The following is a 57,671-nucleotide window of genomic DNA, read 5'->3' on the forward strand; positions in this document are numbered from 1 at the left end:
GTTGGTTACCGACAAGGTTTGCAAGACCAAATTATGGGGCTAATCGCAACGGGTACTGAGTCTCATTATATTGATCGCCCTGGCGGGATATTCGTTCGCTCAGCAGAACAAATTTCGAATGAAGACCGCATACTGTTACAAGCCGTTTCGCGGATTATTATTGATCAAAGTGGCACATTGGCAGAGCAAGTAAACCGTCGAACGCTTGCAGAGAAAAACGTAAAGGGACTAATCCCAATTCAAGCATTACATCCCAAAATCAATCAAGCGCTTGGCAATACTCAAGAAAACTTACTTTTAAATAATGGACTGGGTGGGTTTAGTGAAGATGGTCGCGAATATATTATTACCACCACCGAAGCGAATCCAACTCCTCTGCCTTGGGTTAATGTGCTAGCAAACGCACATTTTGGCAGCGTTATTGACGAAAATGGTTTTGCTTATACGTGGAGCGAAAACGCCCATGAGTTTCGTTTAACGCCGTGGAGTGCAGACACTACAGGCTCATCTGGTGGCGAAGCCTTTTATTTACGTGATGAAGATACAGGTAAATTTTGGTCACCTTGTGCGATGCCAAAACGTGGGGCTAATCCCTATATAACCCGCCATGGCTTTGGTTATAGTATCTTTGAGCACAGTGAAACCGGCATCGAATCCTCTCTTTGTGTGTATGTAGATACACTCGACGCCGTAAAATACTCGGTATTAAAAATTAAAAACAACTCATTAACTACCAGGCGCCTAAGTGCAACAGGTTATGTTGAATGGGTACTTGGCGATCTTCGTTCTAAAACAGCGCTACACCTTGTAACAGAAATTGATGCTAAGAGCGGTGCATTGGTTGCCTCTAATGCCTATAACTCAGAGTTTGGTGGCAGAGTTGCTTTTTTTGACGTTGATGATATGTCACGAACACTAACAGGAGACCGTAGCGAGTTTATTGGTCGCAATAAAACATTACACGACCCCCAGGCAATGACTCGTACTCATTTATCTGGCAACTTAGGAGCGGCACTCGATCCGTGCGGTGCAATTCAAGTCCCTTTTGAACTGCAAAGTGAACAAGAGCGCACAATTATTTTTAGGCTCGGTGCTGCGCAAAATAAAGAGCAAGCAAGTACGCTTGCTTTAAAACTCAGAAAACCCGGTACAGCACGCATTGCACTCGAAAAAGTCACTGATTTTTGGCAGCAAACACTCGGCAGTGTGCAGGTTAACACCCCCGACCCTGCATTGAATGTATTAGCAAATGGCTGGCTTGTGTACCAAACTTTAGCATGTCGTTTTTGGGCTCGCAGTGGGTTTTATCAAAGTGGTGGCGCGTTTGGCTTTCGCGATCAGTTACAAGATGCCATGGCATTAATACATGCTTCGCCTGCATTACTAAGGGATCACATACTGTACTGCGCCACACGTCAGTATAGCGAAGGTGATGTGCAACATTGGTGGCACCCACCATCAGGGCGCGGTGTAAGAACACGCTGTTCAGACGATTATTTATGGCTACCATTAGCTACGTGTCGTTACATAAAAGGCACTGATGACATAACTATTTTAGATGAGCTAATGCCCTTTATTGAAGGTCGCCCCCTTAAAGACGACGAAGAATCCTATTACGACTTACCCTCTGTGAGTGCAGCAAGGTCGAGCCTTTACAAGCATTGCGTGTTGGCAATTGAGCATGGTTTACACTTTGGAGAAAAAGGTTTACCGTTAATGGGCTCAGGAGATTGGAATGACGGTATGAGCCTTGTTGGAATACACGGCAAAGGCGAAAGCGTGTGGCTGGGGTTCTTTTTATATAAAATACTACAAGAATTTTCTCCTATTGCTGCATTACATGGCGATATAGAGTTTGCTACTCGTTGTGACGATGAAGCACAAAAACTACAAGGTAACCTAGCTAAACACGCATGGGACGGAGCTTGGTATCGTCGCGCATGGTTTGACGACGGAACCGCGCTGGGCTCATCACAAAGCCCAGAGTGCACTATTGACTCAATAGCGCAAAGTTGGTCAGTGCTCTCTGGTGCAGCTAATAATGAGCGCTCTACGCAAGCAATGTCGTCTTTGTATCAGCATTTGGTCAATAGCGATGATAAATTAATCCAATTACTCAATCCGCCTTTTGATAAATCAAAAATGAACCCTGGTTATATAAAAGGTTACGTCCCGGGCGTGCGCGAAAATGGCGGGCAGTATACGCATGCCGCTATTTGGGCAAGCATGGCATTTGCTCAACAAGGCGACAAAAAAAGAGCGTGGGAATTGATGAATATAATCAATCCATTAAATCATGCTAAAAACGCCGGACAAGTTGAAACCTATAAAGGCGAACCTTATGTCGTAGCCGCCGATGTTTATGCCGTTGATCCGCATATTGGACGAGGCGGTTGGACTTGGTATACCGGATCAGCGGGTTGGTTATACCGACTAATAATAGAATCTTTATTAGGTGTAACACGAACAGGAAATAAGCTAACCATTTCACCGTGTATTCCAGAGAATTGGAGCACCTACTCAATCGACTATCGCTTCGAGAGCACCTGTTACCATATTACAATTGAGCAAATTATAGGGGATGAAAAACATAATAAAAGTGAGCTAATACTTGACGGTATGGCGCTTGAATCAACTTATATTCCACTTGAAAACGATAAGCAAAAGCATGAAGTTCACCTAAGCGTTTACTCAGTGACTTCTAATAAATTGAAACCAAGTAAAATATAAACAAACGAATTAAGGATACAAAATGAGTAGTAATACAGATAATAACACTCGCCCAGATTACGACAGTGTTATCCAGGATATCGCTGATTATGTATTAACGTTTGAAGTATCAAGCGCAGAAGCACTAAACACTGCACGTAATTGTCTAATGGATACCTTAGGCTGTGGACTGCTCGCTTTAAAGTTTTCACAATGTACCAAACTTCTTGGTCCAATTGTCAAAGGGACCGTTGTTCCTAATGGCGCACGAGTACCAGGGACCTCGCTCATACTCGACCCTGTTAAAGCAGCGTGGGACATTGGTTGTACCATCCGCTGGCTCGATTACAACGATACGTGGTTAGCTGCTGAATGGGGGCACCCTTCTGATAACTTAGGTGCTATTTTAGCTGTAGCCGATCACTTGTCTCAAGTCAGAATCGCAAATTCACAGCCTCCCCTGACTATGCGAGACGTACTTGAAGCCATGATTATGGCGCATGAAATTCAAGGCGTTATCGCATTAGAAAATTCTTTTAATCGTGTTGGCTTATGCCATGTATTATTGGTGCGTGTAGCCTCAACGGCTGTTGTCACAAAAATGATGGGGGGCAGTAGAGAGCAAATAATGGCAGCCATATCTCAAGCATGGGTTGATGGTTCTGCACTGCGTACTTATCGTCATGCGCCAAACACTGGGTCTCGTAAATCTTGGGCTGCGGGCGATGCAACTTCCAGAGCAGTTTATTTAGCTGATATGGCAATGCGCGGTGAAATGGGTATACCCAGTGCATTAACAGCTGCGCAATGGGGGTTTTATGATGTCTCTTTCTCCAAAACTAATAAAGACCAAGCACTAAAGCCTGAAGCGGAGCGCACGTTTTCGTTCTCCCAAGGTTACGGTTCATATGTAATGGAAAACATTTTGTTTAAAATTTCTTTTCCAGCAGAGTTTCATGCGCAAACAGCAGCAGAAGCCTCCGTTATTTTGCACCCTCAAGTAAAGTCGCGTTTAGACGATATTGAGAAAATAGTGATCCGCACCCACGAGTCAGCCATACGCATTATTTCTAAAACAGGACCGCTTGCCAACGCAGCTGACCGCGACCATTGCTTACAATATATGATTGCTGTTCCCTTGGCATTTGGGAACTTAACTAGCGATCATTATGAGGACGACTTTCACAACACGCACCCTATCATCGATAAACTACGCGACAAAATGGAGGTGTTAGAAGATAAACGCTTTACAGCTGAATACTTAGAGGCGGACAAACGCTCTATTGCCAATGCAATTCAAGTTTTCTTTAACGATGGTAGTAAAACAGAAGAAGTGGTTGTTCAGTACCCTTTGGGTCATCGCCGTCGTCGTGAGGAAGGCATTCCATTATTAGAGCTTAAATTCAAATCTAATTTAGCAACACGCCTTGCAACCCAACAATGCCAAACCATATTTACCCTTTGTAAAGATCAAGCCAAGCTTGAAAATACGCCAGTAAACAGCTTTATGGACTTATTTGTTATTCAATAAGTTAAATTGCAGTATGTACGGTGATACTGTAATACCAATTCGCTTAATTAAGTGAGCTATTTTTAGGTAATAAAATAGCTCATTAACAAAGCGAGCTTATAATATACAATTGTTTTATATAAATATTTTTTAAAACTAAGCTTTAACAAAACACAGCAAACGGGACTTATTATGACTAATGAAATTAAACACTCAATTGCAAACTTTGCAGCCTTAGAAACTTCAATAGCAAATGGGGAAGAACAATCGGTAAAAGAATTATTAGCAGATCAGTCAATGCAAGAGCTAGAAAAAAGCTACCTGTTAGACTTAGCTAAACTCGGTAATAACAGCGCTATCATAAAGCTATTAAATGATATCCCCGTAAAAAGATAGACGCTCGTGGCTATGTTATTACTCCATAGCTGGCGAGTTAATCCATGTTGTAAGGTAATAATTGATTGTTCTCGTTTTACTTATGATGACTTGTTTTATTTAGGCTATTAATATAATCAATAAGATTATTTAAAGGTATTGGTTTGGAAAAATAATAGCCTTGAACCCTTATACTGCTGAATTGAGATAAATAGGCGATCAGCTCAGCATTTTCAACACCTTCAATGACCACTATTTTTTTAAGCTCTGTACAAATCTTGATGATACCTTCTAATAAAGCGCGTTCTTGGCCCTCATGCTCAGCACCAATCGTGAACTCCCGATCTATTTTTATAATATTAGCAGGCTGCCTCGACAAGTAAGAAAGGCTAGAATATCCAGCGCCAAAGTCATCAATCGCAACGTTAAAGCCCTTAGCCATCAGCTTTCTAAGAACGCCTTCGATAACCCCTTTTTCTGACATGACTGTTTCCGTCACTTCAACGGTGAGCCGATGTGGCTCTATACATTTATCAGAGACTAATTGGCAAATATTTGCAACAAACCCTTGCAGCTGTAATTGCTGGGGTGAAAAATTAACAGCCACAGTAATATTTTTTAACTGCGCAGTATTACTCATATCTTTAAGTACCTGTGCTAGTACTTGTTTGCCAACTTCTAATATTTGCCCCGTTTGCTCTGCTATAGGTATAAAAATAGCCGGGGAAATATACGCACCATTACTTTTCCATCGCACCAAACTCTCAACACTAATCACTTTGTTATCAGATAAACTATGGATTGGTTGGTAATACACTTCTAAGTCACCATCTTTAAGCGCTTTTTGAAGCTCTCCTCTAATGTGGACTATTTCTTTATGCTTATCATCCATTAGCTTATGATAAAAACAAAGCTGATTCCCTCCAAGGGTTTTCGCACTGTCCATAGCAGTATCTGCATGCTGTAATAGTACTTTTGAATTTCCTACTCTTTCTTTAGACATCGATATACCAGCGCTGGCTGTAAGATAAATATCAACGTCCTCTAAATAATAAACGTTTGCTAAAGAGCTTATTAATACTGATATTTCTTCTCTTAGTTTATCTTTACTTATATTACTGTAATAAAGAATAAACTCATCATTACCAAAGCGTGCTATTGAGTCGGCTGTCAGCGCGTTATTTTTAAGTCTTCTTGCAACTAGCTTGAGAACTTTATCGCCTATGGCATGCCCTAAACTATTATTTATAGAACTAAAGCCATCTAGGTTTATAAAAACCATTGCACACGGTGAGTTTAACGCTTTGGCCTGCTTAGACTGTTTAGCGTTTATTTCATCATCTAGCGCATCTCGGCGAATTAGCCCTGTTAACTCATCATATTTAGCCATTTTAAACAGCTTTTTTGATTGTTGTTTTAGTAGGTATGAAGAGTCTGAAGCGAGTATAAAAATATAGATAAAGATGAAAGTAAGCCAAATTATAATTTGTTCGACTTTTGCCCTTTCTTTTAATGCAGAGTAGTTATTAATAAAACTATATACATTGTGCTTTAAAATGCCCATTACATCGACTTTTTCTACAATATAGTCACTGTATAAACTCAATAGTATATTTAAATCGTATACGTTTTGCTTTTTAGCATTAACAGAAAAGTAAACTTGAGGCGTCAATTCAATAAATACATCAAACGTATTTAGATAATCTATGTATCTGTTCTCAATTAATAAATTCATGTCTAGTAAAGCTAAAACTTGATACTTACTGCCAGTAACTGAATTTATAGGTATCGAAAACATAATAGTCGGCATACTCGTTTTCAACGTTAATGAATTAGCTGCAAATCTAACTTCATCCGTAGTTGTATTTAACCAGTTCACTACAGAATCACTTGATAGAAATCCACTGGAAATAAATTGCTTAGAAAATATGTCACCTTCAACTAACGTAAGATTTTCATCAAGAATAAGCATCCCTTTGATGATTTTATAATCCCTCGCATAATTTTTCATATCAACAGCGGCAAGCTTTAAAAAATTATCATGACTCACTTTTTCTAATCTCGACTTAATCCGAGATAATGACTTTTTATGCTCATCAAGGTTTTTATTAAGCATTGTCCCCACTAAGCTTATTTTTTCTCGTGCTTTTTCTTCTTCACTACTCACTGTTTTTACTGCACTAGCGTACCATAAAGACACACCCGTAAAGATAACTAAAAACATGACTGCTTTGGTAAACTTAGCCCCTTTAGTTATCGTTGCAGAACATAAAATTTTAATAATGAGCGCTGAGAAAAAAGAAAAAACCATAACGGCATTTAAAGCAGTAATAAATGGATTATCACTAATTAAAAAAAACTTTTCGTCAACGACTCCCCATAAGCTCAATTGAAAATTTAAGAAAAAAGCACACCCTAAAATGCCAAATACAGGAGTCACATATTTAACTTTTTTTGTAAATTTAAAATTAAATAATAAAGTTAAGATTGAGCCTAAAACTAGCGATATTAAAGCGGTACTAATAGAAATTATAGGCATCAGAGGTGCTTCAAGTAAAATACTCTCCAACCCACCCAAAATTACTACAACAACAAAAAACTGAATAAAGCCTAAATATAAAATACTTGCTGCTGATTGAGTTAGAGATAACCGCATGAGTCTGTTGTAACCTTCTAATTTGAGTCGCCAAGATCTTAAACTGTAAAGCAACTGCCGTATTAGTACAGTCAAATTTAATTGTTTTGTATTATATTAAATAAAAAGATACAGCCTTTATGGCTATATATTAAATTGAGGGAATAATCTAACGAAAAATAAGTAGATTCATAGTCATGCAATATCATCTGCTTCTCATTTTAATACCAACCTGCATAAATATTTGAACAATTAAAACAAATTAAATCACTCTATAACGTTGCTAAATAGACCCCGTATATAAGCAGATTGGTATAACTTAGTAACTAAGATTGACTGTCCGGATATATTGAGCACACCAAACTATTTTACTTAACTCGATTAAAAGAAAAGATCCTTGATATAAATTGATATCACATACATTTGATTGAACTGACACCTTAGTAATACACTAATATTGCCAGTTCAATCAGTCGATTACATATCTGAAAACCGGTTAGCCGATTGCACAATTCTTTTTATCTCATTTTCTTCAATATCTTTTATTGTATCAAGCAACGTTTTTGCGCTTTCGATATCTACACGAGAATATATATGAATGTATAACTCAATAACTTGTTCATGATGGTTTACTATTTTCTCCATAATGTCCGAGATATCTAGCTCTTCAAAGAGTGAGTTGCAATCAACGCGCTCAATAATTGAGTGCTTTTCGATGTAATCAAAACACCAGGTGTTTAGCGCTTTTACGTCTGCCGTATTTTCAAATCCTTGTACAATATTCTCTAAACTCTCCTCATGCTCAGATAGGTAGCGAAGCATCATTCGTGCTCCCTCATCCTTATTTTGTTTAGAGCTCTGGTTTAGGCTATCTTTTAAGTTTTTGTGAAATAAAACGGTCCAATTGAGTACATCTCTAATTGTTTCAATTTGCATTTATTGCTCCTAAGTTTGATGATATCTATACAATATTTAAATATGAAGCATGCTAATTTTTAGGATTAGGCTCACTCGCCTGAGTGTGTTGTAAATACTGAAATAGCTCACTGTCGGTCGATAATACCAATGTTGTGTTTTGGCTAAGGGCAAGTTCAAGCGCCTGCAACGAACGGGTAAATGCATAAAATGCGACTGCTTGATCATTTTTGTTATAGGCTGAGGCGTAAATAGCGGCTGCTTTAGCATCAGCTTTACCTCTAATTTCTGTTACTGCTCGGTAGGCTTCAGATTGAATTTTATCTAAGTCTCGCTCTCTGTTACCTTGTATACGGGCAGCTTCGCCTTTTCCTTCTGACAAAAAGCGTTCTGCTATTTGACGACGTTCGCTGATCATACGTTCATAGATTTTAGGGCGTACACTTTCATTATAATTAATACGTTTAAAACGAATATCCATAAGCTCAATACCAAATACGCGCACTTTTTTTGCCGCCTCATTAAATATATCTTGCTCGACAACTAAACGTCCCATGCTTATAGGCACTAAACTACCAATATTCTGCTCTTTTTCAGCCTCGGTGAGTGACGAGTCACGCAAAGGTTGGCGACCTTTCGTTGTACGAATAATTTCGATTAATTCGTGTGTGGCTACTGCATTACGCGTTTCACTACCAAAAATATCATCGAGCCTAGACTGTGCGCTTCGCTCATCACCTAAACGTAAAAAATACTGCAACGGATCGGTAACCTGCCACCGCGCATAAAGACTTACAGAAATATAAAGCTTATCTTTGGTCGGCATATCAGAAGGTGTTCCTTCCCATTCCAGCACGCGCTTATCAATAAAATTAACTTGCTGAACAAAAGGCATTTTGAGTTGAATACCCGCCTCTCTAATTGGCTCTCCAACCGGTTTACCAAACTGAGTAATAACCACCTGCTCTACTTCGTTAACCGTATATAAAGCGCTATACAAAGTAACCCCTACAAGTGCAGCTAAAATACTGCTGCCAACGATTAAATAAGATTTCATGGCTGCTGTCCTTTTAGTGAAGTTAAATTGAGTAAAGGTAATACACCGCGTGCTTCGCTATCGATAATAATTTTATTTTTTATCGTTGGCATAACATCTGTCATTGTTTCTATATATATTCGTCTGCGTGTTACCTCTGGTGCCAGTTGGTACTGTGCAAACAGCGCATTAAAACGCAGAGCGTCGCCTTCAGCTTCATTAACTCGCTTAAGCCGATAACCGTCAGCCTCTCTTATTCGTTGATCGCGCTCCCCCTCAGCAAGCGGAATAACGCGGTTATATTCGCGACGCGCTTCGTTAATCAACTTTTCTTTTTCTTGTTGAGCCTGATTAACTTCATTGAACGACCCTTGTACTGGTACGGGTGGATTAATGTTTTTTAGTTGAACCTGATCAATACTAATCCCCATTACATATTTGGTTGCCAATGCCTGCATTTTTTGTAATGCCTCAATTTCAATCCCTTGCCTGCCAATGGTAATTACTTCATCTACAGTTCTATCGCCTACAACTTCACGCATAACTGATTCAGACACGTATCGTAAAGTGCCTGCAGGGTCGCGCACCTCAAATAAGTACTTTTGGGGATCGGCTATCCGATATTGAATTACCCATTCAATCAGTGCAGTGTTTAAATCGCCAGTTACCATTTGGGTTTCTTCGCGTTGATTTGTTGCAGGTGAAATTTTTGGCGCAAATGAGCGAATATTATTTTCAGGATTAATATTTTGATCTGGGTCGGAGGCTCCAGGAGTAGAAAAACCAAACTCCTGCTTTAATTGTCGCTTAGTAGGCACTATTGTGACGTGATCAACACCTAATGGGATTTTTACATGTAAGCCCGCAGGTAGAATTTCTTGAAACTTACCAAACCTTAATACCAAAGCAACTGAATCACTGGGAACGGTATAGACTGCGCTATAGCCTGTAGCAATCAATCCCAAAAACAGTACTATGGTTAAACTTGTGCTAAATTTTCCACTCAGCAACTTCTTATACTTTTTAAACGCACCGCTCATCACTTTATCGATATCTGGCGGACCGCTTTTACTTTTAGAATTTGGACTATTTTCGTTTTGTGTAGAAATAATATTCTCCTTTTTAAGAAACCAAAAATATGGAGCCTTATTACTACTTTAGATTGTCATAAGCCCTAGCCTAAAGCGCCAACGTGCTTCGCAATCTAGGTGATAACTTCCTCTGTATAATTTAAGGGTAATAATTTAGGGGTAATGATTTAAGGAATAGTTTTAAGATTTAAATTCATGCACTTATAGATTAATTTAAAGCCAAAAAACCTTAGTAAGACATTAGCGTATTTATTTTAATTGGTCTGTTCGCTACAACACATAGCGTGTTTTAAACAATAGGTTTAATTGATAAATAAAGGGTTAAGTACAACTAATGAGTACACATTATTGAATACCCATTAGCCCCTTCACGCCCTATTACGGCGTTGAATTAATTGATTTATTGCTCTTTTTTGAGGCAACCACTCGAATATATAAAACCCCAAGTATTGCAGAAAGAACCGAAGCCACTAAAACCGATGTTTTTGCGTTATGAAGATGCTCGGCTTGCCCATCAAACCCCAACGTAGCAATAAAGGTAGACATGGTGAATCCAATCCCAGCGATAAGTGAAGCACCAATAACATGCTGGAGATTGATGCCCTCAGGCAAGCAACCTATTTTGTAGCGTAAAGCAAGCCAACACGCACCCGAAATACCAATAAACTTACCAACAACAAGACCACTAATAATACCTAAGCCAACGGGATCACTGAGACTCTCAACAAATGAACTAAAGTTAAAAACCACACCCGCATTAACTAAAGCAAATAGCGGTAAAATAAGCAGTGCGACAGGCAGGTGCAGTACATCTTCCCACCGACGCAAAGGTGTACCTGCATTTTCGGCTAAATCACGAATTTCGAGTACCTGTTTATGATCCTGCCTGCTAGCCAGAACATCTACTTTCTCTATTTCTTTTTGCATAGAGGTAATGGTTGTTTTTGCCTTTTCAAGCGACCTTCCTGAGCCCAACATTGAGCGTGCAGGAGCCGTTAAAGCAATAGCAACACCTGCTACAGTAGGATGAACACCTGACTGTAACATCATCCACCAGGTGGCAAGACCAATGATAATGTAAAAAAGCGGCTGCCTTATTCCGGCATAATTGGCGGCTACTAAAAAAGCAAATAGAACAACGGCGCATGACAAATACATCACCGATATTTCTTGGGTATAAAACACGGCAATAACAAGTATTGCCCCCACATCGTCAACAATCGCAAGACCTACAATAAAAGCCAACAAGCTTGTTGGTATATGTTTTCTTACAATTGTAAGCACACCTAATGCAAACGCAGTGTCGGTTGCCATGGGTATACCCCAACCAATCAGTGAATCTTGCCCCCAGTTAAACAGCGAATAAATACCAGCAGGCACGACCATACCGCCTATGGCGCAAAAAATGAGCATGTGTCTATTTTTGGGCTCAGCTAAATCTCCAGCAAGTACCTCTCGTTTTATTTCAAGCCCAAGCAATAAGAAAAATATCACCATCAAACCATCATTAATAATGTGTTTAAGCGAGGTTTGTAGCTCAAAGTCTCCTAATGAGACTCCAATAGGCGTGTGTACTAAGTTCAGATAGGTAGCTGAATAAGCTGAATTTGCCCACCATAGTGCAATGATCGTAGATACCAGAAGAAACAAACTAGAGGTGGTTTGAGCACGCATAAAATTAGAAAATGGGTCGTGCATATAGTCTAAGCCACGATTTAGTATATTTTTAGAATCGTTAGGCATATCAGGTAGCCTTATAAATTGTGGGTGTTCGTTTTATCAAAACTTTTAAGATTTAAGTTCTCCAGTTTTACTATCAGTCAACAAACACTTCGCCTTAAAATTACTAGCATTAAGACGAAGTACACACCCCTAATTAATCTAATGTAAAATTAGATTAGAGATAGATTTAATCATTGTGTTATTACGTTATAAGGATAAATATTTTCGCGGTTTTGGAATGCCAAAATAGCCGTATTTTTAATTATCCCTTGCTCAATGTTTATTGCACGGCGAATGGTTTCATCTTTTTGCCACTGCAAAGCACCTTTAAGTATCGTTTGTAAATAAACTACGAGCGCCGCAGAAATTGAACGCGTCGCGCTTTCCCATAAATAACTCGGTGTATGATCAACGCCATAATAATCCGTGTTGTTATATCGAAATAAAGGGTTTTTAAACGTTGTCGGCTTTGCAAAAAAGAATCCCATCCCCTCATCACAGCTAACATCAATAATTAAGCTGTTTGGTTTTAAGCAGTCGACTTCTGATTCAATTACAAAGTTAACCGGATGAGCTGTTTCTTGATAAGTCCCGTTCACGATAATATCGGCTTCGCTAATAAGATCGCTAAGTGGTCGATTAGTCCCATCATGCTCAACAACCATCATGCGAGCCTCCCCTTCAAGACCTTCTCGTACCTTAACATAGTGACAATCTAATATTTCTTCACGCACTTCGTGATCAGGACGCTGAATACAAATTGTAATATCTCTAAAGCCATGCGCTTTAAGAGCATAAATAGCGCCTCTACTCACTGCACCAAAACTAAATATAATCGTTTTACGTTGATCGCCATAATGACCATCAATACCCTTAAGTTGCAAAGCATGTATTACAGCGCAATACCCTGCCATTTCATTGTTTTTATAAAAAGTATGGCGCCCTACATTTCCTTGTGGTGACCATACATACATATCTTCAAAAGCAATTAAGGTAAGTTTACGTTCTATCGCCGCTTGTGTTATTTCATGCTGTTGAACGCAGTGGGCATAGCCCCAAATAGTGCCTCCTTCGCGCATTTCTTCTAAGTCAGCAAGTACAGGCTTTGCAATAATGGCAGTGCCAATATGGGTAAGTATTTCGCTGCGCGATGCAATGCCACCCGTTAACGTTGCAATATATTCATCGCTAACATTAAAAGCGGTGCCATAGCCTTGTTCAAACACCATTTGTTTTCTAAGATTTTCGGGAATTCGTAATAAGTGCTCTGGGTGAATAGGATACCGTCTTTCATCTGTCTTGCGGGATGTTCCGATAACGCCGATAGTTAATTCACTCATGCTAAGTCCTGTTTATAAAGTAAGTACGCTTGAGTTCATCAACGAATCATCATACTTCGCCAATAAACTTAGGCGGTGTTTTTTCTGTACGTTTTTGGCTCGGATGAACCAACTCTATTTTACAAAGGTGTAATTTTGACAATAAATAATGAAGAGCAGTGAGTTAACTTGCATTGAGTTGCAAGCTGAAGACTATTACCTTTTGAGTAAAAGTGCTGACTGAGTATATCAGAAATAAGTATTACTAACTTGGGTATCTCACACTCAAATAAAGAGAGCACTACTCTGTAGAGCAGGTTTAATTCGCTTTGTATTGGGTTAGCTGAATGTTCAGCTTTTATATCAACTTCGGCTATGTCCATGAGCGGTTATCACTAATTTTTTGTATGGAATCAAGATTTGGCTGCTATGGTTTTCTTGTAAAGGCCAACTTATATGTATTCTTTTTAACCTTTAATGGGGTCCTATAATGTGGGTAATGCTCGGCGAGATATTTCCAAATAACATGAGAGGATTAGGCTTAGGAGTTGCAGGGCTTGCTCAATGGCTGGCTAATTTTTTAGTCACTATTACCTTTCCCATATTGCTAGCCGCTGGAGGGCTTGTACTCGCATATTCGCTCTATGCATTTTTCGCATTAATATCGGTGCTTTTGTTATTTACTTAGTAACAGAAACCAAAGGAACGAAACTAGAAAACGTGTAACTTTATCGTCCTAAATAGCTAAATTTAGGACGATAATTTTTTAGTGCCTACCCAACTAATCTATAACCTACCGCTGGCTCAGTTAAGATATGAATAGGGCTTGCAGGGTTTACCTCAAGCTTTTGTCTTAGTTGCGCTACATGTACACGAATATACTCAGGTCTATTAATGTATTGCTCCCCCCATACCTGACTTAAAATAGCATTATGAGTAAGCACTTTATCTTTATTTTGAAATAACATAAGCAAAATTTTATATTCTTTATTAGTGAGCTTTACATCGCTGCTGTTAAGCGTAACTGTGTGCTTATGCGGATCTATAATGATGCTACCGCATTGCAGTGCCAAACTCGGCTGTGTATTTACTCTTAGTAGCACACGCATTCTTGCCAGAAGTTCGTTTGCACTAAAAGGTTTGGTTATATAATCGTTTGCCCCATTATCAAGGGCTGTAACCTTTTCTACCTCGCCATCGCGAGCCGAAAGCACTAATATTGGTATTTGGCTCCATTGTCGTACTTCAAGTAACCAAGCTTGTCCATCCATATCAAGCAATCCCAAATCAAGTAACACTAAGTCAAAGCTTTGCTCACTCATTAATGAAAAACCATCAAGCCCTTTCGCACTAATTGATACGTTATAGCCACTGGCACCTAGTAATGTTTTTAAAAAACTTTGCAATGCAGGTGAGTCTTCTAGCACCAATACATTAATCATTCTTTGCACTCCAGCTAAGTGTTGCTGTCGCTACTTGGGTCAGCTCATCAATAGCTAATACAAATTCGCCTTGATGAAACTGAGCAACTACATCGCAAATTACGCTACCAAGACCAACTCCTTCATCCGAACTGCTTGGATGAGTAACTATGAGATTGCTTACGGCTATTTTATAGTGTGTTATATTACCAATTCGTTCAGTATTAAAGTCCACTGTCGCCACTCCATCACCGTAACGTGCCGCGTTTTCGAATATATTCGCAAGCGCGATTTCTAAAAGTGTTATATCACCTATACAACAAGTAGCTTTATCAAATACTAACGCTAAGTTAAAACCACTTAATTGCTGCTGCCTGCGTGCTTTAGCCTCAGTAACAAGTGTATGTACGTTGATAGCTTGCCACGCTAGCTGCTCTCCTATTTTATTTACCCGACTAAGCTCCATCACTTTATTAAAATGCTGATTTAAGATTTCACTTTGCTCATATATATTTTTTGCTTGTTCTGTAATTGATGCCTTACTTAGCTCAATATTTTCGTCAGCTAACATGCTTGATGAACCCATAATAGTAGCTAAAGGCGTGCGTAGATCATGAGATAAACTACGCAGCAATGCGTTTTTAGCACGTTCTAACTCTGCTTGTACTTTCATCGATGCCGACTGGTTTCTAAGATTTGAGTTTTCGTGGACCTGAAACAACAAAGACAGTGCCGTATCTATAAATGCACGGTTTTCAGGACTAAGATCGGCATCTGAAATAAAGCCGCCCCATTGTGTGTTTTGTTCGATATTGAAGTACTCTCCATTATCCATTGTATTATTGTTCCAACGAAGTGTAATACCTAGATGGTTTTTAATCGATGTTGTAAATACTTGGCGCTGATCGTTTATATCATCAAGCCCATTAAGCGCCTTAGCTAACTCATATAAACATCGTGTATTACTGGCATGTAACTGGGTATCACGAACGTTTTTACTTAGCTCGCCCGCCAATTTGCTTATCATCAAGCCAAATATAAGCATGACAGTAAAAGTGACTAAGTATTCAATTTTTTCGATATGAAATGTAAAGTACGGCAGTACAAAAAACCAGTCGGTACATGCCACACTAACTAACGTTGTAATCCCCGCTAAGGCGGCATTTTGACGCACCGCAACCCATGCTACCCAAAGTAATTGCAACATCACAATGTCGGTGGTCGTTAGCCACTCTCGAACTGGAAAAATAGCCAGCACAATAAAAATAGGCGCAATTGTTGTTAATAAAAGCGGCTTAAGCCATTTATTAATACCCATTTGTGCACTCCCATAAAATTCTCTTTTTATAGGTTACTGCTTTTTAATACGTTGTGTATAAAGTTTTTATAAAGATTTTTGGCTGTAGTGTTAAATGTTTATAAAGCTTAATTGATATGGGGTGACTCTTTTTTAAAATTCCATAGTCTTTGCTATGTAGTATTTTTTAAATAGGAACGCACATGGCACAGTTTGCAGTAATTGGATTAGGTAGTTTTGGTGTTACCGCCTCGCTTGAGCTTGCTAATCAGGGGCATCACGTTTGCGCAGCCGATATAAGCGAAAGCACCATTAACACGTTTGCTAATCAGTTAAATTACACTGTCATTTTAGATGCTAGTGATGAAACACAGCTTGCTCGACTCGACTTAACCAGCTGCCAAGCTGTATTAGTTGCAATTGGTGAAAACATAGAAGCGAGTATTTTATGCGTGCTGCATTTAAAAAACCTTGGTGTTAAACAAATATGGGTTAAGGCGTGCTCTAAAAGTCACCATCAAATTTTAAGTAAACTTGGCGTATCTCGTATTATTCACCCCGAGGAAGAAATGGGGATCAGAGTAGCACATGCACTTAACTACCCTATGGTTAACCAGTACTTTGCACTTACACAATCTACATTTATTGTTGAGCTTGCCATAGATTTACATTTATCAGGGCGCAATATTGGCTGGCTTCTAAAAGAGCGTAACTCAGATATAAAACCGCTCACCTTACGCCGAGATGATAATTTCAATACAGACCTAACACTCGACACCGAGTTACGCCATGGTGATAGCCTTGTATTACTGGGCTCTAAACATTACCTAACAAAACTCACCAAACGGTTTAAAGCTTTATGATTAACTGGCAAGCACACGTACTTCCAAAGCAATTTAATCGCCGTTTAAAAAATTTCAAAAGGCCTGTTAACCCCCCTTTAATTTTAACTGCTGGTTTTTTTGCTCTCATTATTTTCGGCACTTGCTTATTACTATTACCTTTTGCAAGTGTTGAATCGCTTAGCTTTATTCAAGCTTTTTTTACTGCATCCTCTGCGGTTACAGTTACAGGCTTAGTTGTTATTGATACAGGTACTGCGCTAACCACATTTGGGCAATGTGTTGTTATGGTACTTATTCAAATTGGAGGAATCGGCTTTATGACCGTAGCCGTTATTTCATTTTTAAGTATTGGTAAAAACTTAGGATTAAAACAACGTTTACTTGCAAGCCAAGCATTCGATACCAGCGATTTAAATGGAGTGATCCATGTAGCTAGATGTGTAATAACTTACTCGCTAATAATTCAGACTATAGCATTTTGCTTACTTTTTATTAGCTGGGTAGATGACTATGGTATTGTGGGTAGCGCCTATCAAAGTCTATTTTATACTATTTCGGCTTTTAACAATGCCGGGTTTGCACTCGACAGTAATAGCTTAATGGCTTTTAAAAGTGATGTATCTGTTAATCTTATTATCAGTGCATTATTTATAATCGGTGGCTTAGGGTTTACCGTTTTAATAGATATATATCAACAACGTCGCTGGCATAAATTAGCAACTAATACACGTATTGTATTAATTGCAAGTGCTGTAATTAATTGCTGTGCATTTTTGCTTGTTTTTTTATTTGAATATTCAAATCCAGCCACACTTGCCAACCTACCTATTAACGAGCAAGTAATTGCTGCCTGGTTTCAAGCAGTTACACCACGTACTGCAGGCTTTAATACTTTACCTATTAGCCAGCTCAGTTCCGACTCGACATTGCTTACATTGTTATTAATGGTAATAGGTGGTGGTTCGGTAAGTACAGCAAGCGGCATTAAAATAGGAACTTTTGTTATTTTACTACTTGCTATGTATAGCTATTTACGCCAAAAACCACAGGTAACCATATTTAACAGAGAGCTAAGCGACAAACTTGTGATAAAAGCATTGAGTGTTGTAATTTTATACTTATTTACGGCTTTTTTAAGCATCATGATTATGAGTAAAATCGAGAAAACGTCTCTTTTAGATATTACTTTTGAAGTAATTTCGGCATTGAGCACTGTAGGGCTATCTCGTGATTTTACTAGTAATTTAAGTATGCCAAGCCAGCTAATAATAATTTTACTTATGCTGATTGGCAGAGTAGGTCCACTGACATTTGCTTATTGTTTTGCAAAACCTAAATTACAACCTCTTAAATTTGCTAAAACAACCATACAAATAGGGTAACTATTATTAAGGCCACTTAGCCAGCATAATTTATGTAAGGTATTATTGCGGTGCAAGATAGAAAATTAATGACTCCTAAATATAACTTTATCTATTAGGAGTCTTTTATAGAAAAGTAAAGATGAATATAAGCACTCTTTTTCATTGTAGGTATGAAAATAAATAAAATAAGCGCCAAACCATTACAGTAGTTTTGCCGCTTATTAAAGGGGTAATATTTACCCTTTCATTTGTTCAAGCTCTTTGCCTTTGGTTTCGTGTAAAAACTTAAATACAAATATGACTGAAACAAACGCGCAAAATGCGTAAAAACCATACGCCCCAGCTAAACCAATGCCTGTGAGCATAACAGGGAACGACCAGGTAATTAAAAAGTTAGCTATCCACTGGGCAAAGCCGGTCACTGCAAGGCCTGAACCGCGAATTTGGTTAGGGAACATTTCGCCTAACATAACCCACATTACAGGGCCCCACGATAAGTTAAAAAAGAACACATACGCATTAGCGGCTATTAAAGCAACTATGCCCTGCTCTCCTAATTCTAAGTTGCCTGTTGAGCCAATATCTGCATTTAAAAAGGCATAAACAATAACCGAAAGTGTCACCGTCATACCAATTGAGCCGGTTAACAAAAAAGGTTTTCTGCCAATTTTGTCTATAAAATACATGGTAATAAACACCGCTAAAATACTTACAAAGCCGCTTATTATATTAATAAGTAACGCGTCAGATTCAGTAAAGCCTGCTGCTTGCCAAAGTACCGCGCCGTAGTAAAAAACAACGTTAATGCCGACTAATTGCTGAAATGTAGCTAAGCCAATTCCTATCCAAACAATAGGGCGTAAACGTTTTTTAGGTTTATCAATAAGATCAGATAATTTAGGTTGGTGTTTATCGCCAGCAAGAGACTCTGCTATTTCATTTAATTTAAGAGCGGCAGTTTCATCGCCATATAATTTAGATAAAACACGCGCGGCGGCCTCTTTTTTACCAGCCATAATTAAGTATCGAGGGCTTTCGGGGATAAAAAATAAAGCGATTAAAAACAAGCATGCAGGTAATAATTCAACCCAAAACATCCAACGCCATGTTTCAAAGTCGTGCCAAAATAACGCCGTAGAGCCGCCAGCCGTATTTGCTAAAAAGTAGTTACTTACAAATGCGCTAAACAAACCAAAAATTATAGCCACTTGTTGAAGTGTAGAGAGCGTGCCTCTGTATCGTGCGGGGGCAATTTCGCTAATATATGCTGGGGTCATAACCGATGCTGCGCCTACCGCTAAGCCGCCTAAAATGCGATAAATCACAAATTCAAACGATGTGACTGACACACCCGAGCCCCAAGCACTTATAATAAATAAAGCTGCAGCAAAAAGTAAAATTGGACGTCGTCCAAATTTATCAGCCAACCGACCTGCGCAAAACGCACCAATTGCACAACCAATTAGCATGCTCGAAACGTTAAACCCCGTACCCGCACTACTGGAGCCAAACGCTGTTTGGAGTCCATCAACCGTGCCGTTAATTACGCCGCTGTCAAACCCAAATAAAAAACCGCCAATGGTCGCAACAAAGCAAACCAGTACTATTAAAAGTACATTTTCTTTCTCGTTCATAAGTATCCATATTGCGTGTTGTTGTTATTTTATATAGATTTTGAAGCTCAAAAGGGTGTGCTTATTTAGTTGTTTTTATTGGCTGAGCTTGATTCTCTTTCTATTAATTCAAAATCTAAAATATGTCTTAAGTCTAAACTTTTTACATTGCTCAAATCGTTATACTGTCCCGATGCTAGTAAAGTAATGGCAAGCTCAGCCATTTCATTAATGGGCTGTTTTACCGTAGAAATATTTGGCCACACTATGGTTGCAAGTTGCGTGTCATCAAAGCCAACAACCGACAGTTCGCTTGGAATATTAATACCTTGTTTTTGAGCTATTGAGATTACAGCGGCTGCCATATCATCGTTAGCTGCAAAAATAGCTGTTGGTTTATCATCAAGCGAAAGTAATTTTATTGCCGCTTCCATACCCGATTGATAGGTAAAACTACCCTGCTCTATATACTCAGGTGGCGTTATTATTTTATTAGAGCGCAGCGCATCTAAATAGCCTTGGTAACGCAAACGGCTAACACCTTGTTTAGTGTCGCCAATAATATGTGCAATTTTGCTATGCCCTTGATTTATTAAATGCTCTGTAACATCAAACGCCGCTTGATAATCGTCCATGCATATATAAGGGGAGCGATTTAATTTTGTATCTGGCGTTATTCTTACAAACGGAATATTTGCTTTAGTAAGAACATCTAAAACCTGTTCGTTGTCGCACATAGGTGGCAGTAAAATCATGCCATCAACCTGTGTAACATCAATAAGTTGCTTTACCGATTCAATTGTTTTGTCAATATCGGTATGCGCTTCGTCAACAACAAGGTGGTAGCCCAGTGCGCGGCATTTTTTAAGCGCTGCCAATAAAAATTGGCTTATGTAAGAGTCACTTGGGTTATCGTATAAAAGCCCTAAAAAGAATGACTTAGTACTAGCAAGGCGCCTAGCAGACACATTTGGCCTGTAATTTAATTGCTCAACAACAGCCATTACTTTTTCGCGGGTTTTGTCGCTTACTTTTTTGTCTTGGTTGAGCACGCGCGAAACTGTCATCATTGATACACCAGCCTGCTCGGCTACATCTTGTATTCTTGCTCTTTTAGGATCGGCCATTACTGTTATTACCTACTCACAATCAGTGGATTGTTATAATTAACTTTCTTAATTTTCATTATACATAATTGTAAAGCTTGATATTGTTTACAGCGCGTTTTAAATGATTACTTATTGACAAAGTCTTATACTACACTGAAAATGTTAGCGCTAACAACAAATTCATAATCTTCACACCCAATAATATAAAAAACTTAAAAAGGCCTATATTATGAGCATGCTGCAAAACCCAATTCTAAGAGGCTTTAACCCAGACCCAAACATTGTCAGAGTTAATAACGACTACTACATAGCCACTTCAACATTTGAATGGTTTGGCGGTGTGCAAATTCACCACTCTACCGATTTAGTAAATTGGCGAGTTATAGGCCAAGCACTTAACACCGTAGAGCAACTCGATATGCGAGGAGTGCCCGACTCTTGCGGTGTATGGGCACCGCAACTTAGCTACAACAATGGGCGTTTTTATTTGGTGTATACCAATGTAAAAAGCTTTGATGGCCCATGGAAAGACACGCCAAATTATTTTGTATCAACCACTGATATTACCGGCAACTGGTCACAAGCGACTTACTTAAATTCTAGCGGTTTTGATCCGTCTATTTTTCACGATGATGACGGTAAAAGTTATTTGCTAAACATGCTGGTTGATCACCGCAACAACACACTCTTTGGTGGCATAGTAATGCAAGAGCTTTGCCTAAAAACCAGTAAGTTAATAGGCAATGTTAAACCTATATTTGCAGGCACAGATCTTGGTTGCACTGAAGGCCCGCATATTTTAAAACGCGGCGAATACTACTATTTAATTACCGCTGAAGGTGGCACAGGGTATGAACACTGCATTAGTATTGCGCGCTCTAAAAACGTATTTGGCCCTTACCAAGTACACCCGTACAACCCCGTTATTACAGCAGCCCACGAGCCGAGTAATGCGCTACAAAAATGTGGCCATGGAGATTTTTTTCAAACACAAACCGGTAATTGGTACACGGTATTTTTAACATCAAGACCACTATCTGAGCGTGGCCGCTGCATTACAGGGCGTGAAACAGGGATTGAGCAAATAATCTGGAAAGACGATGGCTGGCCTTATGCAAAACACACAAATAAAGCCCCGAGAATACACGTACCCGTTGAGGGCTTAACGCCAAATCCACAGCCGCAACCCACAACACATATTGATTTTAGTAACGATGATCTGACTATTGATTTTCAGTCATTGCGTATACCTATGTGCAAAAATTGGGTCTATAAAAATACTCAAAAAGCATCGCTCACCCTAGTGGGAAAAGAGTCTTTAAGCTCATTGCATCAGCAAAGTTTTATTGCCAGGCGTATACAGGCTCATCATACTGTTAGCAGCACATGCGTTGATTTTGCGCCGAGCAGTTTTCAGCAAATGGCGGGGCTTGTATGTTATTACAACACCGCTCATTACTACTATTTACATATAAGCGGCGGCGATGTAGGCGATGAAACCACACCACGTTATTTAAATATAATAAGCTGCGATAAATACCAAACAAGTACGCCTGTTGCACCGCTTTTGCTTAAAACAAACAAACCTGTTCACTTAAAAGCTGATTTTAATGGCGCTCAGCTGCAGTTTTACTACGCCACCGAAAAAAGCTGCTGGATAAAGTTTGGTCCAGTGCTCGATGGTAGTATTTTATCGGATGATTACGTGCAGCAATCACCGCAAGGGTATCGACCGTGTTTTACCGGTGCTTTTGTTGGTATGGCCTGCCAAGACTTATCGGGGGCAAATAAAGAAGCTCACTATTCATTTTTTAATTATGACGAACCTAGCGACGAATAAATCGCCGCTAGTTAAGTTTATTAGTTGATTGAAAGCTTTTTGAAACTGCTTTAAAGCTCATTCAAAACTCTTTTAAAGCTCTATTAAAGTTCTCTTAAAACTATTTTAAAACAGGGCTTTAATACGCTCCATTTGCGATTGTAAAAGTAAACTTTGAGAGTGGCTCATAATGTCACTCTCTCGTTTGTTTTCGCTCAGTAAGCGCCCTACTTCTTGCGCTTCAAAGCTATAACCTTGTGACTGCCTGCCATCTTCAAAATGCTCAATTAAGTCATCAAGCTCATACAAAGAGCACTCATAAGCCCTAAATGCATCGGGTATTTTTATATAGCCTTTGTCGCCAATAATATACGCGCCATTCCCTAACCGGCATTGAAATGACGTTGCTAAGCTCACCATTACATCACCACAATTAGCAGTAATAAGTACATCGTCTTCCACGCCTTTGTAGCGAATATTTGCTCTTACGTATAAGTTTTCAAGGTCGTTATTTAAAAAGTAATTGGCAATGGCAAGCGGATAAATTCCCATATCAAGTAAACAACCGCCCGCTAAATCTGGGTTGTATTCACGCCCATCGGGATTAAAAGGCACAGGGTAGCCAAAGTCAGCTTTAACATGTTTAATAGTGCCAATTCGCCCTTGCTCTACCCATTGTTTTGCTTTTTGTATTGCAGGTAAAAAGTACGTCCACATGGCTTCCATTAAAAATACGTCGTGCTTTTTAGCCAGTAAAGACAACTGCTTACACTCTTCAGCCGAGACCGTAATAGGCTTTTCGCACAATACATGCTTACCTGCTTTAATAGCATCGCTGGCATTTTTAAAGTGAAAGTTATGCGGGGTCGCAATGTAAACTACATCAACGTTTTTATCGTCAAATAATGCTTGATACCCTTCGTAGGCATTTGCCGCGCCATACTTGCTCGCAAAGGCGCTTGCATCTTCCCCTCTTCTTGCTGCAACCGCGTACGCAACACCATTATTGGTATGTGCTAAGTCTTCACAAAATTGTGCAGCAATTCGGCCACAACCAACAATACCCCAGTTTATTTTTTTCATAGTGTTTCCTTATGATCTTAAAAAGAAATTTAAGTGAACTCCAACAACCAAGCAATAAACTTGCAAATTAATTGTTAAACATAGTTTAAAACTAGCTTGACTTAACAATATCAAATCATTAATGTTAGCGCTAACACTGAAACAACATTAAGTATCACATTTATGTTCCTTGGTATCGATTTAGGCACTTCAGGTGTAAAAGTAATTATTTTAGACGAGAAAGACCAATTGCTTGCTCAAGCAAGTGGATCTTTAAGCGTTTCACGCCCTGCACCACTTTTTTCTGAGCAAAACCCTACAGACTGGTGGCTTGCTACATGTAGTGCAATCGAGGATCTTAAAAATACTCACCCTGCATTACTAAAATCGGTAAAGGCTGTGGGCCTTTCTGGTCAAATGCATGGCGCTACGCTGCTTGATAAAAACAATAATATTATTCGCCCAGCCATTTTATGGAACGACGGGCGTAGTGCTGCACAATGTGTAGAGCTTGAAAAACGCGAACCAAATTCTCGTGATATTACCGGCAACATAGCAATGCCTGGTTTTACTGCACCTAAATTGGTGTGGTTAAAAGAGTTTGAGCCAGAAAATTTTGCAAAAGTAGCCAAAGTATTATTACCAAAAGACTACCTACGCTTTTTAATGACCGGCGATTTTGCATCAGATATGTCTGACTCTGCAGGCACATTATGGCTAGACGTAGAAAAAAGAGCATGGTCGCAAAAAATGCTTAGTGCTTGCGACTTAAAAGAGCAACACATGCCTACTCTTTTTGAAGGCACACAAATTACAGGCAAACTAACAGCCCAAGTTGCTGCTAAATGGGGAATGGAGCAAGTACCTATTGTTGCAGGCGGTGGCGATAATGCCGCAGGCGCTGCCGGTGTAGGCGTAGTAAAGCCAAAACAAGCGTTTTTATCATTAGGTACTTCGGGCGTTTACTTTGTTGCCAACGAAAAATACCTGCCTAACCCAGAAGGTGCTGTACATACTTTTTGTCATTGCATTGAAAACACCTGGCACCAAATGTCAGTGGTGTTAAGCGCAGCAAGCTGTTTAACCTGGGTCACTAAATTAACTGGTTTTGAAAACGAAGGTGCATTGCTTGAACAAGTAAGTAAATGCGACTTTAGCAAACCAAGCTCAGTGATATTTTTGCCTTATTTAACTGGCGAACGTACGCCGCATAATAACCCCGATGCCAAAGGCGTGTTTTTTGGTTTAGACAGTGATACCGATGCAGCAGCCCTTGGCCGCGCAGTACTCGAGGGCGTTGCTTTTGCCTTTGCCGATGGCCAACAAGTACTGCTTGATGCCGGCGCACAAATTGACGATGTAACCGTTATTGGTGGTGGCGCTAAAAGCCCACTGTGGGGAAAAATCATCGCAAGCGTACTTAACCGCCCCCTAATTTACCGAGAAGGCTCAGAAGTTGGTCCCGCATTTGGCGCTGCAAGGCTTGCCCGAATAGCAGTAACACAACTCTCTGCACAACAAGTGTGTGTTAACGGCAAAGTAACGCAAACCATTGAGCCAGACCCAATCATGCAAGACTTTTACGCACAGCAATACACAACATACAAAGCACTTTATCAAAGTGTAAAAACATACTTTTAATACACTATTATAAAATTAATGGAGCACAATATGAGCGAGCAATTTTTTACAAACGTTGAAAAAATTAAATTTGAGGGTGAAAACTCTAAAAACCCATTTGCATTTCGTTACTACGACGAAAACCAAGTAGTGCTTGGCAAAACAATGAAAGAGCACCTTCGTTTTGCAGCTTGTTACTGGCATAACTTTTGTTCTACAGGGTTTGATATTTTTGGTGAAGGTACGTTTGACCGTCCTTGGATCCAACCTGTGGGCAACCAATTAGAACTTGCTGAACAAAAAGTAAAAGTAGCCTTTGAATTTTATGAAAAATTAGGCGTTCCTTACTTTTGTTTTCATGATGTTGATATTGCCCCTGAAGGCAAAACACTACAAGAAAGCCACGATAACGTAACGCATATCGCTAACATTATCGAAAAAGAAATGCAGCGCACAGGTTTAAAACTACTGTGGGGTACTGCTAACTTATTCTCAAATCAGCGTTTTTGTGCCGGTGGTGCAACAAACCCTAATCCTAATACGTATGCATATGCAGCAGCACAAGTTAAACATGCAATGGAAATTACGCATCGTTTAGGCGGCGAAAACTACGTACTGTGGGGTGGTCGTGAAGGTTACGACACGCTACTAAATACAGACCTTGCACAAGAAAGCGAACAGTACGCACGCTTTTTAAAAATGGTTGTAGAGCACAAGAAAAAAATTGGTTTTAAAGGTACATTATTAATTGAGCCAAAACCACAAGAGCCGACTAAGCACCAGTACGATTACGATACAGCAACAGTTGCAGGCTTTTTGTATAAGCACGGCTTACAAGACGAAATTAAAGTAAACATTGAAGCAAACCACGCAACACTTGCGGGTCATAGCTTCCACCACGAAATTGCAGTTGCTTGCGCAGAAGGCATTATGGGTAGTATTGATGCTAACCGTGGCGACATGCAAAACGGTTGGGATACAGACCAATTTCCTAACGATGTAGCTGAGTGCACACTTGTTGTTTACGAAATTTTAAAAATGGGTGGCTTTACAACGGGCGGCTTTAACTTTGACACTAAACTTCGTCGTCAATCGTGTGAACGCGATGACTTATTCATTGGTCACATTGGCGGTATGGATACGATGGCTAAAGCATTACTCAATGCAGCAGCAATGATTGAAGGTGGCGAGCTGTCTGACTTTGTTGAAAAACGTTACGCAGGCTGGAAAGAAGACCTAGGTCAAAGCATTCTAAATGGTGAGCAATCACTTGAGAGCCTTTCAGCCTTAGTACACGAGAACAACATCGATCCTAAGCAAGTTTCTGGTCGCCAAGAACTGCTTGAGAATATTGTTAACCGCTACGTATAAGGACATCGCCTCGGTTTTAAAGCCGAGGCGTACATCATTATGAACTTGTTAGAACAACTCAAAAAAGTAACCACGGTCGTTGCCGACAGTGGCGATGTAGAGTCAATCAAAGCCCTACAACCGGTTGATGCAACAACCAATCCTTCGTTAATTTTACAAGCTGCAAAATTACCTCAGTATAAACATTTAATTAGTGATGCTATAAGCAAAGCTGGCAACGACGTTGACGCTATTTGCGACCAACTTATTGTTAACTTTGGCTGTGAAATACTAAAGGTAATACCTGGGCGTATATCAAGCGAAGTAGATGCGCGTTTATCGTTTGACACCCAAGCAAGTATTGCCAAAGGGCGTAAGCTTATTTCGCTTTACGAGCAAGCGGGTATTTCAAAAGACCGCGTACTTATTAAACTTGCTTCAACATGGGAAGGCATTAAAGCCGCCGAGCAGTTAGAAAAAGAAGGTATTAAGTGTAACTTAACCCTGCTTTTTTCGATGGCTCAAGCCATTGCATGCGCACAAGCTAACGTAACGCTTATATCTCCGTTTGTTGGGCGTATTCTTGATTGGTACAAAGCCCGCGATAATAAAGAATACACTCCAAGCGAAGATCCTGGTGTGCAGTCGGTTACAGGTATTTATCAGTACTACAAAAAGTACGATTATAAAACCGTGGTAATGGGCGCAAGCTTTAGAAACACTGAAGAAATAATCGAACTTGCTGGCTGCGATTTACTGACTATCTCGCCATCATTACTCAATGATTTACAAAGCCAAGAAGGTACTCTGGTTACAAAGCTTGACGCTGCAAACATTGCCAAAGCACCGCAAAGCGACATAACCCCACTCACCCACGAGCAATTTTTATGGCAGCACAACGAAGATGCAATGGCCAGCGAAAAGCTCGGTGAAGGTATTCGTAACTTTGCCAAAGATCAGCGTATTTTGGCTAAATTGGTTGAAGACTTACTAAACTAATTTCCCTCAAGCCTGCCATATTATGTGCAGGCTTTTTTAATTTTATTTGAGGTAATACATGACTCAGCTTTCTTCTCGTGCGCCTTTTGCAAATGCTATTCGCGCACTTAGCATGGATGCGGTACAGCAAGCAAATTCAGGGCATCCGGGCGCACCTATGGGTATGGCCGATATAGCCGAAGTACTGTGGAACGATTTTTTAAACCATAATCCAAACGATCCAAATTGGGCAAACCGAGACCGCTTTGTACTCAGTAACGGTCACGGATCTATGCTTATTTATTCTTTATTGCATTTAAGCGGGTACGAACTACCACTAAGCGAGCTTAAACAATTTAGACAAATGCATTCAAAAACCCCAGGGCACCCTGAATACGGTTACACCCCAGGTGTTGAAACAACAACAGGCCCGCTTGGCGCAGGTTTATCAAATGCCGTAGGTATGGCTATTGCCGAAAAAGCCCTAGCAGCACAATTTAACAAAGAGAGTTTTGATATTGTAGATCATTACACTTACTGTTTTATGGGTGATGGCTGTTTAATGGAAGGCATATCGCACGAAGCATGTTCGCTTGCAGGCACATTAGGGCTGGGTAAACTTATTGCTTTTTGGGACGATAACGGCATATCTATCGACGGACACGTTGAGGGCTGGTTTACCGACGACACCGCAAAACGCTTTGACTCTTACGGCTGGCATGTAATAAAAGATATAGACGGCCACGACCCAGAACAAATTGCCAGCGCCATTGCACAAGCAAAACAAGTGAGCGATAAACCTACTCTACTTTGTTGTAAAACCGTAATTGGTTTTGGCTCGCCAAATAAATCAGGCTCGCACGATTGCCATGGCTCGCCATTAGGTGATGACGAAATAACTGCGGCGCGCAAATTTTTAAACCTACCAAATGAAGCATTTAGTATCAGTGATGATATTTACGCCCATTGGGACGCTAAACAAAGCGGTGATAAAAAACAAAAACAATGGCAACAACTGTTTAGTGACTACACCAAAAGCCACCCTGAGCTTGCCAAAGAATTTGAACGCCGCGTAATTAAACGCACCCTACCTGAAAGTTTTGAAGCTATTGCAAACGACTACATTGCACAGTGCAACAAAGACGCTGCCAATATAGCCAGCCGAAAAGCCTCGCAAAACACTATTGAAGCCTTTGCCCCGCATTTACCAGAGTTATTGGGTGGCTCTGCCGATTTAGCTGGTTCTAATTTAACGCTGTGGTCTGGCTCTAAAGGCATAAGCGCAGATGACGCCAGCGGTAATTACCTATTTTATGGCGTGCGCGAGTTCGGTATGAGCGGCATTATGAATGGCATATCACTGCACAGTGGTTTTATTAATTACGGCGCTACATTTTTAATGTTTATGGAATATGCCCGTAACGCAGTAAGAATGTCGGCACTTATGGGTATTCAAAATATATTTGTGTATACCCACGACTCTATAGGCCAAGGTGAAGACGGTCCAACTCACCAACCTATTGAGCAACTAGCCAACCTACGTATGACGCCAAACTTAGTCACATGGCGCCCATGTGACGCAGTAGAAACTGCAGTATCGTGGAAAAACGCGATACAAAATCAGCAGCAACCTACTGCGCTTATTTTTAGTCGCCAAGGGCTAAACCACCAGCCACGCAGCGCTCAGCAAATTAGCGACATAGAAAAAGGCGGCTATATTCTTAGCGAAAGCAATAAAGCACCTGAGCTTATTTTAATTGCAACAGGCTCTGAGGTAGATTTAGCAATGCAAGCTGCTAAAGAGCTCACAGCACAAGGCGTTGCAGTGCGTGTGGTATCAATGCCAAGCACCACATTGTTTGACCTGCAATCAGACGATTATAAGCAAAGTGTACTGCCAAACTCAGTTGTAAACCGTATTGCAATTGAAACATCACACCAAGATTACTGGCTTAAATATGTAGGCTTACAAGGCAAAGTAATTGGTATGAGCACTTTTGGTGAGTCGGCGCCAGGTAATGTGTTATTAGAGCATTTTGGCTTTACCACCAAAAATGTAGTGAGCACCGCGCAGGCGTTAATTAAAGCCAACGCTTAATATATTTAGTACGCGTAATGCGCTAAATAATCCAAACTTTATCCAATTAATGCGCTAAGCCTCCCAAAGCTCGGCGCATTTTTACAATTAACCAACAAAGGTGAACTATGAAATACTTACTATTAATTATGCTTTTTAGTGCAAGTACTAGTTTTAACGCATGGGCAAATGACGAGCAAAATGATGAACTAATGCTAACGATTTTTTTAAAACACGACCAATCAAAAAATCTCTCTGAAATAAAAGAAATACTCAACAACGCTAACTTTTACAAACATTTTCCGCCAGAGGGCGCAACGGTAGAATCTTGGAAAGTAATGATGGGCATAGGGCAAGTAGTCACTTTGCGCTTTCCGGCAGCGCTGTTACCAAAAGTAAACTTATCGATTGAACGTTATGGTTGGAAAGCTTACAGCACTGAGTTTTACCCAACTTACGATCTGTACCCAATCGTAAAAGAAGAAATTAAAAAAGCTAGAGCGAACAATTAAAAGAGTAACCATCATGACAACTTCACTTGTTCAATACACGCTAAGTAATGAGGTAAACGATACTATTTCTATTATTAACTACGGTGCCCGGCTTACCAGCTGGGTTACCCATATTGATAATAAAAAACGAAATATTGTACTTGGCTATTCTAATATTAATGACTATTTAAACGACACGTTTTACTTAGGCGCTATAGCCGGCCCTTATGCAAACAGGCTAAGTAACGCCCAAATAAACATTGATGATAAAGCCTATGCGCTTAATAAAAACGAAGGCGTAAACCAACTCCACGGCGGTCAAAAAGCATTAAGCGACTTGTTTTGGCAGCTCGATTATCATCACAAAAATGCATTAAGTTTACGTATTACCCTACCCGATGGATACAACGGCTACCCAGGTAAAACTACATTTAACGTGCTGTATACCTTTACCACTAACAGTAAAAGCCACAGTAATCTTGATATTAAATTTACAATTACCAGTAATAATAAAACCATTGCAGGGCCTACATCACACCCATATTTTAATTTAAATGGCATTACTAACAGCGCACAAGGGCATACATTAAAACTGGCTGCCGCGCATTATACCCCCGTAGATACAAACGCCATTCCCACAGGTTTAATAGCCCCTGTAGCCAATACGCCTTTTGACTATACAAATGCGCGGGTGCTTAATAAAACCGATAAACTTGATCATAATTTTGTAACCGAGCAAGTACTTAACCTGCAAACCATTAAGCAACACGCAGAGCTTACAAGCGCTGATGAAAAAGTAATGCTGAGTGTGCTTTCTAACTACCCTGCTATTCAGATTTATACAGGGCAGCACTTAAAAGGTGCGTTTAATGCATATGACGGTATTTGCCTAGAGCCGCAATTTTGCCCCGACAGCCCTAATAACCCACACTTCCCGTTTAGCTATTTAACACCACAAGTGCCTTTGCAAACGCATATTAGTTACTGCTTAACTAAAACCAATAAAAAATAGCTATTTTATAAACCAAAAAAGGATCGCTATTAAGCGATCCTTTGCGGGAGGTTAAATACTTAGTGCGATTATAAATCGCTTACAAAGCTTTTAAGTTTTAGCTCACGGTCAATTAATAATGGGTAATCGGTGCGCCCTTGCATTGGCCAATCGTTACGCCAAGTGCCTGCATCGCTTATACCCCAAAAAGTAACGCGGCTTACTTTATCGTCATGTTTTTTAAGTATGTCGAACACGGCTTTATAGCGCTCGCCTAACTGGGTGTTTACTTCACTAGGTAAACCATTCGGGTATGGGTTAAATCGCTCTTGTAGCGCAATATCTAACGAAATGTCAGCGCCTTGCTCTTCACCTTCAGGGAACGGTAATACCGAAATATCAAGCTCGGTTATCATCACATCAATGCCCGTTGCAGCGTATGCCACAATAGAGTCTTCCATTAACGAAAGCTCTGGGTTATCAAGCGAGTAATGCGCTTGCATACCAATACCATCAATTTCAATACCTTTGCTTTGCAAATTTTTAATAAGCGCAATTGCACCGGCTCTTTTTTCTGGCTTATATAAGTTGTAATCGTTGTAATATAACTTGGCATTAGGCGCTGCCTGCTTAGCGTATTTAAACGCGTATTCTATAAAGTCGTCACCAATAATGGTGCTCCATTTAGATTCACGCAGTGTGCCGTCTTCGTTAAGTGCTTCGTTTACCACGTCCCATGCAAAAATACGGTTTTTATAACGCCCTGCAACAGTATTAATATGGTTTTGCATACGCTTAAGTAATGCGTCGCGAGTAAGTGGTTCGCCTTGCTCGTCTTCAAAAACCCAATCAGGTGTTTGCGAATGCCACACTAATGTATGCCCAACTAATTCTTGGCTGTTCTCTTGTGCGTACTGAACTAACGCATCAGCGGCTTCAAAGTCATACGTTTCAAGCTCTGGGTGTATACGCTCCCACTTCATTGAGTTTTCTGGCGTAAAAGTATTAAATTGCGCTTTAGCTACGTTTAAATCTTCAGGCAAAGCCCCTAATATTTGGTCGCGGCTAATCGCTGTGCCAATTTTAAAGTGGTCTTTAAATTGCGCTTTAAGCGTTATTTGCTCCGGCGCTTTTTGCGATTTTAATGTCGGTTTACTTTGCTCTGCTGAGTCATTACAGCCAAGTGCAAGGCTCGACATTCCTAATAAAATAGCAATCGTAAGTTTATTTTTATGCATGATGTACCTATTGTGTGTTTTTTAGTGTGCAACGTAAACTTAACACCATATAGTCCTTTTGACAACAACGTTTTATTAAAATAGACTGAACAAAAATAACACAGTACACATTTCTTAATTGCATACCTAACTAGCAAGATAATTAGTAAATAAATTAGCAAGGACACACATGAAAAACACAACAAACACCTTATCACTAACAGCCGTAGCCATTTTTGCATTAATGGTCGCATTAACTGCTGCATTACCTGTCAGCGCAGCAGATAAACCCACACAACTTACATCAGCTATTGTGAGTCAAAAAGACGCACACATTACTCACTACGAAGGCGGCGATTTTCATACCTACTTTTATGGCGATACACCACTCACCAAAGGCGCTATTACGGGCGTTGCGGTTATTAAACCTAATAACGAAATACACCCTGCCCACCAGCATCCCGATGAAGAATACTTAATGATTCTTGAGGGCTCTGGCACGTGGACGCTTAATGGCAAAAGCCAGCCAGCGCATACTGGAGATATTTTATTTGCAGCCCCTAACGACGTACACGGCATTTATAACAACGGCGATGTGCCACTTAAGTTTGTGGTAGTGAGGTATCAAGCTAAGTAGTTTTGGATGGCTTTTTGAGTTTTTAAGTGAAATAGATCAAAAGAATGATGCACAAAGAGGTTAAGAGACGCTTCGCTTTTAGAGGAAATAAACAGCCTGTTTGAGATCAGGCTGTTTTTAGATATATCCTATTATTAATTTATCAAGATCATAAAAAATTTTTACTATCAAACAATAAAATTCATTTTATTAATTTCATTATCATAATCTTGTATTTTCCCAATCGGGAAATCATGCTTTATTTCTACTCGGTCTTTTACACTTAGATCTTTAGGGATAAACCTCTTAAATATAACTTTATAAGAGTTTTCATTTATTTGCGGTAAAGGAATACATTTATATTCAAAGTGTTCTTCATTTTCAAATATTTGGGGAGGTCGATTTAAATACACTTTTAAATTATTTTTTAGCTCATCAAAATTACTATAAAGTATTAACCAAGCTAAGTGTTTAGCATCTTTGGTAAACTCGTCAAAAACACTAACTATGGGTACAAGGTTATCTTGAAAGTATTTTAGTAAAATTTTTTCATCACACACTGGTACTTCATCTATATCAAAACCAACATACATTCTTCCGCTGTTTAATATACAAGATACAAATTCATATTGTGTATCATTTTCATACTTCCAATTTAATTTCTCAAAGATACCTAATAAATTATTTTGCACAAAATGAGACTTTCGCTTTACTTGTACCGCTGCATGCTTAAGAGTTTCCACGGTCCTATAATTTGAAATTGGTGAGTCAGTAGTAACTATTGACTTTGCCTCACCGATTAAAACAACATTACCGATGCGTAAAATTAAATCAATCTCTTCTTCGCCGTTATCTACTTTTATTAATCCTGAGAAAGGTTTATTAGAGTCAATAATCATAGGGTTATTCCCTATAGCTTCATTAACACCATCAATTATAAGTTTTTCATAAACGAAACCTTTATCTTGATAGTCAATATTTAAGCTAACTAACCAATGCTCCACAACTCTTAAGATTACAGGTGTGATCAAGGAGCTTGTTAATAAAGCATATTCTGATTCGGAAACACTTATTATAGGATGACACCATAAGTCCTCTTTATCAGAAGCAGAGTACTCTATAAAAGATAATATTTTTCTGACTTTTTCTACTTTATAATCTGATGACTTTGCAATCGCTAGACATATTTCTAACTTTTTCACTTTGGGGCAAAACTGAAAAATCTTTTTTATATCAGATATATCAAAATTACTCGGGTATTTATTTGTATAAGTTATAGATAATAAAATTAGGTTTCGAAAGACTTCCAGTGCTTCATTTATACTAAATCCCTGTATATGTTGATTATTCAGCACATCAACACCAAAGTTATCTATTAAAGAATAATAACTGCTTTTCCAGTTAGAATTCGTAGCTTTTAATTCAGGATTAGCATTTTTTATAGATAAGCAAAGAAGATCTCTTTTACGACCACGTTTTACTACTGTTATATATTTGTCTTTGTCGTAATGAGAGAATATTTCAGGGCTTTCAGCTATTATTGCATTTTGCGCATCTAATCTTGTCTTTCGAATTTGACTTACATATGAACCTATTTCAAATTTATCTTTGGGTTGCTTAACAAGATATTCTTTCTTATTTTTATCCAACTCTATCAATTCAAAATTATTCCAGAGTATTGCGTGCCAGTAATTCTCATAAATACCATAGAGCTGTGAAAGTCGTATCTCTTTAAATATAAAATTCATTACACATAAAGGTGAGTTCCCTTTAATTATCTCTTGTGAATTTTTTAAACGAGATTTACAGAAATAAATTGCTTTTTCAAGACCATCTACGGCGCTGTCAGATATTTCTTGTAAGGTAAGCTCGTATGCTCCTGCATTATTAGTAAGCGTCGAACTATGCATACTAAATTTGGACGACAAAGGTTGTTGAGACATGAGGGCTCTATCTCTATTAGAAATAGAGATATATGCTGCTAATAACTCGCTATTCGTTATATTAGGGGCATGTTCTTTATATAGCTTTGTGAGCTCCTTACGTATTTCATCTAACAGGTCAAAGATAATAAGGCCAGCGTCAAAGAGCTCTCTATCACTAGTATCTGCATTTCCTTCTAAGCTTGCCCAGCAATCATTCCAGCTTTTTAGAGAAAAACCTAGCTGTGTAGGTGTTTTAACCTTGTTACTTTTAATTTTTTCAAAAAATAAAGACATTTGTAATTATCCGAGAGTAATATGTAGAAAAACAAGCTTATATCGATTTAAATGACTAAGTAATATTTGGCTAAGTAACGCAGCTAACGATAGTCGGCTCTATTTACAGCAATTAACACCTCAAATTCTTAGCGAGGATATTTAACCTTAATCAAAGGCTATGTAAGAAAATTGAACTTTCATCAATATTATATTAATTACTAAATAATCTTACTCTACTATTTTTGCTCTGTATTAGTACCAAATACCATAACGTATTGCTAGTTATAAACTTTAAGCTCTTTTTTTGTCATGGTGCTTTGAGTTCATGTGATATTTATCATTCTTCTCTCTTTGTGAAAAAACTCCCAAACACAGAAAATGAGGATTTAAATTGAGATGCCCAAATTATCGGTAGTTTATTTTGTTTGCTATTGGATAGTCATTCTTCAAGGCATGTATCAAACTACTAAAAAGGTAACTCTGCTGCATCCTGCATAAACAATTAAAGCCCACGAAAAAATAGTCTGTATAAAAATACAGACTATTTAATCCGGGGTTAATTACTTTTAGTTAGGTTTATTATTCAACCAAGGTTACCGATACATCATCCACATAAAAGTCAGCGGTGAGTTCACTTGACTCAACATAAAGTAAAGCGGCGCTTTCCTGCGTTGTAATTGAATGTGTGTAAGTACCTGATAACTGAACCCAGTCGCCTGCTGCAACTGTTGTAACAGGCGTCAACTCAAGGTATTCAGTGCTAGTGTGCTCTATTTGTAGCGTTAGTTTTATATCTGGTGAAACGGTACTGGTATCGTCAGATAGCTTAACCCATGCAGATACGTTATAGGTTTTATCTGCTGTAAATAAGCCTTTTACATCCTTTTGTAACCCATTCCATGTTTCAGTTCGACCTTGTACTAAAGCGCTATTATTACCGCTATGAGCTTGGGTTGACTCTAAGGTTATGCTTGCACTGCCACGCGCTTGCCATGAATCAAGTCCGGCTTCAAAGTCGCCATTAGTTAGCAGCTCTGATGAAGGTGCTGGTTGTACAACTTCAATTAGCTCTTTTAATGCATTAGCAAATCCTTGTAAGGCAGGTTTTGCAGTAAAGTCATTAAAAAATAACAGTGGCCATTCTGTTGTCGGCTCTGGCCAGTTTTGTAACCAGCTATCCTCGTCAATTACGCCCCAAATTGTAATACCACCGCGTTGATCTTCAGGTACAGTTTCTAGGTATGTTTTAACAATATCGTAGTAGTACTGCTTTTGTTCATCTGCTCTTTCACTGGTTAAGTAAGTTAGAGGAATGCCGCCTTCGTTGTTCATACGAACATCTAGCTCGGTAATTTTTACTTTGATTTTAGGGCGAATATCGACCACTTTTTGAAGGTGTGCCTGAATGGTTGAAATATCAGGGCTGTTAAGTGAAATATGAGATTGAAACCCTATACCATCAATAGGCACGCCATTGTTGTGAAAATCGTTAACCATATTGATAACAGCATCTAATTTATCTGCATTCCAAATCAGGTTGTAATCGTTATAGTATAAGTCGGCATCAGGATCGGCTGCTCTTGCTGCTTTATATGATAACGGTAAAAATTCAGCACCTATATTTTCAAACCACACAGATTCGTCAGCGCTGTCGTTTGTGGTTTTTTCACCGCGGTATTTACCATTTTCCATAAACGCTTCGTTAACTACATCCCAGCTAACTACCGTATCGTTATCACCTTCTTCTTCAAAATGAGTGGCAACTTGAGTGATATGATTTTCCATCATGGTTATCCACGCGGCTTTATCACCTTGAAAACTTTGCATCCAAGGCGCAATTTGCGAGTGCCACACAAAAACATGACCATGTACCGTGAGTGAGTTGTCTTTGGCGTAGTTAACTAGCTCATCTGAATCATCGTAAAAAAATTCACCTTGGGTTGGTTGTAAATAGGTAGGCTTCATAATGTTTTCAGCAGAGAGCTGATTAAAGTGTTGTTCAATAATCGTTTTAATCTCTGGTCTGTCTATTATGCTGTTACCAAATCCACCCGCAGGAACAGCTACACCAATATTAAAATTAGGTGCTAATGCTTTTAAACTTTGTGCTGTCACTTCGCTGTATTGAACATCAGGTATTTCTTCTGCTGGTACATCGTCTAAAATAAAGCCTGAAAATTCGTCTAGGTAAATAGACTTGTTAATGTTCTCTTCTTTTGAAAAGTGAATTGCCAGCCTAACTAAAGAGTCAGCTTCGGCTGTTGCGGCTGTTAATGTTATTTTTTGCCACTCGCCTGTGAGTGTTTCTTTTACTAGGCTAAGTTGACCATAATCTGGCGCAGGTGTTTGAATCCAAAAATCGGCACTGGTTCCCTCTTCACCTTTGGCCCAAACACTAAATTCGTAATTTTTACCTCCAGTGATAGGAAGGTCTTCATAAGCTATTTCAATTCCCCAAGGGTTGTCACCCAATGTATTAACAATAACCTCAGCTGCTTTGGTGCCTTTGTAAGTATTAACGCCTTCTTGCGATTCAATTATCTCTATAGTAGAAGTAGCGCTTGATTCTTGATCTGGTCTAAATACCCAATTTCCGACGGGCGTTGTTTGCCCTGTAGTGTCTTCTTCAAACCCACCATTTGCTATTTCAGCTGCTATTGGCGCTTCAGGCGCTGGAGTATCAGGGGCTACTACTTCCGGTATAGGTTCAGGCACCGGTGTATCTTTATTATCCCCCCCGCACGCCATTAATAGTGATACTAAGGTCACTAATCCGGTGTTACGAAAAATCGATTTATTCATTTTTTATTCCTTAGACTAAAGCAATAAATGAGTTGTTTTTAAACTAGGTGCAGTAAAGCCATTTGAGTGAATAAAATATGATAAGAGTATTTCTACTGCATCATCAAAAGCTATTATTCAATATGACTACAACTAATTAGAAAAACAAACAGTCATTTATATTTATTATTTTAATATCTCTTCAAACGTTAATATTTACTTTGTACAAAGGTACAAATATAAATTTAAAATCATAAAGTTATAGTTAAGGTTTAAATTAAAATTTATTGTTTTATATCGTGTGTGTGAATATGCAATCATAAAATTAACCTAAAACCAACATTGTTATAGTCTATTTAACAATAAGGATCAAGGCTAAAATTTGACCCGTTTCTTATTGAGTATGCTTTGAGTTTGATTTAAGTCTGATAAAAATAATTAAATAGAAGGTGTAAGTGATACTTGTGCTTGTATTACTTAGGTAAGATCAGGTTTTGCAGCTCCTCGCTTAGCAAACGTAACTTTTATTTGCCTCAATATAAAATTTGCAAACAAAAAAAGCCGAGTATTTAAAAATACTCGGCTTTGACTACACAATGCGATTTACTTAACTACATCAGCAATGGTTTTAATAACTGGCTTAGGGTTTAAATTACGATCCCATAGTAATGGGTAGTTTGTTCTGTTTGGGATTGGGTAGTCGTTTTTCCACGACATACCATCGTGTAATCCCCAAAAGGTTACGCGGTCTATCTTGTCGCGCTTTGCATAAAACAATTCAAACAAGGCTTTATAACGGGCGTTTAGTTGCGCCTCTACGTCGCTTGGCAAGCCATTTTTGTAAGGGTCGAGGTAGGTTTCAAACTCTTCTAGCTGAAACTGTGGTTTCATCATATCGGTGCCGGTAATTTGCCCTTCTTTTGTTAAAGGCAGCACGTCTATATCAAGCTCGGTGATCATCACTTTTATACCCAGCGCGGCATATGCATCGATGGCTTGTTCAATGTATTGCATTTTAGGAAAGTTAAGCCCCCAATGCGCTTGTATGCCAATGCCGTCGATTCGAATACCCTCTTTTTGCAGCATTTTGATCATGCGTATAATGCCGTCTCTTTTTTCTGGTCGCCATGCATTAAAATCGTTGTAGTAAAGCTCGGTACTAGGTGAATACTGCTGGGCGTATTTAAACGCGGCTTTTACCATAGTATCGCCATCGCCTACGCGGTTAACCCACACAGTTGGGCGATAAGAGCCATCATCAGCAATCACTTCGTTAACTACATCCCACGCATCTACTTTGTTTTTATAGCGCCCTGCTACAAGCTCTATGTGTTTACGCATTTGCTCTAATTGCTCTGCTGGGGTATTTGGCTCATTTTTGCTATTTGTAAAAAACCAGTCAGGCGTTTGGTTATGCCACACTAAGGTGTGGGCTACGGTAAACATGTTATTTTGCTTGGCAAAATCTATAAACGCATCTGCACCACTAAAATCGACCTTACCTTGCTGTGGGTAAATTACTTCTGCTTTCATGGCGTTTTCTAGGGTGACTGTATTAAATTGCTTAGCAATAATTGACTGCGCGGCTGCGTTTTTGCCTGTCACTATATCTTGATTTACAGCAACCCCCATTTTGAATGAGTCTGCAAAGGTGTTTTTAAGAGCTTGGTCTTGTGCAGCGTTTACGCTTAATGACCCTGCAAGTAAAAGCAGGCTGAGTGTGTGTTTTTTATGCATGTGTGTGCTCCGTTGAATCGTTATTATTTTCGATAAGTATCATACAACGAAAAAAATAAATGATATAGTCAAAATGACCATTAATTATAAATTAAACAAACCTGAGTAAACGTCTATGCTAAAAACACACAAAAAAACGCTAAGCTTAGTTGTATTAATGCTCTGTTTTAATAAAGCAGCGCTGGCACAACAACCTGAAAATACACCTTTGTTAAACACTGTAAACAGCCAAAGCAATGAGCAGTCGCCATTAATAAAGGGCGTAACACCCACACTTGTTAGTGACAATTTATTATTTTTAGAAGGCCCAACGTGGTCAAGCCAAGACAATGCGTTTTATTTTTCAGAAATGAACTTTGCTAGCTCGCAAGCACTTGGCCCTGATTCGACCATTTATAAATTAGTGCTTCCCAATACCCTCACCACTTATTTAAAACACAGTGGTACAAACGGCTTGTATGCCAAAGGAGAGAGCCTCTATACGCTTAACCATAGTACGCAATCGCTTTCTAAAATTAATATAAAAAGTAAGACCAATACCGTAATAGTCAATAAATTTGATGGGCTAAGCTTTAGCTCGCCAAACGATATGACTATGCATAAAAATGGCGATATATTTTTTACCGATCCTAATTGGCAACTAGGCGAACGCACTCAGCAAATGTCTTATACCGGTGTGTATAAGTTAAGCAATACGGGCACACTTAGTTTAATTGACGCTACGCTTGAAAAGCCCAACGGTGTTGCACTATCCCCAGATCAGCATACCCTTTATATTGGCGACTTTAGCAACCGCGTAAGCAAATACACCATTGATGAAAACGGTGATATTTCACCACGCGAAGACTTTATTAAAGTAACCTCGCCCGATGGCATAAAAGTAGACTCCGCTGGCAATATTTACGTTAGCAGCCACAAAAAAGGCGTTATTAATATTTATACGCCAGAAGGTGCATTTATCGATAAAATTGAACTGGGCCCTAATGTAACCAACCTTGCCTTTGGTGGTAAAAACCGAAAAACGTTATTAATAACTACCGCTAAGGGGTTATTTACACTTGATGTAAAAATAGCTGGTTTGGCTAATTAGCTAAATTAGTTAAATTAGTTAAATTAGTTAAATTAGTTAAATTAGTTAAATTAGTTAAATTAGTTAAATTAGTTAAATTGGTTAAATTAGTTAAATTAGTTAAATTAGTTAAATTAGTTAAATTAGTTAAATTAGTTAAGCAACTTATTAAAGAGGAAGTTAAGTTTATTAGTTAAGCACAAAAACCGGTGTAACTTGGTTACACCGGTTTTTTTTGCTGCCTAAGCTTTTGCTGCTTAGGTATTGTTATTTTAATTAAACGTGTTGTTATAAAACTTAAAATTGCCCGATACATGCAGCATAGCTAACATATACAGCGAACCATTGTAGTAACGGTAGCTACCGGTTGGTTGCGATAAAGACCAAAACTCGTTAAAAAATTCATTTGCTTGCCCAGCATTTGTTGAAGCAAGTAACGCTACTGCATTCGCGGCTTTTTGACCTTCGCCTGCACAACCTTTGTTTTGCGCTCCACCGTACGAATACACTTGCTCGTAACAGTTTTTACTGTTGTTTGTTTTTGCATAACTTAAAAAGCCTAATGCTTTATTTACTGCACTTTTATGCCATGCTTGAGCACCCATTAAATGCGCGTCTAAACCCACATTCATAATTACGCGCCATGCATCAAATTCATACCATTGACCTGGGTTTGCTTGGCCGTTAAAAATGTAGCCAATAACAGGGCTGCCATCTAAGCGCGATAAAAATGTAGGTAAATTCCAATGCGGATTATCACTTACTTTCGTAAAATGGTTTTTAAGTAAGGTTCTACTTTTTGTGGCTACTTGTCGCCAGTAATTTTTGTCTGCTTGGTTAGTTACGTTATTAGCAAAGTAGTCGTAAAACGCAGGTATATGGTAAGAAGGGTCTGTTAAGTTATCAATGTAAGGCGAAAAGCGGATTATTTGGTTTTCCATCAGCTTATTTTTAATTGTATTTAACATGATAATAGCATCGTTGAAGTAGTTAAACTCCCCCGAATTACCCCAACGAGCTGACGCATTAAGTAGTGCAAAAGCAAAGTACTCTTCGCCATCCGGAGCGGGGCCTTCATCTACTTTATAAACAAAGCCGTTTTGATTAAGCTTTAGTTTCCACGCGTAAACGCCTTGTTTTTTAGCATCAGGGTGGTTGTCTGGATTTTTTTGATACGCTTTTGCAAAGCGCCATAGGTTATCAAATTCTTCTTGTTTATTAAGCATGACAGCGGCGGTCATTCCCCACGATTGCCCTTCTGTTCTTATATCATCACCCTCGTCAGGGTTAATTGCTTTTATGTAGTGTGCTTTATAAACACCGTTTTCGGTGTACGGGTAGTAAAGTTGTTGTGTGTTGTTATAGCCAAACATATTGTCAAAAGTACTATTCACTTTTTGCTGTATATTTGTTTTACCCATTTCTTGTGCGAGGTTACGGTATGCTCCTGAACTGTCGGCGCCTACACTCGATGGGTTATTATTAAATGCAGCAAGTGATTGATAGCTTATTAGTGTTAACAATAAAGTTGTTATTTTAAAAAATACTTTCATGTTTATCCTCTTTATTTGAATTATAACAGCGTGCAATTTAATATAGTCTTTTTGACCATTTGATCAAGAGGTTCTCAAAACTATTTATCTGTTTTATAAACTAAGAGAAATGTGTGAGGTGCTTAAGAAATGCTTAAATATAAAAGGCCGCTTAAAAAAGTAGCCTGAATCGACATGAATTGTGCTAAAAAGCGTATTTATTAGTTATTTATTAATTACTACTTTTTTAATCCTTTACCCGTTGCAGCCCAATAAATTCCGCCATAAATATGCTCGGCTAAAAACTCACTGCTATACACCGCATTAGTATGCCCAAGGGCTGTATAAAACGAGCGTCCGCCATCGTAATTGTGATACCACGAAATAGGATGAAACGCCCCCATACCCGAGCCTGTTTTGTTATTACCCCAATCGGCATTTGGGTTGTAAGTTTGCTCATCAACCGTGAGTAAGTAGTTTAATTTAGTCAGCTCGGGCCCAAATTCGTACCACTCGTCGGTCCAAAGCATCTGCTGCGGCATGTGATTTAAGCCAATAAAGTTAGTATTAGGCACTTTACTTAATACACCAGTTTGAATAACAGGATGAATATTAAAGGTGCGCCCCACCAGCTTTTGGTACCAAGACCAATCGTATTCGGTATCTGATGCGCTATGAATGCCAACAAAGCCTTTGCCTGCTTTTACAAATCGCTCAAGCGCGGCTTGCTCTTTTAGGTTTAAAATATCGCCCGTGGTTGATAAAAATACCACTACATCAACATTTTTTAAGTAATCGTCGTTAAAATAATGGCTTTCTTCGTGCCAAATTAAGTTAAAAAAGTGCTTATCGGCTAAGCCTTCTAGCGCTTTAACGCCTTCGGTTTGCGACTTATGGTGCCACCCTGCGGTTTTTGTAAATAGCAGCACATTAAATTGCTTTTTAGGGAGGGTATCAAACCCTGTAGCATGACTTTTTTGCACTGTTGCCATACTCAGCGCCAATACAACAAAGCTTAATAGCCAACCTTTATATGCGAATCGAGGTAAAGAAAAAGACATAGTAATCCTATTTAAAATGAACAAACATATTGGCCGTTAGCCGCCCTGTTTGTGGACACGACGAAATATCGGTAGATGTATTAAGTAAACTGGTGTGCAGCAAATATCCAGGAAACACAATAAGCCTATTTGGCTTATATTCTATGTGCTTGTAGCACTCAAATTCACTGTGCTGCGTGGTGCAATAACTAGGCTTTGCATTATCTGATTCAAGGTACTTCTGAGCATATGTTAAATACGTGTTTTTGCGCTTTGAGCTTATTGTTTCAAACCCTGTTTTTTTATGTCTAAAAAATCCAGTGCCGCCGTGCGCTCCCTCTCCAAGGTAATGAATAATGGCAATTAGGTTAGGATCGTTGGTATCAAAGTGTGGCAAGGTTTGTATTGGTGATAGCTGCTGCTCCGTTTTAGTAATTAACGATAAGGTATTATCTTTTGGGCATGGGGTAAGTGTTTGCCCAATATTAAATACGTTATAAAACCCCTGTATAAGCGGCTTTAAGTAATCAACCACACATTGCTTTGGCAGCGGCATGCGTAAACCTGGGTATTGAGTGAGTTTGTCAGGCTTAAACTCTCCCTGATTTTGCGCATGATTTTCATCAGCACTTTGCGCTAAGTTTATAAGTTTTTGCGGCTCACTAAGGTAGTCGTCAATTATAATAATTGGCGTTTGCTCTTGCCCAATAAACTCATATTGCGGCTGTAAGTTATTGCCAAGTGTTAGCATAATACTTACTTAGCTTTGCAATAATGATTAATAAAATCAATGTGACTCGGTAAGCTATTTGCTTTTTTAGCCACATGATTTTTTATTGATTCTAAAAATCGTTTAAGCTCATCATCGCTCATGCTATCAACAATTGGGTGATAATTTTGCGGCATTAGCCCTTGCCCTAACATCACTTGTAACCACGATGCTTCGCCAAATAGCTCTTGCTCTGCTTTATATACATGCCCGCTTTGCTTAAATAGCTCAATGCGCTTGGCGAGTGACTCTGGTATTGGCATGTTTTTACAGTAGCGCCAAAAGTCGCTGTCGGTGCGCTGCGTCACATGGTAATGCAGCACAATAAAGTCGCGAATATTTTCGGCTTCAAAGCGCATTTTGTTATTAAAGTCATCTTGATAGCACGACTCAATTGCTTTTGTGGGCATGTTTTGCATTAATCTTATAATGCTTTGCTGAATTAAATGAATACTGGTTGATTCAAGCGGTTCAATAAAACCGCTTGCTAAGCCAATAGCCACACAGTTTTTGTTCCAATGTTTACGCCGTGTACCGGTGCGGTATTTAATAACGCGCGGCTCATTAATAGGTTTGCCTTCTACGTTATTGAGGAGCGCTGTTTTGGCCTCATCATCGCTCATGTATTTACTACAAAACACTAAGCCATTACCACGGCGGCTTTGCAGCGGTATTTGCCACTGCCAACCACATTTATGTGCCATTGCACGTGTGTATGGCACAATTGGGCTTACTAATTCTGTTTGCACTGCTACTGCGCTGTCGCACGGGAGCCAATGGCTCCAATCTTCGTATCCGGTGTGTAGCGCTTGCTCTATTAATAAACCTTTAAAGCCGGTGCAATCTATAAATAAATCGCCCTCAATAATTTGCCCGTCACCTAAAGTAAGCGATTTTATAAAGCCATTGGTGGGCTCTAAATTAACTTTGCTTATCATGCCTTCTATACGTTTAGCGCCGTTTTGCTCTGCAAAATTTCGTAAAAATTTAGCGTACAAACCGGCATCTAACTGATAAGCATGGTTACGGTCTTGATTCGGCACTACGGCAAATTTACCCAAGCGACTTGCTACGTGCTCTGTGCAATAGTCGCCAATATCGGCTGCAACACCTTGTTGCATACCTTTTAGCCAAAAGTGCTGAAAACCTGCAGCCCAACAGCCTTGCCCAACATAACCAAATGAGTGAAAGTAGCTTTGCTGGTTTTGTTTCCAGCCCTCAAACGATATGCCTAATTTGAACGTGGCGTTAGTGGCTGCCATAAATTCTGATTCGCTGATTTTTAGTAAATCATGAAATATATGCAGCGTAGGAATAGTTGACTCCCCGACCCCTACGGTAGGAATTAAATCGGATTCAACTAAGCACACTTCAATATTTTTACCTAGTAGCTTTGCCATTGCAGCGCTACACATCCAACCGGCGGTACCGCCACCTGCTATTACGATTTTTTTAATTGCATTTTGATTCATATTTCAAACCTTACAAGTACGCTTAGCGTCTTAATTTATTTTGTAATTCGGCTCTTAATTTACGCGCTGCAAGCTCATCCATTGGCTTTGCTAAAATAGCCTGTGCGGGCTCTGGGATGTGAGTAAATTCGTTATCAGCAAATACGTAGTAATTAAACAAACGTTGCCATGCTGCGCGCTCATGCTTTGGTAAATTACGTATGTTTAAAATAGCAAGGTGCAACGCATTAGTAGGCTGACCATAAACCGCAGGCGTATTTTTAAACCAATAATTAAACAGTATATTTAAACTGCCAAGCCCCTCTACTTGGTGCCACCACATGCTGGGCAATATAAGGGCATCGCCGGCTTCAAGATCAACGGTAATTGCCGCTTTTATTGCCTGCTCAAACTTAGGAAACTGCTCAAAGTTAGGTGCAGTTGTAGTGGTTAAGCTTATTGGCTGACCACCGGGTGCTTTATCAAGCGGGCCTATGTATAAATTGTCTATTTGATCGGGGGCAAATAAAGTAAAACGCCTTTTACCTGCAACGCAACATGCTAAATTTTGCGCTACGTCGTAATGTGCTGGTACGGTAACTTTTCCGCCTGCCCATACATTAAATAAACAGCCTTCGTTTAATGCGTTAACTTGGCAGTGATTAACCAAACCAGGTAAGCACTGTGCAATGCTAGTAGAGCCAATGTATAAAGTGTCGGCTTGTGGGTTATTTACACTTTGCGTTATTTGTTCAAGCGCACTAATAAATGCCGCTTGTTGATTAGTAAAGTTAAAACCGCTCATATCGGGGTTATACCCTACAACCCCGCTTTGACTGGCAGGTATTGTGCAAGTGTTAACTAAAAAACCTTCGTAAAACGGTGTTAAATAATCAATCGCAGCTGCATCAGATTTTTTAGCGGCAATAACGAGGGGCCAATCGCTTACAAACCCTTTTAGTACAATAGGCACAGACGAGTTTAAAAGCTCCTTGGGCAAGGTGCTGGGAGTTAAGCCATTAAGCGTTTGAATTTTATTTTCTAAATTTTCCATAGTTAAGCACTTACACAGCGTGCTTTTGTAGCATAAGCTGCTCGTTTTTAAGCGCGACTAAATCACGTACATGTACTTGCGAGGCAATGACCATGTATATACACGCTAAATACCCTTGTGAGTGCAGCTGCGCAATTGCATCGCTACTTAGTTGGTTAAGCGTGTCTTCGTTTATGGTGTAAAAACCGAGTAAGTTATGTTTAAGCCCGTTTACTAAATCAAGCTCTAGGGATACCGATTCAAGTAAACCATGTTTAATTAAGGCTTTAATAAAGGGCTGGTTTTGTTGTAAACCATGATGCAGATTATCGAGCACATTTATTACGTTTTCGAGGTAATCGCTGTTCCCGCCGTGTTCTAAAAATAAGTTAATACCCTGCTTTGTTGATACTTTTGGTGAGTCTAAATCAATGCTAAGCATGCGCTCTTGCGTTGCTACACCGTTTTGCATTGTATTTTGAGTCGCGATAGCAAAAGGCAGTCGCTGCATACTTAACGGAATGTAGTGTGCTTGCCATTGCTGGTTTACTAAAAATAAGTTTTCGTCTTTATTTATGCCGTACAAACACACCGGCGAAAATGTATTTGTTGTATCGTCCTTGGTAAAAAATATTGGGTAATGTGCTTGAGCGACTCTAAATTCGCTCACAAATGTATCGCTGTACCAAACCCCGTCACCTAAGTGTGCGCTGCGTGCAGGGTTTATTTTTAAATGCTGATGCTCAACATTATTTAATAATGCATGATTGGTCATGGATTGTGTGCTCCAATTGTTGTTGTGTGCCTTTACCTACTGCTACGAGTTAAATGTAACAAATAGGTTAAATTCACATTGACTATAACAGTTGGGTATTATTATTACTAGGTTAATTTAGGCAAATAAAAAGCCGCAAAATGCGGCTTTTATAAGGTTGCTACAAGAGTAATTTATTAAAAATTATAACGAACACCTAAACCGTAACGAGAGCCAGTTTGAGTGATGTTATAAATCAGCTCTTGCTTACGCCCGTACGATGTTACGTACTCGTCAGTAATGTTTATACCTTCAATAAATACAGTAAGTCCCTCTACTGCTGGTACTTCGTAACTTACGTTAAAGTCTATTTGGTAATACTCATCGGTGTAAATTGGTGCGGTTAAATCGCCATTTACACGACGCTCATTTAAAAACGAGTCGCGCCAGTTATACGCAATACGTGCTTGTAAGCCTTCTTTATCGTAAAAGAACACCACGTTTGCTGTATCACTTAACCCTACTAGTGCTTCTGTATCCTCTAATGAGTCGTTGTCGTATTCAAGACCTGAGTCAACCATGGTGTAGTTAAAAATACCGCCAAAGCCTGACTCACCAAATAAATGCTGAATATTAAATTCAAAGCCATCAATGGTGTATTCTTGGTCGCCATTTACAGGCACGTTTATTCTAAAGTTAATTGGATCATCTGAGTCTGGGTCACCAACAATTGTGCCACCGTCTAATTCACCATCTTCATCAAAATTAGGCTGCACATTTGGATCATCAGCAAAGTTTTCAAAAATGTAATTTCTGATGTCTTCGTTAGATGCATTACCACCTAGTGCACTTGATGCAGCTCTAAATTTTTCACCATTTAATGGGTCATATAAGTTAAATATATTTGAGTCGATAGTGCCTGTAGTGATCCAATTTGTTACGTCTTTTTTAAAGTAACCAAACGAAATATAACTTCCTTCGTCGTAATACCATTCACTTGATAAATCGTAGTTAATTGATTCAAGCGGTTTAAGACCTGGATTACCAGAGCCACCCGAATAACCACTTAAACTACCCCCGGTATTAATAGTTGTACCGCCTTGTAGCTGACCGTAGCCCGCTCTTGAAATAGTTTTACTCGCTGCTGCACGTATCATTACATCTTCAACAACTTCAATATTAAAGTTAATATTAGGTAGGAATTGACTGTAATCTGCCGATTGGCTTAGCGTTTCAATACCGGTAACACCGGTTACTGATGTGGCTGTATCTTCGTTCCACTCTACGCGGCTGTAACCTGGTGCGGTTGCTTTAGAAAATACGTCTGTTTTTTCGTAGCGTAAGCCAATTTGCAGGTCGAAGAACATGCCGCTCAATTCGCCTTTGTAGTTTACTTGTGCAAAAGCAGACTGCGTTTTTTCTTCAGTAAAGCGGTTTGTTGCTGCATCCCAGTCGGTTGAAGCACAAAATTGTCCTTCGCCGTTTGGTCCTGCCGCTGCGCCGTCGGCTGCTTTACAATCACCATAAAGGTTATCTACGTTGGCAATAGGATCTGCGTACTCTGCTGCATTTACAATCGCATCAAAATCGGCAAAAAAGATTGTATTAAATAAATCGTATTCGCCTTGTGTTGCAGTGCCTTCAAAGTTACCCGCTTTAGCTTGAAACTTATCTAAAATAGTATCTTGGCGCCAATCGATATCAGCAAAGTCGCCCTCAACACCAACCCCACCCCAATCTGGGCGCTGCACTTGTGTATGACGATAATGGTTGTTTACTTTATTAACTGCAACACCAAAATCAATACTTAAACTGTCGTCAAAAAAGTACTTACCTGAAATTTGCGTTTGATCGATTTCTGAATCGTATTTGTCGTTTGCAAACCAGCTACCCGATAAACGCATGGTTTCTGGGGTAAAATTTTCAATGTTACCAATAGCAATACCGGGTAAGTCGCCGGTTAAATCAAGCCCGGTACGTGAACGTGTGTACGATGGTAACTGAATATTGTTACGTGTACCGTGGCGTGGATCAGTTGCTTTCATTGAGGCTTTTGAACTGTGGTGATCAAACTCTAGGTTAAGTTGATCAGACACTGTCCACTCTAAATTAAAGCCTAATGAATCTGTTTTTTCTTCGCGACCCCAAGAACCTACCGTAAGCGACGTATCGCGGAAATCGGCATCACTTTGGATGTCATAAATTTCTGAGTAAATGAGTGGGTACGCGTTAGGCTCGCCCGCCCAAACAGATTCACTTCTGTCGCCAGCGTAGTTAAACCAAACTGAGGCGTCAGTGTGCTGCTCTTCAACGGTTGTTTTAAAGCCCGTGTAATCAAGGGTTGCTGTAATATTTTCAACAGGTTGATATTGAAATACCAACTGACCATTTACACGTTCACGTTGACGTTCCTCAAACACATAACGTGGTTGTTGCGGGTTTGAGTAAATGCCTGATGTAGGTCTGTTTGCTCCGCCTTCTGCGCCTGCAGGTACACCGCCCCATCCTGTATTTGTGTAATCAGATGCTCTGTAGCCTTGATCTTGAATAAACTGCTGCATACCGCTTTCACGGTCTTGGTAGCTACCTGAAATCGAAATACCAAACTTGTCATCCCCAAATGTTTGCGAATATAAACCGCTTACCTCTGGTGTAATGCTACCCTCGTCGGTAGATTGATCGTCTACAGCTTTAACGCCAAACGATGCTTTTATACCTGGGCTATTTAAGGGTCTGTTGGTTGTTAAGTTTATAGTTGCACCAATGCCACCTGAAGTAACACTTGCGTCTGATGTTTTATAAACTTGCACGCCCGATACGCTTTCAGATGCGACATTTGCAAAATCAAATGTACGGTCACCTGTTGTATTTGGAAGTTGGCGGCCATTAATTGTAATTAAGTTATTAGCAGGTCCAAATCCACGGACTGTTACGCGGCTACCTTCACCGCCCGCTCTATCTATTGATACGCCGGTAATACGTTGTAGTGATTCAGCAAGATTGGTATCAGGAAATTTCCCCATATCCTCAGCCGAAATTGCATCGACAATACCAGAAGAATCGCGTTTAACATCCATAGAGCGCTGCAATGAACCTCTAATGCCGGTTACTTGTATTATTTCTACATCTTCATCGGCAACGGTTTCTGCAGCGTAGCTTTGGTGAGGAAGCGTAACGGTACCCATTGCAGCGAGTATGGCTGTTGAAATTATCTTTTTCTTAAACATCATGATGCCTTTTTCTTATTTAATTATTATTGACGTACTGCAAGACTTTAAGAATTACTCGAAACATAATTGTAAACTATTTGTTTCATTTTACGGTCAATAAATAATTATTGTGTGTGTATGTTTTAAACGTTTTACAAAGACCACAACCAGTTTTAAACATGTGTTACTTAACTAAAAACCGTTAAATAACAGCACGTTTATGCTAATTCTTTGTGCTAATTTTTTGCTTTAAAATATTTTCATTTTGTCATATGTCCTCAGCTTCCTCTTATTTTGACCATTAACAATAAAAATTAATGGTCATATTGACCATATCTTTTTTATGCAAATAAAAGCCGTAGCGGTGCTTACGAAGATAATTTGCATTGTTTGTAACTATTTTTACTAAGCGTGTTCATATGGGCTTATTGTTTGAATTTTTCCGTTTGAGTCGTGTTCGAGCTTAGCCATTTTCATACTGCGTAAATGGGTTTGCCCGCCCGACAACGTGCTGTCGTGATAAAATAAAAACCAATCACCATTGTGTTTAACAATTGAGTGATGCGTGGTCCAACCTAGTACTGGGTTTAAAATAACGCCCTGATAGGTAAATGGTCCGTATGGGTTATCGCCTGTTGCGTATACAATTTTGTGCGTATCGCCCGTTGAGTACGAAAAGTAATAAACACCGTTGTGTTTGTGTACCCAAGGGCCTTCAAAAAAGCGGCGGTTATTATCGCACACTGTAATTGGCGAGCCGCTTTCATCGAGTACAACAACTTCTTTTACGTCTTCGCTTAGGCTGATCATATCTTCAGATAATCTTGCTACACGCGCAGGGATTGCAGGTTCACCATTTTTGGGATAGGTGTCTTCATTGTTAAATTCGCTGGTTTGCCAATTTTGTAATTGCCCGCCCCACAAGCCACCAAAATACAAATAATGGCTTGAGTCGTCATCTTCAAATACAGCTGGGTCGATACTAAACGTCCCTTGAATGTAATCATCTTCTGCTTTGAATGGACCTGTTGGGCTGTCACTTTTTGCAACGCCAATTCTGAAAATACCTTGCTGATCGCGCGCCGGAAAATAAAGGTAATACTGACCAAGTTTATGCGCTGCATCGGGTGCCCACATTTGCTTGCTTGCCCATTTTACGTCATCTACACAAAGTGCTACGCCATGGTCAATGGCTTTGCCTGAGCTTTCGTCAAGGGAAAACACATGGTAGTCGCGCATTGCAAAGTGGTCGCCGTTATCATTAATTTCATTTTTTGATTCAATGTCATGCGATGGATAAATATACACTTTGCCGTTAAACACATGCGCAGACGGATCGGCGGTATACATGTGATCAACTAATACATTATGATTTTGTATTAACGAGTTGGCTCGTTGTAAGTCTTTTAACTGTTTAAGTTCAGCGTCACTTAATCCATTAGATGGGGGTGCTGCTTGTGCTGTATTTTGCATTTTCACTCCTAGTATTGCCTGCCCACTTTGCACTTTTAAAAGGTGCAAAGTGGACTGCTAAATTAGTTTATGGTTTTGTTATCAGCCAGCTGCGTTTGAATGCGCTTTACCTCAGGCTCGGTAAGTTTGTAACGTGTTATAAAAATTAAACATGCCACGGTACAAATTACTGGAATGCCAGCAAAGGCGAGTAAAATGCCTGATAACGTGTGTTCTGACTGCTCTTGATTAGGCACGTATGCATAGCCAGATAATATCCACCCTGCAATAGCACCGCCAATTGCAAAGCCTAGTTTTATAGCCAATAAATGACCCGAAAACGTAACAGCGGTTAATCGGCGACCAATTTTTAATGCGCCGTAGTCAACCGTATCTGCCACCATCGAAAACATAATTGGGGTAATTATCATGTGGGCAAAGTTAGCAATAAAGTAGACGATAAAAATGGTGACTATGGCGTCGCGCTCAAGTACGTAAAACATGCTATGAGAAATAATTACGACCACTAAAGCGACTATAAATAGTGTTTTCTTTTCAATAAATTTGGTTAAAAAGTTAGTAGACACAGCGCCTAGTACTGAGCCAATTGCTGAGAGTGTTAAAAAGTTAGAAGTAAGTGAGGCTTCTCCTACGTAGTACTTAATATAATGCGGTGCTACAGAGGCTCTAACGCCAATTAAGATTAATGTTGCTAGGCTTATAACGGCTATCACAACCCATTGATCGTTTTTAAATAAGCTTAAAAACTCAAGAAAGGCATTCTTTTTAGTTTGCGCGGGTTTAACTTGTTTGGTTTCTTTAGTCATTTTAAAACATAGTAAAAAACAAGCCGCAGCAAGTCCGCCTAAAAACACCATTGCTAGCGGGTAACCTACTACATCGTCGCCGTCACCAAAAAAAGCAACCAGTTTAGGCAGTGCCCATACAATTACAAGCAGTGCAGCCATTGCCATTGCAAAGCGGTATGACTGAAGCGATGCACGCTCTTTAGGGTCGTTTGTCATTACTGCGCCAAGTGCGCCGTACGGTATATTAATGGCGGTATAACACGTCATTAATAGCCCGTAAGTAAAGTAGGCATATATAAGCTTGCCCGTAGAATCAAAATCTGGGGTTATAAATGCTAAGCAAGCAAACACACCGTAAGGCACGGCTAAAAATAATATATATGGGCGGTAAGAGCCCCAACGGCTGCGCGTTCTATCGGCAATACTGCCCATTATTGGGTCAGTAATACCATCAAATAAACGAACCGCTAATAATAAGGTACCCGCAGCGGCTGCAGATAAACCGTAAACATCGGTGTAAAATATCAACATAAAGTTAGCGACCATTTGAAATACAATATTACTGGCTGTATCACCAAGGCCGTACCCTATTTTTTCTTTAATTGTGAGTGTGTGTTTTGTGTTGTTCATGTGTGCTCAATTTTCAATGCAAATCGATATAGTCAAAAATACTATATGCATTTTTAGCGCATGTAAACATTTATGTTACATTTTTAATCGGCCAGTAATTTATTTAATACATGACGCTAATTAAGCGTTAAATTTACTAACATACAAAGGTATTATTCGTTCAATAAAAAACCAGTACTTAGCCAAAACCGAATAAGTGCGTAAACGCATAAAAATAGGTACAGTTAATAACGTGGATAATTAAATAGATGTGATTGTTTTAAATAGGAATTATAAAAGTTTTTTATTTGCGCTTTACCCACCTTTTATATATTCTTAATAGTCTTTATAACAATATCTATGTATAGCTTTGGCTGAGTAATTTATGCACTATAAAACATCAAACATTTCTAACAACATCGACGAAGAATCGATTCCTGATGACTGCATTAGTAATCTAACCGTAGATAATATTGTATTTGCTATTCATGAAGGTAAGTTAAAGGTGTTGCTGGTTAAATATAATCGGGGCCTTGCAACAAGCCAATGGGGTTTAATTGGTCATTGGGTTCGTAAAGATGAAAACTTAGATCTTGCAGCTTTACGTGTTGTTAAAAGTACGACCGGTGTTGAAAACCTGTACTTAGATCAGTTAGGTGCTTTTGGTAACGTAGACCGCTACCCTGCCAGACGTATTATTACCATTGTTTATTATTCGCTCGTTCGCTTTGAAGAAACCAACCTTGTGAGCGGCGATAATGCTTTAGAATGTGAATGGTTTGATGTAAATAGTGTACCCGCTTTAATGTTTGACCATGCCGATATTTTAAAAAGTGGCCTTGATTACTTACGCTACAAAGTAAGACACGAGCCTATTGGTTTTAGCTTACTCCCAGAAAAATTTACCCTGCTTGAGCTACAAGGGATTTACGAGTCAATTTTAAATAAATCACTCGATAAACCTAACTTTAGACGTAAGTTTCAAAAAATGAACTTATTAATAAACTGCAAAGAAAAACAAACCAACGTAGCTCACAGAGCCGCAACGCTTTATCGTTTTGACATAAACGTGTACGAAAAATTAAGAGAGTTTGGTTTTACGTTTGAGTTTTAATTGCTTAAAAACCTTATTGGATTGAGGTTTACTCTTTATGAACTAACTCTATATTGCTAAAGTGTATGCGTTACTTATAATTTATTCCCATTATCAATACACACTAATCAAAAAGGAGCTTTTTACTTGAAACTTACGCCGCCCTAGGCAACCACTCCCTTTTTCATCAGCACGTTGCGTGCAACCTTAATCGCCATCTGCGCGAGAATCATTGTTATTTAAATAAAATACTCCCCTATACTTTGGGAAACTAACTAATTAGGTTTATTACATGTTTGATCACGTAAAAAGAGATTGGCTCTCTAATGTTCGTGGTGATGTGCTTGCTGGTATTGTTGTGGCGCTTGCCCTAATACCTGAAGCTATTGCCTTTTCTATTATTGCGGGTGTTGATCCAAAAGTAGGTTTATATGCCTCATTTTGTATTGCGGTTATTATTGCCTTTGTAGGCGGACGCCCTGGCATGATATCGGCTGCTACCGGTGCAATGGCACTGTTAATGGTGACGCTGGTTAAAGATCATGGTCTGGAATACTTACTGGTTGCTACCTTACTCACCGGTGTACTACAAATATTTGCAGGCTTTTTAAAGCTCGGTGAGTTAATGCGGTTTGTATCGCGCTCTGTTGTAACAGGGTTTGTAAACGCACTGGCGATTTTAATATTTATGGCGCAGTTACCTGAGCTGACTAATGTTACTTGGCATGTTTATGCGATGACTGCAGCGGGTTTGGGTATTATTTACTTATTTCCGTATATTCCAACAATTGGCAAAATCCTTCCCTCCCCTTTAGTGTGTATTGTTGTTATTACCTTACTTGCACTGTTTTTAGGGCTTGATATAAGAACAGTTGGCGACATGGGCGAACTGCCAGACACCCTACCTATATTTTTATGGCCTGATGTACCGCTAACACTCGAAACGCTGCAAATTGTATTACCGTATTCGATTGGTCTTGCTGTTGTGGGCTTACTTGAATCCATGATGACCGCCACTATTGTTGATGACTTAACCGATACAACGAGCGATCGCAATAAAGAGTGTAAAGGTCAAGGTATTGCAAATATTGGCGCAGGTTTATTTGGTGGTATGGCGGGTTGCGCCATGATTGGGCAATCAATTATTAACGTTAAATCGGGCGGTCGTGGACGACTTTCAACCTTTATTGCTGGTTTATTTTTAATCATCATGGTGGTGTTTTTAGATGAGTGGCTGCGTTTAATTCCTATGGCGGCATTAGTTGCAGTAATGATTATGGTATCGATTGGTACGTTTTCGTGGACATCCGTTAAAGATTTAAAAAAGAACCCTCTTTCGTCAAACGTAGTGATGATTTCAACCGTCATTGTGGTTGTTGCCACGCATAATCTAGCCATTGGTGTTTTAGTTGGCGTATTGCTAGCTACGTTGTTTTTTGCCAATAAAATTGGTCGCTTTATGGTTGTTACAACTAAGCACGATGAAACTAAAAATCTAGTAACTTATGAAGTTGTAGGTCAGGTATTTTTTGCCTCAGCAGAGCAATTTATTGCTTCGTTCGATTTTAAAAGTGCGGTAACAAATATTGTTATAGATTTAACCCATGCACATTTTTGGGATATAACCGGTGTATCGTCACTCGATAAGGTGGTTATTAAATTTAGACGCGAAGGCGCAACAGTGAATATTGTTGGTATGAATAGCGCAACCGAAACAGTTGTTGATAAGTTTGGCGTACATAACGACCCTAAAGAAGTCGATAAACTACTTGGCGGTCATTAAGGAGAATGTAATGAAAAAAATAATTACCTGTATCGATGGCTCTGTCATTACACACGCTGTAACCGAAGCTGCTATTTGGGCTTCAAAAAAGTTAGATAAATCAATTAGCTTTATACATATGCTTGAAAAAATACAACAAACTAATGTAGGTAACTACACCGGTACGATTGGTTTAGGTGCCCAATCGGCTTTGCTTGAAGAAATGACAAAACTCGATGAACATCGTAGTAAAGTTTCTTTAAAACTAGCAGATGAATTACTCGACTCGGTTGCTGTACAAGCAAAAATTGCTCATATTCAAAACTATGAATTAATTAAACGTCACGGTGATGTAATCGACGCTATTATTGATTTTAAAGATGATACTCGCTTAATCGTTATTGGTCGAAATGGTGTTGATCATCGTGTTGATTTAAATGCACTTGGTTCACACATCGAAACGCTCGTGCGTAGCGCCTCGCAACCAATATTGCTTATTTCTAGAAAGTTTAAGCAGCCTGAATCATTTATGATTGCGTACGATGGTCGCGAAACAGCCGACAAAGCACTGCAACAAGTTATTGATGGTGGTTTATTACATGGGCTTCATTGTCATTTAGTGAGTATTAATAATAATGAGAAGAACTTAGAAGAGAAGTTTCTTAACGCTCAATTTAAACTCAGTAGTATGGGTTTTGAAGTGTCTGCAAGCTTTTTAGAGGGCAATATTTTTGACTCGTTAATGCAATACAAAGAACAAAATAACATTGATTTGATTGTTATGGGGGCTTTTGGGCATTCTAAGTTAAGGCAGTTTTTTGTGGGCAGTAATACCATTAAAATGCTCGAAAACAACGATGTGCCAGTTATTATATTAAAGTAAGTGGTTGTTTTAAGTAAGCACCACTTTAAAGTAAGCACCTGTTTTAAATGATATTTTAATGACCTACTTTAAAAGGCCTAAAATCACTTAACTGATTTTAGGCTTTTTTGTTTTTGGCTTAGCTTCAAACTTTTCAAATAAAAACTGAACAAACGACGTAACCTTTTGAGCCACAAACTTTCTATGCGGATAAATAGCAAATAAGCCAAACTCAAAGGTTTTATAGTCCCGCATAACCTGTACAAGCTTACCCGATGCAATATCGTCTCTCACCACTATTTCAGGGATTAAGCCAATACCGCCAC

At 39.2% G+C, this 57,671-nt stretch carries 42 protein-coding genes and 1 pseudogene (2 of these 43 cut by a window edge); 18 read left to right on the forward strand and 25 right to left on the reverse strand.

Features of this window, described 5'->3' with window-relative positions; genetic code table 11:
* From I6F44_RS08190 to I6F44_RS08200, 3 genes are all read left to right on the forward strand, one after another.
* Positions 1-2,730, forward strand: partial view of a GH36-type glycosyl hydrolase domain-containing protein gene (locus I6F44_RS08190; protein ID WP_197173566.1) — the end only. The gene continues 6,099 nt to the left of window position 1, outside the view; 2,730 of the gene's 8,829 nt are visible here — the last part of the coding sequence; its start codon lies off the left edge, out of view; the stop codon is at positions 2,728-2,730.
* A 22-nt stretch (positions 2,731-2,752) separates the two neighbouring features.
* On the forward strand, positions 2,753-4,240 hold the full coding sequence (locus I6F44_RS08195; protein WP_197117594.1) for a bifunctional 2-methylcitrate dehydratase/aconitate hydratase: 1,488 nt from the start codon (positions 2,753-2,755) through the stop codon (positions 4,238-4,240).
* Positions 4,241-4,411: 171 nt separating this feature from the next.
* The gene (locus I6F44_RS08200) at positions 4,412-4,615 is read left to right on the forward strand and encodes a hypothetical protein (protein WP_010552591.1); all 204 of its coding nucleotides are present in this window, start codon (positions 4,412-4,414) and stop codon (positions 4,613-4,615) included.
* 76 nt (positions 4,616-4,691) lie between these two features.
* Here the strand turns inward: I6F44_RS08200 and I6F44_RS08205 are convergent, their stop codons facing one another.
* The 6 genes from I6F44_RS08205 to I6F44_RS08230 all read right to left on the reverse strand — a co-directional run bounded on the left by I6F44_RS08205 (position 4,692) and on the right by I6F44_RS08230 (position 13,333).
* Positions 4,692-7,250, reverse strand: a complete 2,559-nt coding sequence (locus I6F44_RS08205) for a putative bifunctional diguanylate cyclase/phosphodiesterase (RefSeq protein ID WP_197173567.1) — start codon at positions 7,248-7,250, stop codon at positions 4,692-4,694.
* 456 nt (positions 7,251-7,706) lie between these two features.
* Positions 7,707-8,165 (reverse strand): ATPase, encoded by a 459-nt coding sequence (locus I6F44_RS08210; protein ID WP_101162941.1) that lies wholly within the window; start codon positions 8,163-8,165, stop codon positions 7,707-7,709.
* A gap of 52 nt (positions 8,166-8,217) precedes the next feature.
* Positions 8,218-9,201, reverse strand: coding sequence for a protease modulator HflC (hflC, locus tag I6F44_RS08215; RefSeq protein ID WP_101217825.1), 984 nt, complete (start codon positions 9,199-9,201; stop codon positions 8,218-8,220).
* Positions 9,198-10,139: an FtsH protease activity modulator HflK gene (gene hflK, locus I6F44_RS08220; RefSeq protein WP_002962612.1), complete on the reverse strand. Its 942-nt coding sequence runs from the start codon at positions 10,137-10,139 to the stop codon at positions 9,198-9,200. Before hflK ends, hflC begins: the two co-directional genes overlap by 4 nt.
* Positions 10,140-10,649: 510 nt before the next feature.
* On the reverse strand, positions 10,650-12,014 hold the full coding sequence (nhaA, locus tag I6F44_RS08225) for a Na+/H+ antiporter NhaA (RefSeq protein WP_197173568.1): 1,365 nt from the start codon (positions 12,012-12,014) through the stop codon (positions 10,650-10,652).
* A gap of 170 nt (positions 12,015-12,184) precedes the next feature.
* Positions 12,185-13,333, reverse strand: coding sequence for a N(5)-(carboxyethyl)ornithine synthase (locus I6F44_RS08230; protein WP_197173569.1), 1,149 nt, complete (start codon positions 13,331-13,333; stop codon positions 12,185-12,187).
* Positions 13,334-13,749: 416 nt separating this feature from the next.
* Between I6F44_RS08230 and I6F44_RS08235 the strand changes: the two are divergent.
* Positions 13,750-14,038, forward strand: a pseudogene (locus tag I6F44_RS08235) (MFS transporter); the annotation flags it as partial.
* 47 nt (positions 14,039-14,085) lie between these two features.
* On the opposite strand, the gene I6F44_RS08240 reads toward I6F44_RS08235, so the two are convergent.
* Together I6F44_RS08240 and I6F44_RS08245 are read right to left on the reverse strand one after the other, a co-directional pair.
* Complete coding sequence (locus tag I6F44_RS08240) at positions 14,086-14,754, reverse strand: response regulator (protein WP_154903778.1); 669 nt, start codon at positions 14,752-14,754, stop codon at positions 14,086-14,088.
* A complete protein-coding gene (locus I6F44_RS08245; RefSeq protein ID WP_197173570.1) occupies positions 14,747-16,051 on the reverse strand; it encodes a DUF4118 domain-containing protein in 1,305 nt (434 codons plus the stop codon). Before I6F44_RS08245 ends, I6F44_RS08240 begins: the two co-directional genes overlap by 8 nt.
* A gap of 182 nt (positions 16,052-16,233) precedes the next feature.
* Here I6F44_RS08245 and I6F44_RS08250 point away from each other — a divergent pair, with 182 nt between their 5' ends.
* Both I6F44_RS08250 and I6F44_RS08255 read left to right on the forward strand, forming a co-directional pair.
* Positions 16,234-16,893 (forward strand): potassium channel family protein, encoded by a 660-nt coding sequence (locus tag I6F44_RS08250; RefSeq protein ID WP_024596486.1) that lies wholly within the window; start codon positions 16,234-16,236, stop codon positions 16,891-16,893.
* Positions 16,890-18,257 carry a TrkH family potassium uptake protein gene (locus I6F44_RS08255; protein WP_197173571.1) on the forward strand — a complete coding sequence of 456 codons (1,368 nt, stop codon included), beginning with the start codon at positions 16,890-16,892 and terminating at the stop codon, positions 18,255-18,257. Before I6F44_RS08250 ends, I6F44_RS08255 begins: the two co-directional genes overlap by 4 nt.
* 218 nt (positions 18,258-18,475) lie before the next feature.
* Here the strand turns inward: I6F44_RS08255 and I6F44_RS08260 are convergent, their stop codons facing one another.
* Positions 18,476-19,879, reverse strand: a complete 1,404-nt coding sequence (locus I6F44_RS08260) for a sugar porter family MFS transporter (RefSeq protein ID WP_331459056.1) — start codon at positions 19,877-19,879, stop codon at positions 18,476-18,478.
* A 59-nt stretch (positions 19,880-19,938) separates the two neighbouring features.
* Entirely contained in the window at positions 19,939-20,979 is a 1,041-nt protein-coding gene (locus I6F44_RS08265; protein ID WP_197118744.1) for a LacI family DNA-binding transcriptional regulator, read from the reverse strand.
* Positions 20,980-21,190: 211 nt separating this feature from the next.
* Here I6F44_RS08265 and I6F44_RS08270 point away from each other — a divergent pair, with 211 nt between their 5' ends.
* The gene (locus I6F44_RS08270; protein WP_197173573.1) at positions 21,191-22,801 is read left to right on the forward strand and encodes a glycoside hydrolase family 43 protein; all 1,611 of its coding nucleotides are present in this window, start codon (positions 21,191-21,193) and stop codon (positions 22,799-22,801) included.
* A gap of 105 nt (positions 22,802-22,906) precedes the next feature.
* On the opposite strand, the gene I6F44_RS08275 is transcribed toward I6F44_RS08270, so the two are convergent.
* Positions 22,907-23,863: a Gfo/Idh/MocA family protein gene (locus tag I6F44_RS08275; protein ID WP_197173574.1), complete on the reverse strand. Its 957-nt coding sequence runs from the start codon at positions 23,861-23,863 to the stop codon at positions 22,907-22,909.
* Between the two features lie 162 nt (positions 23,864-24,025).
* Here I6F44_RS08275 and xylB point away from each other — a divergent pair, with 162 nt between their 5' ends.
* From xylB to I6F44_RS08305, 6 genes are all read left to right on the forward strand, one after another.
* Positions 24,026-25,483 (forward strand): xylulokinase, encoded by a 1,458-nt coding sequence (xylB, locus tag I6F44_RS08280; RefSeq protein ID WP_197173575.1) that lies wholly within the window; start codon positions 24,026-24,028, stop codon positions 25,481-25,483.
* Between the two features lie 30 nt (positions 25,484-25,513).
* Positions 25,514-26,833, forward strand: coding sequence for a xylose isomerase (gene xylA / locus I6F44_RS08285; RefSeq protein ID WP_197173576.1), 1,320 nt, complete (start codon positions 25,514-25,516; stop codon positions 26,831-26,833).
* Positions 26,834-26,872: 39 nt separating this feature from the next.
* Positions 26,873-27,811, forward strand: coding sequence for a transaldolase (gene tal, locus I6F44_RS08290; RefSeq protein ID WP_197173577.1), 939 nt, complete (start codon positions 26,873-26,875; stop codon positions 27,809-27,811).
* A gap of 58 nt (positions 27,812-27,869) precedes the next feature.
* On the forward strand, positions 27,870-29,888 hold the full coding sequence (gene tkt / locus I6F44_RS08295; protein WP_197173578.1) for a transketolase: 2,019 nt from the start codon (positions 27,870-27,872) through the stop codon (positions 29,886-29,888).
* 107 nt (positions 29,889-29,995) lie between these two features.
* The gene (locus I6F44_RS08300) at positions 29,996-30,379 is read left to right on the forward strand and encodes a hypothetical protein (RefSeq protein ID WP_197111317.1); all 384 of its coding nucleotides are present in this window, start codon (positions 29,996-29,998) and stop codon (positions 30,377-30,379) included.
* 13 nt (positions 30,380-30,392) lie between these two features.
* Complete coding sequence (locus tag I6F44_RS08305; protein WP_197173579.1) at positions 30,393-31,370, forward strand: aldose epimerase family protein; 978 nt, start codon at positions 30,393-30,395, stop codon at positions 31,368-31,370.
* 68 nt (positions 31,371-31,438) lie between these two features.
* Here the strand turns inward: I6F44_RS08305 and I6F44_RS08310 are convergent, their stop codons facing one another.
* On the reverse strand, positions 31,439-32,587 hold the full coding sequence (locus I6F44_RS08310; RefSeq protein ID WP_197173580.1) for an endo-1,4-beta-xylanase: 1,149 nt from the start codon (positions 32,585-32,587) through the stop codon (positions 31,439-31,441).
* Between the two features lie 169 nt (positions 32,588-32,756).
* Between I6F44_RS08310 and I6F44_RS08315 the strand changes: the two genes are divergently transcribed.
* A complete protein-coding gene (locus I6F44_RS08315) occupies positions 32,757-33,203 on the forward strand; it encodes a cupin domain-containing protein (protein ID WP_231612809.1) in 447 nt (148 codons plus the stop codon).
* Positions 33,204-33,370: 167 nt separating this feature from the next.
* Here the strand turns inward: I6F44_RS08315 and I6F44_RS08320 are convergent, their stop codons facing one another.
* The 3 genes from I6F44_RS08320 to I6F44_RS08330 all read right to left on the reverse strand — a co-directional run bounded on the left by I6F44_RS08320 (position 33,371) and on the right by I6F44_RS08330 (position 39,901).
* Positions 33,371-35,401, reverse strand: coding sequence for a hypothetical protein (locus I6F44_RS08320; protein WP_197173581.1), 2,031 nt, complete (start codon positions 35,399-35,401; stop codon positions 33,371-33,373).
* Positions 35,402-35,962: 561 nt separating this feature from the next.
* On the reverse strand, positions 35,963-38,185 hold the full coding sequence (locus tag I6F44_RS08325) for an endo-1,4-beta-xylanase (protein ID WP_197173582.1): 2,223 nt from the start codon (positions 38,183-38,185) through the stop codon (positions 35,963-35,965).
* A gap of 582 nt (positions 38,186-38,767) precedes the next feature.
* On the reverse strand, positions 38,768-39,901 hold the full coding sequence (locus I6F44_RS08330; RefSeq protein ID WP_165721800.1) for an endo-1,4-beta-xylanase: 1,134 nt from the start codon (positions 39,899-39,901) through the stop codon (positions 38,768-38,770).
* A gap of 115 nt (positions 39,902-40,016) precedes the next feature.
* Here I6F44_RS08330 and I6F44_RS08335 point away from each other — a divergent pair, with 115 nt between their 5' ends.
* Positions 40,017-40,991 (forward strand): SMP-30/gluconolactonase/LRE family protein, encoded by a 975-nt coding sequence (locus tag I6F44_RS08335; protein ID WP_197102299.1) that lies wholly within the window; start codon positions 40,017-40,019, stop codon positions 40,989-40,991.
* Positions 40,992-41,242: 251 nt separating this feature from the next.
* Here the strand turns inward: I6F44_RS08335 and I6F44_RS08340 are convergent, their stop codons facing one another.
* The 9 genes from I6F44_RS08340 to I6F44_RS08380 all read right to left on the reverse strand — a co-directional run bounded on the left by I6F44_RS08340 (position 41,243) and on the right by I6F44_RS08380 (position 53,649).
* The gene (locus I6F44_RS08340) at positions 41,243-42,523 is read right to left on the reverse strand and encodes a glycosyl hydrolase family 8 (protein WP_197173583.1); all 1,281 of its coding nucleotides are present in this window, start codon (positions 42,521-42,523) and stop codon (positions 41,243-41,245) included.
* Between the two features lie 218 nt (positions 42,524-42,741).
* On the reverse strand, positions 42,742-43,563 hold the full coding sequence (locus tag I6F44_RS08345; RefSeq protein ID WP_197173584.1) for a ThuA domain-containing protein: 822 nt from the start codon (positions 43,561-43,563) through the stop codon (positions 42,742-42,744).
* A gap of 7 nt (positions 43,564-43,570) precedes the next feature.
* Positions 43,571-44,293 (reverse strand): DUF6445 family protein, encoded by a 723-nt coding sequence (locus I6F44_RS08350; protein WP_197173585.1) that lies wholly within the window; start codon positions 44,291-44,293, stop codon positions 43,571-43,573.
* Positions 44,294-44,298: 5 nt separating this feature from the next.
* The gene (locus I6F44_RS08355; protein WP_197173586.1) at positions 44,299-45,783 is read right to left on the reverse strand and encodes a tryptophan halogenase family protein; all 1,485 of its coding nucleotides are present in this window, start codon (positions 45,781-45,783) and stop codon (positions 44,299-44,301) included.
* Between the two features lie 22 nt (positions 45,784-45,805).
* Entirely contained in the window at positions 45,806-46,816 is a 1,011-nt protein-coding gene (locus I6F44_RS08360; RefSeq protein WP_197173587.1) for a cupin-like domain-containing protein, read from the reverse strand.
* A 10-nt stretch (positions 46,817-46,826) separates the two neighbouring features.
* Positions 46,827-47,570 (reverse strand): SapC family protein, encoded by a 744-nt coding sequence (locus I6F44_RS08365; RefSeq protein ID WP_197173588.1) that lies wholly within the window; start codon positions 47,568-47,570, stop codon positions 46,827-46,829.
* A 176-nt stretch (positions 47,571-47,746) separates the two neighbouring features.
* On the reverse strand, positions 47,747-50,776 hold the full coding sequence (locus tag I6F44_RS08370; protein ID WP_197173589.1) for a TonB-dependent receptor: 3,030 nt from the start codon (positions 50,774-50,776) through the stop codon (positions 47,747-47,749).
* Between the two features lie 387 nt (positions 50,777-51,163).
* The gene (locus tag I6F44_RS08375; RefSeq protein WP_197173590.1) at positions 51,164-52,231 is read right to left on the reverse strand and encodes a glycoside hydrolase family 43 protein; all 1,068 of its coding nucleotides are present in this window, start codon (positions 52,229-52,231) and stop codon (positions 51,164-51,166) included.
* Positions 52,232-52,293: 62 nt separating this feature from the next.
* Positions 52,294-53,649 (reverse strand): MFS transporter, encoded by a 1,356-nt coding sequence (locus I6F44_RS08380; RefSeq protein ID WP_197173591.1) that lies wholly within the window; start codon positions 53,647-53,649, stop codon positions 52,294-52,296.
* Between the two features lie 364 nt (positions 53,650-54,013).
* Here I6F44_RS08380 and I6F44_RS08385 point away from each other — a divergent pair, with 364 nt between their 5' ends.
* From I6F44_RS08385 to I6F44_RS08395, 3 genes are all read left to right on the forward strand, one after another.
* Entirely contained in the window at positions 54,014-54,742 is a 729-nt protein-coding gene (locus I6F44_RS08385) for an NUDIX hydrolase (protein WP_007585186.1), read from the forward strand.
* Positions 54,743-55,013: 271 nt separating this feature from the next.
* On the forward strand, positions 55,014-56,504 hold the full coding sequence (locus I6F44_RS08390) for a SulP family inorganic anion transporter (RefSeq protein ID WP_197173592.1): 1,491 nt from the start codon (positions 55,014-55,016) through the stop codon (positions 56,502-56,504).
* A gap of 10 nt (positions 56,505-56,514) precedes the next feature.
* Positions 56,515-57,366 carry a universal stress protein gene (locus tag I6F44_RS08395; RefSeq protein ID WP_197173593.1) on the forward strand — a complete coding sequence of 284 codons (852 nt, stop codon included), beginning with the start codon at positions 56,515-56,517 and terminating at the stop codon, positions 57,364-57,366.
* Positions 57,367-57,453: 87 nt separating this feature from the next.
* On the opposite strand, the gene I6F44_RS08400 is transcribed toward I6F44_RS08395, so the two are convergent.
* A protein-coding gene (locus tag I6F44_RS08400) for a LysR family transcriptional regulator (RefSeq protein WP_197173594.1) crosses the window boundary here: on the reverse strand, positions 57,454-57,671 show its 3' portion. The gene runs 700 nt beyond the window's last position; 218 of the gene's 918 nt are visible here — the last part of the coding sequence; its start codon lies off the right edge, out of view; it ends in the stop codon at positions 57,454-57,456.

The organism is Pseudoalteromonas sp. NZS11_1, assembly GCF_015864275.1.
In the GTDB taxonomy this organism is placed as follows: Bacteria; Pseudomonadota; Gammaproteobacteria; order Enterobacterales; family Alteromonadaceae; genus Pseudoalteromonas; species Pseudoalteromonas arctica.

What these genes read in the sequence shown, in the direction of transcription:
- I6F44_RS08195 (WP_197117594.1), top strand. Translation starts at nt 2,753, where the DNA reads ATGAGTAGTAATACAGATAATAACACTCGCCCAGATTACGACAGTGTT.
- I6F44_RS08200 (WP_010552591.1), top strand. Translation starts at nt 4,412, where the DNA reads ATGACTAATGAAATTAAACACTCAATTGCAAACTTTGCAGCCTTAGAA.
- I6F44_RS08205 (WP_197173567.1), bottom strand. Translation starts at nt 7,250, where the DNA reads ATGCGGTTATCTCTAACTCAATCAGCAGCAAGTATTTTATATTTAGGC.
- I6F44_RS08210 (WP_101162941.1), bottom strand. Translation starts at nt 8,165, where the DNA reads ATGCAAATTGAAACAATTAGAGATGTACTCAATTGGACCGTTTTATTT.
- hflC (WP_101217825.1), bottom strand. Translation starts at nt 9,201, where the DNA reads ATGAAATCTTATTTAATCGTTGGCAGCAGTATTTTAGCTGCACTTGTA.
- nhaA (WP_197173568.1), bottom strand. Translation starts at nt 12,014, where the DNA reads ATGCCTAACGATTCTAAAAATATACTAAATCGTGGCTTAGACTATATG.
- I6F44_RS08230 (WP_197173569.1), bottom strand. Translation starts at nt 13,333, where the DNA reads ATGAGTGAATTAACTATCGGCGTTATCGGAACATCCCGCAAGACAGAT.
- I6F44_RS08240 (WP_154903778.1), bottom strand. Translation starts at nt 14,754, where the DNA reads ATGATTAATGTATTGGTGCTAGAAGACTCACCTGCATTGCAAAGTTTT.
- I6F44_RS08245 (WP_197173570.1), bottom strand. Translation starts at nt 16,051, where the DNA reads ATGGGTATTAATAAATGGCTTAAGCCGCTTTTATTAACAACAATTGCG.
- I6F44_RS08250 (WP_024596486.1), top strand. Translation starts at nt 16,234, where the DNA reads ATGGCACAGTTTGCAGTAATTGGATTAGGTAGTTTTGGTGTTACCGCC.
- I6F44_RS08255 (WP_197173571.1), top strand. Translation starts at nt 16,890, where the DNA reads ATGATTAACTGGCAAGCACACGTACTTCCAAAGCAATTTAATCGCCGT.
- I6F44_RS08265 (WP_197118744.1), bottom strand. Translation starts at nt 20,979, where the DNA reads ATGGCCGATCCTAAAAGAGCAAGAATACAAGATGTAGCCGAGCAGGCT.
- I6F44_RS08270 (WP_197173573.1), top strand. Translation starts at nt 21,191, where the DNA reads ATGAGCATGCTGCAAAACCCAATTCTAAGAGGCTTTAACCCAGACCCA.
- I6F44_RS08275 (WP_197173574.1), bottom strand. Translation starts at nt 23,863, where the DNA reads ATGAAAAAAATAAACTGGGGTATTGTTGGTTGTGGCCGAATTGCTGCA.
- xylB (WP_197173575.1), top strand. Translation starts at nt 24,026, where the DNA reads ATGTTCCTTGGTATCGATTTAGGCACTTCAGGTGTAAAAGTAATTATT.
- xylA (WP_197173576.1), top strand. Translation starts at nt 25,514, where the DNA reads ATGAGCGAGCAATTTTTTACAAACGTTGAAAAAATTAAATTTGAGGGT.
- tal (WP_197173577.1), top strand. Translation starts at nt 26,873, where the DNA reads ATGAACTTGTTAGAACAACTCAAAAAAGTAACCACGGTCGTTGCCGAC.
- tkt (WP_197173578.1), top strand. Translation starts at nt 27,870, where the DNA reads ATGACTCAGCTTTCTTCTCGTGCGCCTTTTGCAAATGCTATTCGCGCA.
- I6F44_RS08300 (WP_197111317.1), top strand. Translation starts at nt 29,996, where the DNA reads ATGAAATACTTACTATTAATTATGCTTTTTAGTGCAAGTACTAGTTTT.
- I6F44_RS08305 (WP_197173579.1), top strand. Translation starts at nt 30,393, where the DNA reads ATGACAACTTCACTTGTTCAATACACGCTAAGTAATGAGGTAAACGAT.
- I6F44_RS08310 (WP_197173580.1), bottom strand. Translation starts at nt 32,587, where the DNA reads ATGCATAAAAATAAACTTACGATTGCTATTTTATTAGGAATGTCGAGC.
- I6F44_RS08315 (WP_231612809.1), top strand. Translation starts at nt 32,757, where the DNA reads ATGAAAAACACAACAAACACCTTATCACTAACAGCCGTAGCCATTTTT.
- I6F44_RS08320 (WP_197173581.1), bottom strand. Translation starts at nt 35,401, where the DNA reads ATGTCTTTATTTTTTGAAAAAATTAAAAGTAACAAGGTTAAAACACCT.
- I6F44_RS08325 (WP_197173582.1), bottom strand. Translation starts at nt 38,185, where the DNA reads ATGAATAAATCGATTTTTCGTAACACCGGATTAGTGACCTTAGTATCA.
- I6F44_RS08330 (WP_165721800.1), bottom strand. Translation starts at nt 39,901, where the DNA reads ATGCATAAAAAACACACACTCAGCCTGCTTTTACTTGCAGGGTCATTA.
- I6F44_RS08335 (WP_197102299.1), top strand. Translation starts at nt 40,017, where the DNA reads ATGCTAAAAACACACAAAAAAACGCTAAGCTTAGTTGTATTAATGCTC.
- I6F44_RS08340 (WP_197173583.1), bottom strand. Translation starts at nt 42,523, where the DNA reads ATGAAAGTATTTTTTAAAATAACAACTTTATTGTTAACACTAATAAGC.
- I6F44_RS08345 (WP_197173584.1), bottom strand. Translation starts at nt 43,563, where the DNA reads ATGTCTTTTTCTTTACCTCGATTCGCATATAAAGGTTGGCTATTAAGC.
- I6F44_RS08350 (WP_197173585.1), bottom strand. Translation starts at nt 44,293, where the DNA reads ATGCTAACACTTGGCAATAACTTACAGCCGCAATATGAGTTTATTGGG.
- I6F44_RS08355 (WP_197173586.1), bottom strand. Translation starts at nt 45,783, where the DNA reads ATGAATCAAAATGCAATTAAAAAAATCGTAATAGCAGGTGGCGGTACC.
- I6F44_RS08360 (WP_197173587.1), bottom strand. Translation starts at nt 46,816, where the DNA reads ATGGAAAATTTAGAAAATAAAATTCAAACGCTTAATGGCTTAACTCCC.
- I6F44_RS08365 (WP_197173588.1), bottom strand. Translation starts at nt 47,570, where the DNA reads ATGACCAATCATGCATTATTAAATAATGTTGAGCATCAGCATTTAAAA.
- I6F44_RS08370 (WP_197173589.1), bottom strand. Translation starts at nt 50,776, where the DNA reads ATGTTTAAGAAAAAGATAATTTCAACAGCCATACTCGCTGCAATGGGT.
- I6F44_RS08375 (WP_197173590.1), bottom strand. Translation starts at nt 52,231, where the DNA reads ATGCAAAATACAGCACAAGCAGCACCCCCATCTAATGGATTAAGTGAC.
- I6F44_RS08380 (WP_197173591.1), bottom strand. Translation starts at nt 53,649, where the DNA reads ATGAACAACACAAAACACACACTCACAATTAAAGAAAAAATAGGGTAC.
- I6F44_RS08385 (WP_007585186.1), top strand. Translation starts at nt 54,014, where the DNA reads ATGCACTATAAAACATCAAACATTTCTAACAACATCGACGAAGAATCG.
- I6F44_RS08390 (WP_197173592.1), top strand. Translation starts at nt 55,014, where the DNA reads ATGTTTGATCACGTAAAAAGAGATTGGCTCTCTAATGTTCGTGGTGAT.
- I6F44_RS08395 (WP_197173593.1), top strand. Translation starts at nt 56,515, where the DNA reads ATGAAAAAAATAATTACCTGTATCGATGGCTCTGTCATTACACACGCT.